Annotated in this window: 54 protein-coding genes (1 of these 54 only partly in view); 20 read left to right on the top strand and 34 right to left on the bottom strand. The window is 66.9% G+C overall.

Translation table 11 applies throughout. From position 1 onward, the window contains the following. Both CJ014_RS22855 and CJ014_RS22850 read right to left on the bottom strand, forming a co-directional pair. A protein-coding gene (locus CJ014_RS22855; protein ID WP_100082817.1) for a type II toxin-antitoxin system VapC family toxin crosses the window boundary here: on the bottom strand, positions 1–267 show its 5' portion. The gene continues 105 nt to the left of window position 1, outside the view; 267 of the gene's 372 nt are visible here — the first part of the coding sequence; it begins with the start codon at positions 265–267; the stop codon falls past the left edge of the window. Beyond that, positions 261–485 carry a ribbon-helix-helix protein, CopG family gene (locus CJ014_RS22850; protein ID WP_245427578.1) on the bottom strand — a complete coding sequence of 75 codons (225 nt, stop codon included), beginning with the start codon at positions 483–485 and terminating at the stop codon, positions 261–263. Before CJ014_RS22850 ends, CJ014_RS22855 begins: the two co-directional genes overlap by 7 nt. 284 nt (positions 486–769) lie before the next feature. Between CJ014_RS22850 and CJ014_RS22845 the strand changes: the two genes are divergently transcribed. Continuing rightward, positions 770–2719 carry an oxidoreductase gene (locus tag CJ014_RS22845; protein WP_100082815.1) on the top strand — a complete coding sequence of 650 codons (1950 nt, stop codon included), beginning with the start codon at positions 770–772 and terminating at the stop codon, positions 2717–2719. Positions 2720–2738: 19 nt separating this feature from the next. Further along, on the top strand, positions 2739–3884 hold the full coding sequence (locus CJ014_RS22840; protein ID WP_100082814.1) for an iron-containing alcohol dehydrogenase: 1146 nt from the start codon (positions 2739–2741) through the stop codon (positions 3882–3884). Between the two features lie 14 nt (positions 3885–3898). On the opposite strand, the gene CJ014_RS28060 is transcribed toward CJ014_RS22840, so the two are convergent. Further along, complete coding sequence (locus CJ014_RS28060; RefSeq protein WP_133121917.1) at positions 3899–5188, bottom strand: methyl-accepting chemotaxis protein; 1290 nt, start codon at positions 5186–5188, stop codon at positions 3899–3901. Positions 5189–5450: 262 nt separating this feature from the next. On the opposite strand from CJ014_RS28060, the gene CJ014_RS27640 reads away from it, so the two are divergent. Further along, on the top strand, positions 5451–6338 hold the full coding sequence (locus CJ014_RS27640) for a LysR family transcriptional regulator (protein ID WP_165790955.1): 888 nt from the start codon (positions 5451–5453) through the stop codon (positions 6336–6338). A 193-nt stretch (positions 6339–6531) separates the two neighbouring features. Here the strand turns inward: CJ014_RS27640 and CJ014_RS22820 are convergent, their stop codons facing one another. The 5 genes from CJ014_RS22820 to CJ014_RS22800 are packed head-to-tail and all read right to left on the bottom strand — an operon-like array spanning position 6532 to position 9230. Beyond that, positions 6532–7128, bottom strand: a complete 597-nt coding sequence (locus tag CJ014_RS22820; RefSeq protein WP_245427575.1) for a Fic/DOC family protein — start codon at positions 7126–7128, stop codon at positions 6532–6534. Further along, complete coding sequence (locus CJ014_RS22815; RefSeq protein WP_100082811.1) at positions 7125–7331, bottom strand: hypothetical protein; 207 nt, start codon at positions 7329–7331, stop codon at positions 7125–7127. The genes CJ014_RS22820 and CJ014_RS22815 overlap by 4 nt, the downstream gene beginning before the upstream one ends. 51 nt (positions 7332–7382) lie before the next feature. Next, positions 7383–8030 carry a glutathione S-transferase family protein gene (locus CJ014_RS22810; protein WP_100082810.1) on the bottom strand — a complete coding sequence of 216 codons (648 nt, stop codon included), beginning with the start codon at positions 8028–8030 and terminating at the stop codon, positions 7383–7385. A 21-nt stretch (positions 8031–8051) separates the two neighbouring features. Next, positions 8052–8537, bottom strand: coding sequence for a VOC family protein (locus tag CJ014_RS22805; RefSeq protein WP_100082809.1), 486 nt, complete (start codon positions 8535–8537; stop codon positions 8052–8054). A gap of 33 nt (positions 8538–8570) precedes the next feature. Next, positions 8571–9230 carry a TetR/AcrR family transcriptional regulator gene (locus CJ014_RS22800; protein WP_100082808.1) on the bottom strand — a complete coding sequence of 220 codons (660 nt, stop codon included), beginning with the start codon at positions 9228–9230 and terminating at the stop codon, positions 8571–8573. Positions 9231–9582: 352 nt separating this feature from the next. Between CJ014_RS22800 and CJ014_RS22795 the strand changes: the two genes are divergently transcribed. Together CJ014_RS22795 and CJ014_RS22790 are read left to right on the top strand one after the other, a co-directional pair. Continuing rightward, a complete protein-coding gene (locus CJ014_RS22795) occupies positions 9583–9828 on the top strand; it encodes a CopG family ribbon-helix-helix protein (RefSeq protein WP_100082807.1) in 246 nt (81 codons plus the stop codon). Beyond that, on the top strand, positions 9825–10115 hold the full coding sequence (locus CJ014_RS22790) for a type II toxin-antitoxin system RelE/ParE family toxin (protein ID WP_100082806.1): 291 nt from the start codon (positions 9825–9827) through the stop codon (positions 10113–10115). The genes CJ014_RS22795 and CJ014_RS22790 overlap by 4 nt, the downstream gene beginning before the upstream one ends. A 52-nt stretch (positions 10116–10167) precedes the next feature. Here the strand turns inward: CJ014_RS22790 and CJ014_RS22785 are convergent, their stop codons facing one another. Next, the gene (locus CJ014_RS22785) at positions 10168–11037 is read right to left on the bottom strand and encodes an alpha/beta fold hydrolase (protein ID WP_100082805.1); all 870 of its coding nucleotides are present in this window, start codon (positions 11035–11037) and stop codon (positions 10168–10170) included. Positions 11038–11563: 526 nt separating this feature from the next. Between CJ014_RS22785 and CJ014_RS22780 the strand changes: the two genes are divergently transcribed. Both CJ014_RS22780 and CJ014_RS22775 read left to right on the top strand, forming a co-directional pair. Then, a complete protein-coding gene (locus tag CJ014_RS22780; RefSeq protein ID WP_118847943.1) occupies positions 11564–12877 on the top strand; it encodes an efflux RND transporter periplasmic adaptor subunit in 1314 nt (437 codons plus the stop codon). Beyond that, a complete protein-coding gene (locus CJ014_RS22775; protein ID WP_100082803.1) occupies positions 12874–15972 on the top strand; it encodes an efflux RND transporter permease subunit in 3099 nt (1032 codons plus the stop codon). The genes CJ014_RS22780 and CJ014_RS22775 overlap by 4 nt, the downstream gene beginning before the upstream one ends. Positions 15973–16197: 225 nt before the next feature. Here CJ014_RS22775 and CJ014_RS22770 read toward each other — a convergent pair whose 3' ends face one another. The 12 genes from CJ014_RS22770 to CJ014_RS22715 form a co-directional block, all read right to left on the bottom strand. Further along, a complete protein-coding gene (locus tag CJ014_RS22770; protein ID WP_100082802.1) occupies positions 16198–16488 on the bottom strand; it encodes a GIY-YIG nuclease family protein in 291 nt (96 codons plus the stop codon). Between the two features lie 263 nt (positions 16489–16751). Continuing rightward, positions 16752–17852: an ABC transporter ATP-binding protein gene (locus CJ014_RS22765; protein ID WP_100082801.1), complete on the bottom strand. Its 1101-nt coding sequence runs from the start codon at positions 17850–17852 to the stop codon at positions 16752–16754. A gap of 78 nt (positions 17853–17930) precedes the next feature. Continuing rightward, complete coding sequence (locus tag CJ014_RS22760) at positions 17931–18650, bottom strand: helix-turn-helix domain-containing protein (RefSeq protein ID WP_100082800.1); 720 nt, start codon at positions 18648–18650, stop codon at positions 17931–17933. A 2-nt stretch (positions 18651–18652) separates the two neighbouring features. Further along, positions 18653–19489, bottom strand: a complete 837-nt coding sequence (locus CJ014_RS22755) for a carbohydrate ABC transporter permease (RefSeq protein ID WP_100082799.1) — start codon at positions 19487–19489, stop codon at positions 18653–18655. A gap of 3 nt (positions 19490–19492) precedes the next feature. Next, positions 19493–20407, bottom strand: coding sequence for a carbohydrate ABC transporter permease (locus tag CJ014_RS22750; RefSeq protein ID WP_165790954.1), 915 nt, complete (start codon positions 20405–20407; stop codon positions 19493–19495). Between the two features lie 162 nt (positions 20408–20569). Next, positions 20570–21850 (bottom strand): ABC transporter substrate-binding protein, encoded by a 1281-nt coding sequence (locus tag CJ014_RS22745; RefSeq protein WP_100082797.1) that lies wholly within the window; start codon positions 21848–21850, stop codon positions 20570–20572. Positions 21851–21875: 25 nt separating this feature from the next. Continuing rightward, positions 21876–24143: an FAD-dependent oxidoreductase gene (locus CJ014_RS22740; protein ID WP_100082796.1), complete on the bottom strand. Its 2268-nt coding sequence runs from the start codon at positions 24141–24143 to the stop codon at positions 21876–21878. Between the two features lie 923 nt (positions 24144–25066). Beyond that, a complete protein-coding gene (locus CJ014_RS22735) occupies positions 25067–25711 on the bottom strand; it encodes a dual specificity protein phosphatase family protein (protein ID WP_245427573.1) in 645 nt (214 codons plus the stop codon). Between the two features lie 6 nt (positions 25712–25717). Continuing rightward, positions 25718–26128, bottom strand: coding sequence for a COG4705 family protein (locus tag CJ014_RS22730; RefSeq protein WP_100082795.1), 411 nt, complete (start codon positions 26126–26128; stop codon positions 25718–25720). A 12-nt stretch (positions 26129–26140) separates the two neighbouring features. Further along, a complete protein-coding gene (locus tag CJ014_RS22725) occupies positions 26141–27475 on the bottom strand; it encodes a sensor histidine kinase (RefSeq protein ID WP_245427571.1) in 1335 nt (444 codons plus the stop codon). Next, a complete protein-coding gene (locus CJ014_RS22720; RefSeq protein ID WP_100082794.1) occupies positions 27472–28131 on the bottom strand; it encodes a response regulator in 660 nt (219 codons plus the stop codon). The genes CJ014_RS22725 and CJ014_RS22720 overlap by 4 nt, the downstream gene beginning before the upstream one ends. A gap of 82 nt (positions 28132–28213) precedes the next feature. Next, positions 28214–28780: a TetR/AcrR family transcriptional regulator gene (locus CJ014_RS22715; protein WP_100082793.1), complete on the bottom strand. Its 567-nt coding sequence runs from the start codon at positions 28778–28780 to the stop codon at positions 28214–28216. A 100-nt stretch (positions 28781–28880) separates the two neighbouring features. On the opposite strand from CJ014_RS22715, the gene CJ014_RS22710 reads away from it, so the two are divergent. Further along, positions 28881–30068 (top strand): MFS transporter, encoded by a 1188-nt coding sequence (locus CJ014_RS22710; protein WP_100082792.1) that lies wholly within the window; start codon positions 28881–28883, stop codon positions 30066–30068. Positions 30069–30140: 72 nt separating this feature from the next. Here the strand turns inward: CJ014_RS22710 and rpoD are convergent, their stop codons facing one another. The 3 genes from rpoD to CJ014_RS22695 all read right to left on the bottom strand — a co-directional run bounded on the left by rpoD (position 30141) and on the right by CJ014_RS22695 (position 35992). Further along, positions 30141–32168, bottom strand: a complete 2028-nt coding sequence (rpoD, locus tag CJ014_RS22705; protein ID WP_100082791.1) for an RNA polymerase sigma factor RpoD — start codon at positions 32166–32168, stop codon at positions 30141–30143. A gap of 551 nt (positions 32169–32719) precedes the next feature. Beyond that, positions 32720–34702 carry a DNA primase gene (gene dnaG / locus CJ014_RS22700; protein WP_100082838.1) on the bottom strand — a complete coding sequence of 661 codons (1983 nt, stop codon included), beginning with the start codon at positions 34700–34702 and terminating at the stop codon, positions 32720–32722. A 486-nt stretch (positions 34703–35188) separates the two neighbouring features. Next, positions 35189–35992: a helix-turn-helix domain-containing protein gene (locus tag CJ014_RS22695; RefSeq protein WP_165790953.1), complete on the bottom strand. Its 804-nt coding sequence runs from the start codon at positions 35990–35992 to the stop codon at positions 35189–35191. Positions 35993–36105: 113 nt separating this feature from the next. Here CJ014_RS22695 and CJ014_RS22690 point away from each other — a divergent pair, with 113 nt between their 5' ends. The 3 genes from CJ014_RS22690 (at position 36106) to CJ014_RS22680 (ending at position 38466) form a co-directional block, all read left to right on the top strand. Then, on the top strand, positions 36106–36486 hold the full coding sequence (locus CJ014_RS22690; protein ID WP_133121915.1) for a hypothetical protein: 381 nt from the start codon (positions 36106–36108) through the stop codon (positions 36484–36486). 15 nt (positions 36487–36501) lie between these two features. Then, on the top strand, positions 36502–37047 hold the full coding sequence (locus CJ014_RS22685) for a glutathione peroxidase (protein ID WP_100082788.1): 546 nt from the start codon (positions 36502–36504) through the stop codon (positions 37045–37047). A 96-nt stretch (positions 37048–37143) separates the two neighbouring features. Continuing rightward, a complete protein-coding gene (locus CJ014_RS22680; RefSeq protein WP_100082787.1) occupies positions 37144–38466 on the top strand; it encodes a PQQ-dependent sugar dehydrogenase in 1323 nt (440 codons plus the stop codon). A gap of 9 nt (positions 38467–38475) precedes the next feature. Here the strand turns inward: CJ014_RS22680 and CJ014_RS22675 are convergent, their stop codons facing one another. Next, positions 38476–39219 (bottom strand): YrbL family protein, encoded by a 744-nt coding sequence (locus CJ014_RS22675; RefSeq protein ID WP_165790952.1) that lies wholly within the window; start codon positions 39217–39219, stop codon positions 38476–38478. 326 nt (positions 39220–39545) lie between these two features. Between CJ014_RS22675 and CJ014_RS22670 the strand changes: the two genes are divergently transcribed. From CJ014_RS22670 to CJ014_RS22650, 5 genes are all read left to right on the top strand, one after another. Then, positions 39546–40307 carry a sulfite exporter TauE/SafE family protein gene (locus tag CJ014_RS22670; RefSeq protein ID WP_100082785.1) on the top strand — a complete coding sequence of 254 codons (762 nt, stop codon included), beginning with the start codon at positions 39546–39548 and terminating at the stop codon, positions 40305–40307. Between the two features lie 55 nt (positions 40308–40362). After that, entirely contained in the window at positions 40363–41352 is a 990-nt protein-coding gene (locus tag CJ014_RS22665) for a glycerophosphodiester phosphodiesterase family protein (RefSeq protein WP_100082784.1), read from the top strand. A gap of 117 nt (positions 41353–41469) precedes the next feature. After that, entirely contained in the window at positions 41470–42669 is a 1200-nt protein-coding gene (gene carA, locus CJ014_RS22660) for a glutamine-hydrolyzing carbamoyl-phosphate synthase small subunit (protein WP_100082783.1), read from the top strand. 206 nt (positions 42670–42875) lie between these two features. After that, the gene (locus CJ014_RS22655; RefSeq protein WP_100082782.1) at positions 42876–43241 is read left to right on the top strand and encodes a type II toxin-antitoxin system RelE/ParE family toxin; all 366 of its coding nucleotides are present in this window, start codon (positions 42876–42878) and stop codon (positions 43239–43241) included. A 61-nt stretch (positions 43242–43302) separates the two neighbouring features. Continuing rightward, positions 43303–43563, top strand: a complete 261-nt coding sequence (locus CJ014_RS22650; RefSeq protein ID WP_245427569.1) for an XRE family transcriptional regulator — start codon at positions 43303–43305, stop codon at positions 43561–43563. Positions 43564–43798: 235 nt separating this feature from the next. Here the strand turns inward: CJ014_RS22650 and ypfJ are convergent, their stop codons facing one another. Beyond that, a complete protein-coding gene (gene ypfJ, locus CJ014_RS22645) occupies positions 43799–44716 on the bottom strand; it encodes a KPN_02809 family neutral zinc metallopeptidase (RefSeq protein ID WP_100082780.1) in 918 nt (305 codons plus the stop codon). A gap of 130 nt (positions 44717–44846) precedes the next feature. On the opposite strand from ypfJ, the gene CJ014_RS22640 reads away from it, so the two are divergent. Then, positions 44847–45653: an inositol monophosphatase family protein gene (locus CJ014_RS22640; protein ID WP_100082779.1), complete on the top strand. Its 807-nt coding sequence runs from the start codon at positions 44847–44849 to the stop codon at positions 45651–45653. Positions 45654–45908: 255 nt separating this feature from the next. Here CJ014_RS22640 and CJ014_RS22635 read toward each other — a convergent pair whose 3' ends face one another. The 6 genes from CJ014_RS22635 to CJ014_RS22610 all read right to left on the bottom strand — a co-directional run bounded on the left by CJ014_RS22635 (position 45909) and on the right by CJ014_RS22610 (position 51464). Continuing rightward, a complete protein-coding gene (locus CJ014_RS22635; protein WP_100082778.1) occupies positions 45909–46778 on the bottom strand; it encodes a glycerophosphodiester phosphodiesterase in 870 nt (289 codons plus the stop codon). Continuing rightward, positions 46771–47844, bottom strand: coding sequence for an ABC transporter ATP-binding protein (locus CJ014_RS22630; RefSeq protein ID WP_100082777.1), 1074 nt, complete (start codon positions 47842–47844; stop codon positions 46771–46773). Before CJ014_RS22630 ends, CJ014_RS22635 begins: the two co-directional genes overlap by 8 nt. A 169-nt stretch (positions 47845–48013) precedes the next feature. Then, positions 48014–48862 carry an ABC transporter permease gene (locus tag CJ014_RS22625; RefSeq protein ID WP_100082776.1) on the bottom strand — a complete coding sequence of 283 codons (849 nt, stop codon included), beginning with the start codon at positions 48860–48862 and terminating at the stop codon, positions 48014–48016. Then, positions 48859–49716 carry an ABC transporter permease gene (locus CJ014_RS22620; RefSeq protein ID WP_100082775.1) on the bottom strand — a complete coding sequence of 286 codons (858 nt, stop codon included), beginning with the start codon at positions 49714–49716 and terminating at the stop codon, positions 48859–48861. The genes CJ014_RS22625 and CJ014_RS22620 overlap by 4 nt, the downstream gene beginning before the upstream one ends. Before the next feature lie 9 nt (positions 49717–49725). Continuing rightward, positions 49726–50865 (bottom strand): extracellular solute-binding protein, encoded by a 1140-nt coding sequence (locus tag CJ014_RS22615; protein ID WP_100082774.1) that lies wholly within the window; start codon positions 50863–50865, stop codon positions 49726–49728. Between the two features lie 143 nt (positions 50866–51008). Beyond that, positions 51009–51464: a DUF5680 domain-containing protein gene (locus tag CJ014_RS22610; protein WP_100082773.1), complete on the bottom strand. Its 456-nt coding sequence runs from the start codon at positions 51462–51464 to the stop codon at positions 51009–51011. A gap of 295 nt (positions 51465–51759) precedes the next feature. On the opposite strand from CJ014_RS22610, the gene CJ014_RS22605 reads away from it, so the two are divergent. Continuing rightward, a complete protein-coding gene (locus CJ014_RS22605; RefSeq protein ID WP_100082772.1) occupies positions 51760–51990 on the top strand; it encodes a helix-turn-helix domain-containing protein in 231 nt (76 codons plus the stop codon). A gap of 324 nt (positions 51991–52314) precedes the next feature. On the opposite strand, the gene CJ014_RS22600 is transcribed toward CJ014_RS22605, so the two are convergent. Then, on the bottom strand, positions 52315–52935 hold the full coding sequence (locus CJ014_RS22600) for a TetR/AcrR family transcriptional regulator (protein WP_100082771.1): 621 nt from the start codon (positions 52933–52935) through the stop codon (positions 52315–52317). Positions 52936–53148: 213 nt separating this feature from the next. On the opposite strand from CJ014_RS22600, the gene CJ014_RS22595 reads away from it, so the two are divergent. Further along, entirely contained in the window at positions 53149–53919 is a 771-nt protein-coding gene (locus tag CJ014_RS22595; protein ID WP_100082770.1) for an SDR family oxidoreductase, read from the top strand. A gap of 40 nt (positions 53920–53959) precedes the next feature. Then, on the top strand, positions 53960–54715 hold the full coding sequence (locus tag CJ014_RS22590) for an SDR family NAD(P)-dependent oxidoreductase (RefSeq protein ID WP_100082769.1): 756 nt from the start codon (positions 53960–53962) through the stop codon (positions 54713–54715). Positions 54716–54990: 275 nt separating this feature from the next. Here CJ014_RS22590 and CJ014_RS22585 read toward each other — a convergent pair whose 3' ends face one another. Beyond that, positions 54991–55494, bottom strand: coding sequence for a GNAT family N-acetyltransferase (locus CJ014_RS22585; RefSeq protein WP_100082768.1), 504 nt, complete (start codon positions 55492–55494; stop codon positions 54991–54993). Between the last annotated feature and the right edge of the window lie 186 nt (positions 55495–55680).

Here is a 55680-nt window from a genome sequence, read left to right as displayed (position 1 = left end):
GATGATCGCGTCGGGCAGGCGGATGCGCGATCCGCGCCGGAGGACCACCGCCCGCTCGGCGATCTCCGCGTCGACGCCGATCGTTTCGAAGGCGGCGAGAAAGGCCCGCGTCGCCGCCTCGACGCTCGCGTCGGCGCCGACCATCACCTCCATCCAGGTGACGATGCTGATGGCGCTGCGGTCATAGCGCCTCAGTTCCTCGCGGGCTTCCGGAACGCCCTGAAGATAGTCGATCAGGATGCAACTGTCGAAGACGGGCTTCACCATTCCGAACGCATCCGCTCCTGGTAGGCGAGGCCGTCCTCGCCGCCGCGCCAGAGGCCGAAGGCCGCGTCGACGTCGCTCGTCTGCGCTTCGTCGACCAGGCGGGACAGCGCCGCCCGGATCAGCGACGCCCTCGAGACGCCCCGCTCGCGCGACAGGGCGTTCAGCTTTTCGACCATGTCGTCGGGAATATCGACCAGCGCCCGCATCTTCATCTCCATCTGATATGCATATCATATATCACTAGTGCCAAACCGTTCAAGCGGCATCCGCCCCAAGTATCCTCACCCAAAAACTCATGTAATATGTATACAAATCCGCGTTGTGGCAGGCACAAAACAATTGTGTTTGCAGTCTATCCGGCATTCGTGCTGTCTGATCACCTATGAATCCGCCTGAAAAGCGTAAGCATAATGACTTATCTTGGCAAATTCAGGCCGCCTCCATGAGTAATTACCCGCCGTCGCGACCGGAATTATCTCAAGGAAACTACAGAGGACGCAGGATGTTCACGCATCTTTTCTCGAAGGGACGCATCGGCACGCTCGAACTCAAGAACCGCGTGGTCATGTCGCCGATGGGCAACTACCTGGCCAATGCCGACGGTTCGGTGTCCGAGGCCGATATCGCCTTCTATACGGCGCGCGCCAAGGGCGGCGTCGGCCTGATCTTCACCGAATGCATGATCGTCGACTACCGGCGCGGCAAGGGCAACACCCACCAGATCGCCGCCGCCGACGACCGCTTCATCGCCGGCCTCGAACGGCTGGCCGACAGCGTCCACGCCCATGATGCCCGGATCATCGGCCAGATCTACCACCCCGGCCGGCAGGGCGTCAGCGCCATCAACGAGAACCTGCCGATGCTGGCGCCGTCGGTCACCGAATGCGGCGTCGTCCACCAGCCGACGGCGGCGATGACCACCGCCGAGGTGGAGGACATGGTCGGCAAGTTCGCCGCCGCGGCGCTCCGCCTGAAAAAGGCCGGGCTCGACGGCGTCGAGGTGCACGGCGCCCACGGCTATCTCGTCAACGAATTCCTCAGCCCCTACACCAACCGGCGCGACGACCGCTACGGCGGCAGTTTCGACAACCGCCTGCGCTTCCTGGCCGAGATCGTCGAGGCCATCCGCCGCGCCTGCGGCCCGGATTTCCCGCTGGTGGTGCGCCTGTCCGTCGACGAGTTCGTCGAAGGCCAGCCGAGCCTGAAGCTCGAGGACGGCGTCCGCATCGCCCAGGAACTGGAGAAGCTCGGCGTCGACGCCATCGACGTCAGCGCCGGCATCTACGAGACCATGAGCGTCGCCTGGGAGCCGACCTCCTACGGAGAGGGCTGGAAGCTCTACCTGTCCGAGGCGGTCAAGAAGGCGGTGAAGGTACCGGTGATCGGCGTCGCCGCCATCCGCGACCCGGCCTTCGCCGACAAGGTGCTCGAGGAAGGCAAGCTCGATTTCGTCGGCTCCGCCCGCCAGCATTTCGCCGATCCCGAATGGGCCAACAAGGCGAAGGAGGGGCGGATCGACGACATCCGCCGCTGCATCTCCTGCCTGTTCTGCATGGAGACGCTGATCTCGGCCGACTTCACCCACCTGCCCTGCCGCTGCGCCATCAACATCGAGGCCGGCCGCGAGATCCGCTACGGCGACATGCCGGAGGACGGCGACGGCCGTGTGGTGGCGGTGATCGGCGGCGGTCCGGCCGGGCTGGAGGCGGCGCGCATCCTCGCCCGGCGCAAGTTCCGGCCGGTGATCTTCGAGAAGCAGGACCGGCTCGGCGGCCAGTTGCTGCTGGCTGAGGTGCCGCCGGGCAAGGAGAAGATCGGCTGGCTGCTCGACTGGCTGGTGCACCAGGTGGAGGCGGCCGGCGTCGAGGTCCGCCTGGGCGAGGAGGCGACCGTCGAGAGCCTCGCCGCCCTGAAGCCCTACGCCGTCCTGGTGGCCGCCGGCTCCGAGCCTTTCCTGCCGCCCAATCTCAAGCGCTCCGACATCACGGTGACGGCGACGGACGTGCTGTCGGGCCAGGCGAAGATCGCCGACAGCAAGGTGGCGGTGATCGGCTCGGGCATGACCGGCATCGAGACGGCGGAGCTGCTGGCCAACGGCGGCAACGAGGTCACCGTCTTCGAGATGGCCGACGCCATTGGGCCGGGGCTCTATTTCCAGAACCTCCTGGACATCATGGCCCACCTCAAGACGCATGACGTCGATTTCTACGCCGGCCACCGCCTCGTCGGCATCGACGGCCGGCAGGCGGTGTTCGAGCAGCGCGACACCGGCGAGACGCGCACCTTCGATTTCGACCGCTACGTGCTGTCGCTCGGCAACCGCCCGACGCCGGTGCCGATGGAGCATCTCACCGGCGCCTTCGACCGGGTGTTCCTGCTCGGCGACGCCGCCAAGCCCGGCCGCATCCGCAACGCGCTCGAGACCGGCTACCAGACCGCCTTCCAGCTCTGACCATTTTCGGGAGAACATCATGCTCGGCAAATATGCCCAAACCTGCCCGGTGCACTTCGGGCGCGGCGCCGTCGCCGCGCTCGGCGGCATCGTCAAGGATCTCGGCGCCACCCGCGTCCTCGTCGTCACCGACCAGGGCGTGGCGGCCACCGAGGGCTACGCCCGCGCCCTCGACAGCCTCAAATCGGCCGACCTCGCCGTGACCGAGTTCACCAAGGTGATCGCCGATCCGCCGGACAGCATCGTCGACGAGGGCGGCGCGCTCGCCCGCGCCGCCGGGATCGACGGCATCGTCGCCATCGGCGGCGGCAGCCCGATGGACGCGGCCAAGGCCATCAACGTGCTCGTCCACAACGATGGACCGGTCAACGCCTATCTCGGCAACCCGTTCTACAAGCCGGGCGTGCCGCTGGTCATGGTGCCGACCACCTCGGGCACCGGCAGCGAGAACACCTCGGTCGGCGTCGTCACCGACACGGCGAAGGGCATCAAGAGCGCGGTGATCGGCAACGCCACCGCCGCCGTCGTCGATCCGGAAATGACGCTGGGGGTGCCGCCGGCGGTCACCGCCAACACCGGCATGGACGTGCTGGCCCAGGCCGCCGAATCGCTGACCAGCAAGGCCCGCAACCCGATGTCGACGGTGCTGGCCGCCGACGCCGTCCGCCGCGTGGTGCGCTGGCTGCCGGTGGCCGTCGAGGACGGCGCCGACTACCGGGCCCGCGAGGAGCTGGCCATCGCCAGCAACTTCACCGGCATCGCCTTCAACGACGCGCTGGTCCATCTCGGCCACGCCATCGCCCATACCCTCGGGGCCAAGTTCCACCTGACCCACGGCACGCTCTGCGCGCTGGCCCTGCCCGAAGTGATGAAATACGCCGCCACCGCCGTTCCCGATCGCGTCCGCCTGGTCGCCGAGGCGGCCGGCGTCGCGCTTGCCGACGGCGACGACGATGCCGCGGCCGGCGAAAAGCTCGCCGCCGCCTTCCGGGCCTTCTCGAGGTCGCTCGGCATTCCCTCGCTGGCCGCCCTCGGCGTCGATCGCCGGGCGCTGCTCGCCCTGGCGCCGGCGGTGACCGAGGATGCCTGCTACGCCTTCGCGCCGCGCGAGATGACGGTGGCGGAGATCGAGGCCGTCCTGGCGGCGATCTACGACAACTACTGAGCCGCCATCGGCCGTCACAGCGCCTGGTAGCTGTTGCCGAGCGCCTCGAGGAAGCCCTGGGCCTGCCTGTTGAGCGTATCCGACTGGGTGGACAGGTCCGCCGATCTCTCGCTGACGGCCGAGGCCGCCAGCTCGGTCTCGTGCGCCGCCGTCTCCAGGTTCTTCAGGGCGCCGCTGATGCTCTCGGCGCCGTCCGACGCCTGGACGACGTTGTCGGCGATCTCCCGCGCGGCGTCGGACTGCTGCTGGACGGCCGCCGCGATCGACGACGAGATCTCGTTGATGCGGCCGATCGTCGCGGCGACGGTGCGGATCGCCGAGACGGTTTCGGTCGTCGCGTCCTGAATGCCCGACACCTGGGTGGAGATGTCCTCGGTGGCGCGCGCCGTCTGGTTGGCCAGGGTCTTCACCTCGGCGGCGACCACGGCGAAGCCCTTGCCGGCCTCGCCGGCCCGCGCCGCCTCGATGGTGGCGTTGAGCGCCAGGAGATTGGTCTGCTCGGCGATTTCCTGGATCAGCCGGATGACGTCGCCGATGCGCGCCGCCGACGCGGCGAGGTTGCCGACGACGGTGGTGGTGGATTCCGCCTGTCCGGACGCCTCCCGGGCGACTTCGGCCGACAGGGCGACCTGGCGGCCGATTTCGCCGATCGACGACGAGAGCTCCTCGGTGGCGGCCGCCACCGAGCGCACGTTGCCGGCCGTCCGGTCGGTGAGCGAGGCCAGCGCCGAGGTCTCGCCGCTGGTGTGCCGGGCCTGGCCGATCAGCTTTTCGGCGGTTTCCCGGAGCGAGGCGGCCGACTCCATCACGGTTTCGGCGACGCCGCCGATGCCGTGCCGGAACGTGCCGGTCAGCTCCTGGAGCTGGCGGTTGCGGGCGAAGTTGGCCTCGCTGTTGGCGATGTCCCGGAAGACGGCGCAGGCGTAGGGAACCCCCTCGACCACCGCCAGGGACACGTCGCCCAGCACGCCGAAGGTGCCGCCCTGGAAGGTCTTGTAGATGGCCGGGCCGGACCACTTGCCGTGCTGCTGGATGGCCGCCTCCACCATCGCGACGAATTCGGGCAGCGGCTGGCCGCCGTACTGGACATCGGCGAACAGCGTGCCGATGGGGCGCCCCCTGAGCGCTTCGAGGGACGGATAGCCGATGCCGTCCAGGAAGCTCCTGTTGGCGTAGACCAGCCCCTCCCGCTCCGGGGCGAGGCAGTTGACGTACATTCCGGACGCCGAAGAATCCATGGCGATGGAGACGATCTCCGCGATGGACGGCTGCAGCTTTTCCCGTTTTCCGCTCAATCCGAACATGGTCTTTCCTTCCCAGTCCAAACGACCAAGGCGAGTGTCTTCCCTTTGATTGCGACCGGGAATAATTGCTAGATCGGCGGACTTAAATTTTCGTTCAGGCAAGCGCCGGCCTGAACGGCCCGGCGCATTTTTCCGGGCGATGCGGGCTCGCATGAGGAAGACGCGCCGGCGATCCACGCCCGACGGACGTTTTGCCGCGGCGCCGATCTCGGCTATGCTCCCTCGGCAGACGCACCGACACCCCGGGGAGCGAGGCGGGTTCTTGGATTTCGATTCGCTCAGATACTTCATGGAGGTCTACCGCGTCGGAACGCTCACCCGCGCCGCCGAGGGCCTTTGCGTGACCCAGCAGGCGGTGAGCCGCAAGATCATCATGCTGGAGGAGGAGCTGGGCGTCCGGCTGTTCCTCCGCACGGCGCGCGGCATGATCCCGACCGAAAGAGGGCTGCGCCTCAGGGAAAAGGCCGAGCTGATCCTCGGCACCGCCGCGGAGATCCGGGACGGCATCGGCGCCAACCCCAAGATGCGCAAGACCCAGTTGAAGATGGGCTTCTCGCCGGGCACGCTGTTCAGCCTCGGCGTCGAGCGCATCATGCGGCTGATCGCCGGCTACGAGGACCTGCACCTCGACATGGCCGAGCATTCCGACAGCGACTGCGAGGCGTCGGTGGTGGACGGCTCGCTCGATTTCGCCATCACCATCAACCCCGGAACCGACAAGGGCCTAGCCTACCTCAGCCTTTATCGCGACGACTATGTCGTGCTGGTCGGCGCCGGCCACCCGCTGGCCGGCAAGGCGGGCCTCCGCCTCGCCGACGTCGCCCGCTATCCGCAGGTGATGCTCGACGACAGCTTCAGGATGCAGGCCCAGCTCATGGCCCGCTTCCGCCGCGACGGCCTGACGCCGACCATCCGGACGCGCATCAGCCACGACCTCAACGTCGCCTACGACCTGGTGGCCGACAACGAGGCGGCGTTCGTTTTCGTCAGGGGCCTGATCCCGGAATCCGCCCTGCGAAAAACCGTCCGCCTGCCCCTCGTCGAGCCGGACCTGTCTTGGGACATCGGCATCATATCCCGCCCCGAAACCCTGGCGCGGCATCCCTCCATCGGCCAACTGGCCGACGACTATCGCGCGGCGGCCGGGTGAAGAGCCGCGTCGCACAATCTGCCGGCTGCCGGCCGAGGGATTCGTTTCCTCGAGAACGCGGCTGCCCCCTCCCCCGCCGGCAGCGCCGGTTCGAGCCGGGCGGGCGGCGGAGGCGGACCACTAAAGCCCATCAGGAAATGCGGCCAGGAGTTACTGCCGGAAACTCACATCGACTTGGCCAACGCTCAAAAGCTCATTTCCTATTCGACCTGACGAGACGGCTTACCGCGCTATTCAGGGCTGCTTCATCGCCCCGGAAGCTCTTCACCATGGCCGCAAGAAAGGCCTCCGGATCGAGCGCGTCGAGATCAAGGGGATGGCCCGCCTGCAACGCCAGGACTGTGAAGAACACGAGCTGCGTTCGTCCGTTACCCTCACGAAAGGCATGAATGGCGTTGAGGTCGGCAAGGAAATGGGCGGCGCGGTCGGCAAATTCCCCAGGCGTCAGGCCGCGAAACAGGTCTTGGTTCTTGAGGTCGAGGAACAGTTTGCGCATTTCCGAAGCGATATGCTCCGGATAGCAGAACATGCTTCCCGCCTTGGAAATTCGAACAGTCCGGAACCGCCCGGCCCATGAATACACATCTTGGAAAAGATGCCTATGAAGGGCCTGATAGTGCCGGACGCTCAGGCGCCCAGCCGGTAAGGGCTCGTCAAACCGCTGGGCCGTCAATTCGTGTTCGAAGGCGTCCAGCGCTGCTTGATCTCTAAGCCCAAGGCGATTCTTGAGGACCGTCGTTCCGGCATAACAGTAGGGATCGGGCACGGCGTCGTAGAACACCTGGATCAAGCCTTCCTGGCATGCCTCTCCAGAAGAGCCCGGCGCCGTTCCTCGGCCGAAAGTCCTTGCCTGTCAAAGTCGGAGAACAGCGTTTCCGATTCCTTCGACAGCTTGATGCCCTCGACGGCGCTGATTTGCCGGAAGGCGGATCGGCCCAGCACGACACCGCTGCTGGCGGAGACCGGCGGAAGCTTGGAGGAGCGCTGTTTCATGGAGATATCCTAGCATAGGACGCTTCTCCCGCCACCACTCTCCAGAACCTGTCACGCCCCCTCCCTGAACACCGCCAGCTGGGCGGCGAAGGCGCGCTGGTAGGCGGGGCGGGCTTCGGCGCGGGCGACGTAGGCGGCGAGATTGGGGAATTCGCCGAGCATGGCGGACGAGTCCGCCAGGCGGAGCAGCACCGACGCCATCATCAGGTCGCCGGCGCTGAACGCGCCGTCCAGCCATTCGGCGTCGCCGAGCCGGGCGGCAAGCTGGGACAGCCGGACGCGGATGCGGTCCTCGGTGAGACGCAGGCGCTCGGCGCCCCAGGATGTCTCGCGTTCGAGCAGCCAGGTGGTCTCGCGATCGAGGATCGGCGGCTCCACCGTGTTGAGCGCCGCGAACATCCAGGTGATCGCCCGCGCCCTCGGCTTCGCCGCCCTCGGCAGCAGGTTCGCATCCTGCTCGGCGATATGCAGAACGATCGATCCCGTCTCGAACAGCACGAGGCCGCCGTCCTCATAGGTGGGAATCTGGCCGAAGGGGTGCAGCGTGAGATGCGCCGCCTCCTTCATCGCCCGGAAGGAAACGAGCCGAACCTCGTAGGGCTGGCCCGCCTCCTCCAGCGCCCAGCGCACGCGCATGTCGCGCGCCAGTCCCTTGCCGCCGTCGGGCGAGCGCTCGAAGGCGGTGATGGTCGGGATCATCGAAGCCTCCCCCGGCTCGCGTCACGGACCGGCGGCCGCCGCCTGTTCCAGCGCCGCGATGTCGATCTTGCGCATGGTCATCATCGCGTCGAAGACGCGCTTCGCCTTGGCGCGGTCGGGACCGGCGGTCAGGTCGAGCAGCAGCTTCGGCGTGATCTGCCAGGAAAAGCCCCAGCGGTCCTTGCACCAGCCGCACTCGCTCTCAGCGCCGCCGTTTCCGACGACCGCGTTCCAGTAGCGGTCCGTTTCCTCCTGGCTGTCGGTCACCACCATGAAGCTGACCGCTTCGTCCGGCGTGAAAAGCGGTCCGCCGTTGAGGCCGACGAACGGTCGCCCCAGCACGGTGAATTCCACGGTCAGCTCGGCGCCTTCCTGGCCGCCGGGAAAATCGTCGGGGGCGGCCATGGCGCGGCCGACGTGGCTGTCGGGAAAGGTCGCGGCATAGAACTCGGCCGCCTTGCGGGCTTCGCCGTGGTCGAACCACAGGCATGTCACGAGATCGGTCATGTCGGTTTCCTCCTCTTGAAACGCGAAGCCGTTTCAGAGCCGTCCGGCGACCGTCCTCGCCGGACCCTCTCGGTCGATGCTTTCCGGCCTCCGGCCGAACAGCAATTCGATGTAGCGCCTGAGGTGGTCGATGCTGTCGGCGGCCACCTCCGCCCCGCCCTTGGCCTTGGCGAGGATGAACGCGCCCTGCAGCACCGCCTGGCTATGCAGGGCGAGCGACTGCGCCGTCCACTCGGGCGTCATGCCCCGCTCGGCCATCGCCGCCTCGATGTCGGCCACGAGCGTCGCCGCATGGCCGCTGATGCTGCGGTCGCAGGCGTCGCGGATGGCCGGCACGCTGTCGTAGGTCTCCTGCACCATGGTGCCGACCAGGCAGGTGAAATCCGGCACGCCGCCCTCGAGCAGCGCTTTGCGGAAATCGACATAGCCGAGGATGCGGTCGAGCGGATCGGCGTGCCGGTGATAGGGCGCGCCGGCGAACAGGGCGCCGGTGGTGTCGGACCAGTGATCGGCCGCGGCGACGCCGAGCTCGTCCTTGCTGCGGAAATGATGGAAGAAGGCGCCCTTGGTCACCCCGGCCGCCGCGCAGAGCTCGTCCACCGTGGTTGCCGAATAGCCCTTGGCGCGGATCACCGCGAGGGCGGCGTCGAGCAGCCTGGAACGGGCATCCGGTCTGGCAGCGGGTCTCGACATCGCGTCCTCCTCGCAATAATACATACCAACTAGTCGGTACTTCATCAAGAGAAATTTCTGGCGGGCGATTGGCTTTTGATGGCAGGGGAGAGCCGGATATATCCCTCGCGCCCTCTCCGGCCCGAGGTCCTCCGCCTTCGCGGAGGATGACAGAATTATATATATGAAACAGCTACATAAGTTTCATGCGATGCGAAAGCGCCGGGCCTTGGGTAGGATTGAACAAACGCCCATTTGCTCTCCTGGCCCTTCGGCGCAGAAGCGGCGGGAGTCGAACCATTCTTGACAAACCAGGTAGATGCACCAACAACCTATGTGAACCAAATTGTGAACCAAAAGGACGCCACACGCCATGACCGCATTCACCGTGCGCCTCGATGACGAGAAAGCCCGCAAACTGGATCGGCTGGCAAGCAAGCTCGACCGGTCGCGTTCCTACCTGGCTGCTCAGGCCATCGACGATTACCTCGCTCGCGAGGAATGGCAGATTGCCGAAATCGAGGCCGGCCTGGCAGAAGCCGACCGAGGCGAGTTCGCAGCAGCCGACGATCTGTCTCGTGTCGTTGCCAAGTATGTCACTTCCCGGCGTAGCGCATGACACGGGAAATCCGCTGGACGAAGCGGGCCGTTCGACGCCTTGATCTTGTCGGGGCACATATCGCGCGGGATGATCCTGAAGCCGCTATGCGTGTGGTGGCGCGGATCATTGCCGGGGTGGACCTTCTGGCGGAACAGCCCGCCATGGGCCGGGTAGGACGTATCAAAGATACACGCGAGCTGGTGTTCGCCGATATACCCTACATCGTTCCTTACAGGGTTCAATCGTCCGCAATTGAAATCCTAACTGTGATGCATACCGCCCGGAAATGGCCGGAGAGCTTGTAGAGATAGGCCGACAGGCTCTCTTCCGATCGCCATCCGCCTCGCCCCCAAACCGTCACCCCACATGCCGCCCGAGGAAGTCCCGCAGGGCGGCGGCGACGGACTCGGGCGCTTCTTCGGCCATGTGGTGGCCGCTGGCGATCGGATAGCGGGCGATCGGGCCGGAGGCCCAGTCCTGCCAGGGCGCGGCGGGATCGCCGTAAAGCTGCGCCATGTCGTCGCGGATCGACCAGATGACCGCCAGCGGCGCGGCAAGGCGCCGGCCCGCCTGGCGGTCGGCCTTGTCGTCGGCATGGTCGAACGCGAGGCCGGCCTTGTAGTCGTCGAGCATGCCCCTGACGACCGTGGGATCGCGCGTCGCGGCGAGGAAATCCGCCGCGTTGTCCCGGCCGAGGCGGGCCTCGTCGAGGGGGTACCAGAGGTCGGGATTGCCGGTGATGGCGGCGAGCGCCTTCTCCGTCTCGGCAAAGAAGAACCAGTGCCACCAGTCGCGCGCGAAGCGCCAGTCGGCGCGCTCCAGCGCCTCGTAGATCGGCACGCCGTCCATCACCGCCAGCGCCGCCACATGCTCCGGAAAGTCCATCGCCAGGCGGAAGGCCCGGTAGGAACCGCGATCGTGGCCGGCCACGGCAAACCGCGGCAAGCCCAGCGCGGTCATGCAGGCCCGCAGCGCCGCCGCCTTGGCGCGGCCGGACGATCCTTCGAGGGTCGGCGGCTGGTAGCTCCTGCCGAAGCCGGGAAGATCGGCGCAGACGACGGTGAAATCGGCGGCCAGCAGGGGCGCCACCTGCCACCACGTCGCATGGGTGCGCGGATGGCCGTGCAGCAGCAACAGCGGAAAGCCGCGCCCGCCGATCCGCAGGCGGAGAACGCCGGACGGCGTTTCCACCTGCCTGAGCTCGAAGCCGGGGAAGAAATCGGCCATGGGAGATCCTCTGCCCGACCAGCGCCTTCCGTGAGAAGATGATCTCAGCCGCCGCCGATAATGCATAACGTTCCCGAATGATCGATGGTTTCCCCCGGACGGACAAGCCCGCCCTATGGTCCCGTCGGCGCCCTCTCCTTCCCGAGGTCCTGCGCCTTCGCGCCGGATGACAATCTATGTATATGTTTCCTATATATAATTCTGTCTTCCCGCGCGAAGGCGCGGGACCTCGGGCAGGAGGAAACGATCGGCCTATATCGGTCTCCAAGGAAAAGAAGCCGGATATTTCCATGCCTTTTCCGCCGCAGCTCCACCATCACGCCGGACAAAAGTGCATCAATCTGTATCAGCGGCGGCGATTTCCATCATTCGCCACAGTTGTTCTGACATTGCCAACGGGAAACCGCTTAGGCTGGCGATGCCTGCCGGCGATGCCGGAGCGGCACATGGAATGCATGGGGTGAACGCTTTCGACCTCCCGGCGAGGGCGCGCACCACCGGACCGACACGAAACGGACCATCGGCGATGAAAAAGACGCTCGGGATCATTCTGGTCGCCGCGGTTGCGGCCGGCCTCTACTGGCGCGACGGCATCGTGACCGTGACCGCGCCTTATGTTTCCGGGGCGCTCGCCGCCGTATCGCCCGCCGCGCCGCCGGAGGCCGGGGCTCCGGCGACCACCGGCGGCCACCGGCAGCGCGCCGGCGGCGAAGGCGCCGCAGGCAGCGGCTCCGGACAGGCGGCCGGCAGCGGCCGGCACGGCGCCGGCGGGCCGACGCGCGTCGCCACCGTATCCGCCGCCGCCGAGGACATGCCCATCGAGCGCCGCACCATCGGCACCATCGCCTCGCCGGCCAACCTGACGGTGACCACCGAGACCTCCGGCCTCGTCACCGAGATCCTGGTCAAGGACGGCGCCGACGTGAAGGCCGGTGACGTGCTGGTCCGCCTCGACAGCCGCATCGCCGAGGCCACCGTCGAAAAGGACAGGGCGGCGCTGGCCCGCGACCAGGCGACCTTCGAGCACGCCAAGGAAACGGCCGCCCGCCAAGAGAGGCTGCTCAGCAACGAGGCGGTGTCGCAGCAGTCGCTGGAGGACGCCAACGCCGCCGTCAAGACGGCCGAGGCCACCGTCGCCGTCGACGAGGCGACGCTGAAGTCCGACCTGGTGACGCTCGACCAGAAGACCATCCGTGCCCCGTTCGACGGCCGCCTCGGCGCCGTCGAAGTGGTGGTCGGCAGCCTGGTGCAGCCCGAAACGGCCATCGTCCGGCTGACCCGCCTCGACCCGCTCTACGCCAGCTTCGCCCTCTCCGAAAGCGACGCCTCGCTGGTGCGGGCGGCCCAGGCGGCCGGCAAGCCGATCGCGGTTTCCGTCACGCCGCTCGGCGCCACCGGCGCCTTCACCGGCAACGTCGATTTCGTCGACGGCGCCGTCGACACCACCTCCGGCACCTTCACGGCGCGGGCGACGCTCCATGGCGTCGCCGACAGACTGGTGCCGGGCCAGTCGATCGCGGTGATGGCCGCCATCGGCTCGACGCCGGTGGTGGCGGTGCCGACCGTCGCCCTGCAGGCGACGCAGCAGGGCAACGTCGTCTACGTCGTCGGCGCCGACAACACGGTGACCGTCCGGCCGGTGACCGTGGCGCTGTCGGCCGGCGACCGCTCCGGCCTCGCCTCCGGTCTTCAGGCCGGCGAGCGGGTGGTGGTCGAGGGACAGGTCCGCCTCGCCGAGGGCATGAAGGTGATCGACGCCTCGGCCGACGCGGCCAATGCCAGGCCCGGCGACGCCAAGCCAGACGCCAAGCCGACCAGCACGGCGGAGGCGCAGCCGTGAACCTTCCCGCCCTGTTCATCCGCCGGCCGGTCGCCGCCATCCTCCTGGCGATCGGCCTGTCGCTCGCCGGCTTCTTCGCCTATCGCCTGCTGCCGGTGGCCGCCCTGCCGCGCGTCGACTTTCCCACCATCACCGTGTCGGCGCAGCTCTCCGGCGCCTCGCCCGAGACCATGGCGACGGCGGTGGCGACGCCGCTGATCAAGCAGTTCCAGACGATCTCCGGCATCGATACCATCTCGGCCCGTTCGTCGCTCGGCTCCACCTCGATCACCCTGCAGTTCGAATTGTCGCGCGACATCGACAGCGCCGCCGCCGACGTGCAGTCGGCCATCGACTCGGCGCGCCGCCGCCTGCCCGACAACATGACCTCCGATCCGAGCTACCGGAAGGTCAACCCGGCCGACATGCCGATCCTGCTGCTCTCCGTCACCTCGCCGACGGTGCCGCTCACCGAGCTCGATTCGCTGGCCCAGAACGTGCTGTCGCCGGCCATCTCCACCATCAGCGGCGTCGCCCAGGCGCAGATCTTCGGCTCGCAGAAATACGCCGTCCGCGTCGAGGCCGACCCCGACCGTCTCGCCGCCCGCGGCATCGGCCTCGACCAACTGGCCACCGCCATCGCCAACGCCAACAACCAGTCGCCGGTCGGCAGCATGGACAACCCGGCCCAGACCATCACGCTCGACGCGCCGACCCAGCTCACCTCGGCCGACGGCTTCCGCACGCTGATCGTCTCGGCCGCCAAGGCCGGCCCGGTGCGGCTCGGCGACGTCGCCGACGTCATCGACAGCGTCGAGAACCGCGACCAGGCGAGCTGGTACGACGGCACGCGCGCCATCACCCTGGCCGTCCAGCGCCAGCCCGACGCCAACACCGTCGAGGTGGTCGACGCCATCAAGGCGGCGCTGCCGGCCATCACCGCCCAGTTGCCGGCCTCGGTCGACGTATCGCTGATGAACGACAACTCGGCGCCGATCCGCGCCGCCGTCGCCGACGTGCAGTTCACGCTGCTCCTGACCATCGGCCTCGTCGTGCTGGTGATCTATCTCTTCCTCGGCAAGCTCTACACCACGGCGATCCCGGCCATCGCCGTGCCCTTGTCCATCCTGATCGCCTTCGGGGCGATGTACGTGCTCGGCTACTCGATCGACAACATGTCTCTCCTCGCCCTGACGCTGTCGGTCGGCCTCGTCGTCGACGACGCCATCGTCATGCTGGAGAACATCGTCCATCACATCGAACAGGGCGAAAAGCCGATGGCCGCCGCCTTCAAGGGCTCGGCCGAGGTCACCTCCACCATCATCTCCATGTCGCTGTCGCTGATCGCCGTCTTCCTGCCCATCCTGCTGATGGGCGGCGTGGTCGGCCGGCTGTTCACCGAATTCGGCATGGTGGTGTCGCTGGCCATCACCGCCTCGGCGCTGGTGTCGCTCACCGTGACGCCGACGCTGGCCGCCCGCCTGCCCGCCGACATCGGCGCGCCGCCCGGCCGCTACAGCCTCGCCGGCCTGTTCGACGCCGGCTTCTCCCGGGTGCTCGCCGGCTATTCGAAGAGCGTCGGCTGGACGCTGCGCCATCCGCTGCCGATGGTGCTGGTGTTCCTCGCCACCTTCGCCGGCTCGGCCTGGCTGTTCGCCTCGCTGCCCAAGAGCTTCCTGCCGCAGGAGGACATCGGCCAGCTCTCGATCTCCACCCAGGCGCGGCAGGATATTTCCTACGACGCCATGGCGATCCTCCAGAAACAGGCCGCCGACGTGGTCGGCCGCGATCCGGCCGTCGCCCACGTCAACGCCCGGGTCGGCGACTCGCAGCTCAATTCCGGCGGCATGAACGTGCAGTTGAAGCCGGCGGCCGAGCGCGACGCCCTCGACGTGGTGGTCGGCCGGCTGCGCCAGTCGCTCGGCCATATCGTTGGCCTCCAGAGCTTCGTCACCCCGTCCCAGAGCCTGCGCCTCGGCGGCCGCTCCAGCCAGAGCCAGTATCAACTGGTGGTGCAGTCGCTCGACGCCGGCCAGCTCGGCGACTGGGCCGAACGCCTGCGCGCCGCCATGGCCCAGGACACCGCCAACTTCACCGACGTCGCCACCGACCTGCAGAACAACGCGCTTCAGGCGCGCATCGTCATCGACCGCGACCGGGCCGAGATCTACGGCATCACCGCCGCCACCTTGCGCAACACGCTGGGCGAGGGCTTCGGCGAGCAGTCGGTCGCCGACATCCAGTCGACCGGCGACAGCTATTCGGTGATCCTCGAATACGCGCCCGGGCTCGCCTGGAACAACGACCGGCTGTCCGAGCTGCGCATCCGCTCCAGCACCACCGGCGCGCTGGTGCCGCTCACCGCCTTCGCCAGCGTCGAGCGGCAGTCCGGCCCGGTCACCCTCAACCAGACGGGCCAGCTCACCTCGATCACCGTCTCCTTCAACCTGCCGCAAGGCGTGTCGCTCGGCGCCGCCACCAGCCGCATCGACGCCATCAAGCAGGAGATCGGCCTGCCGTCCACGGTGTTCACCGCCTTCGCCGGCACGGCGCAGGTGTTCGCCCAGTCGACGGCTAACACGCCGCTTTTGATCCTCGCAGCCATCCTTACCATCTACGTGGTGCTCGGCGTGCTCTACGAGAGCTTCATCCACCCGCTGACCATCCTGTCCGGCCTGCCGTCGGCGGCGCTCGGCGCGCTCTTGGCCCTGAAGCTCACCGGCATGGACCTCTCCATCATCGCGCTGATCGGCATCCTGATGCTGATCGGCATCGTCAAGAAGAACGCCATCATGATGGTCGACGTCGCCTTGCAGATGATGCGCGAGGACGGCGCGGAGGCCCGCGCGGCCATCCACGAGGCGGCGACCCGCCGCTTCCGGCCGATCATGATGACCACCTTCTGCGCCCTGCTCGGCACGCTGCCGATCGCCATCGGCCACGGCGCCAGCGCCGAACTGCGCCAGCCGCTCGGCGTCGCGGTGGTCGGCGGCCTGGTGGTCAGCCAGTTGCTGACGCTCTACATCACCCCGGTGATCTTCGTCGGCTGCGAGAGGCTGAGGGGAATGGTGTCGAGGCGGAGCGAGCCGGCGGTGGCGGAGACGCCGGCGGAATGAGGATTCCCTCACTGCCGGGAGCCCTATATCCGCCGCTCGCCCTTTCCTGCCCGAGGTCCTACGCCTGCGCGTAGGATGACAGATTTATATATAGGAAACAGACGGATAGCGCATCGCCCTCCATCCTGCCTCCCCCTTCCATAAGGTGTCATCCTACGCGAAGGCGTAGGACCTCGGGCAGAAAAGAACGGGCGGCGAATATAGGTCCCCGAAGGCAACTTGCCTTCACGACATGATCGTCTCGAAAAGATCGTTCCACCCGGGATTCATTTCCTCGATGAGACCGATCTTCCAGGCGCGTTTCCAGGTTTTCAGGCGTTTTTCGCGATAGATGGCGTCGGTGATGTCGCCGTAGTCCTCGTACCAAACAAGCCGCGTGCAGTTGTAGCTGTGGGTGAAGCCGCGATGGACAGCGTTGCGATGCTCCCAGATGCGGCCTTCCAGATCGGATGTGACGCCGATGTAGAGCACGCCTTGCGGCTTGTTGGTGACGATATAGACCCATCCCGGATTCATGGGCTCATTCATCGCGAAGCGACGAGAGATATGCAATCCCTGCGTTCGGAGTGCCCGATATTCGCGTTGCGTTTCATTCTGCCCGAGGTCCTACGCCTTCGCGTAGGATGACAGTTTTATATATAGGAAACAGATGGATAGCGCATCGCCCTCCATCCTCCCTCCCCCTTCCATAGGGTGTCATCCTACGCGAAGGCGTAGGACCTCGGGCAGGAAGGGGCGCGAGGCGTATATAGGTCTCCGACACAGGCCGGCGGCGTCCCTCAGGCGGCGACCCGCCGTTCCACCGCGATCGCCTGCTCATTCTCGTCGAACAGGTGCACACGCTCCTTCTTGAAGCTGAACAGGCTCGCCTTGCCCTTTTCGATCGTCGTCTCGCCGTCGCTCTCGACGATCACCTGATGGCCGCTGAGGTCGCCGTAGACGTAGGTGGTGCCGCCGAGTTCCTCGACCACGTCGCAATGAAGGGAAATCTCGACGTCGCCGCCCTTGCCGACGATCAGGTGCTCGGGGCGGATGCCGAGTTCCAGCTTCTGGCCGGGCCTCAAGGCCGCGCCGTCGGCGGCGAGCGCGATCTCCTGCCCGTCGATCAGCGCCAGCGTCACCGAGCCGGCCGACGCCGCCTTCACCGTCACCGGCAGGAAGTTCATCTTCGGCGAGCCGATGAAGCCGGCGACGAAGCGGTTCTGCGGCGCGTGGTAGAGCGAAAGCGGCGTGCCGACCTGCTCCACCCTGCCCTCGCGCAGCACGACGATCTTGTCGGCCATGGTCATCGCCTCGACCTGGTCGTGCGTCACGTAGATCATGGTGTTGCCGAGCCGCTCGTGCAGGCGGGTGATCTCGATGCGCATCTGCACGCGCAATTCGGCGTCGAGGTTGGAAAGCGGCTCGTCGAACAGGAACACCTTGGGCTGGCGGACGATGGTGCGGCCGATGGCGACGCGCTGGCGCTGGCCGCCGGAAAGCTGGCGCGGCTTGCGGTCGAGGAGGTCGCCGAGCTTCAGGATCTCCGCCGCCTCGGCGACGCGCTTCTCGATCACCTCCTTCGGCTCGCCGGCCACCTCCAGGCCGAAGCTCATGTTCTCGCGCACGCTCATGTGCGGGTAGAGCGCGTAGGACTGGAACACCATGCCGATGCCGCGGGCGCTGGCCTTGGCCTCGGTGACGCAGGCGCCGTCGATGTAGACGTCGCCCTCGGTCACCTCCTCGAGGCCGGCGATCATCCGGAGCAGCGTCGACTTGCCGCAGCCGGACGGGCCGACGAACACCACGAAGGAGCCGCTTTCGATGTCGAGGTCGACGCCGTGGATGGTTTCCATCTGCCCGAAGCGCTTCACCACGTGGTCCAGCTTCACATCGGCCATTGTTCTGTCTCCGCTTCTTTTCTCGAGCAGCCGCTTATCGATCGGGTTTGGACGACCCGATCGGCGGGTGCCGCCGCTTCAGGCGTAGCTTTCGATCTCGCCGATCAGGGTCCGGAGCTCGGCGACGCGGCGCTCGACCTCCCCCTCGCCGATCACCATGTCGGTGAAGGCGATGCCGGCCTTGGCGCCGCCGACCGAGAAGGTGGCGGCGATGTTGTTGACCCGGCCCGTGGCGTCGCGCTGGCTGGCGTAGCCCTGCCGGCGGATTTCGGCGATCGTCCCGGACAGTCCCGCCCTGACCTCCGGCAACCAGCCGGCGACGCATTGCTCCAGTTCGTCGTCGTCCATCTCGGCCAGCAGCGCCGTGCCGATCGACGATTGCGAGGCGTGGTAGAGGTGATAGCCGCCGAGCCCCTCGGCCGGGTTCTGGCCGGCCAGCGCGTGGTACATGTAGACCACCGCGTCCTTCCAGAGGATGCCGATCGCCAAGGTACGGTCGCCGTAGGGGTGGCGGATCGCCACGTGGGTGGCCGCCCGGAACAGCGCCGACGAGTGGAAGCTCTGCGCCGCCAGGACGTGCACCACCGGCCCCGGCCGGTATTTCTTCTGCGGGTTCTGCTCGGCCATGCCGATCGCCTTCAGCGTCCGGAGCAGCCGGTTGACCTTGATCATGTTGAGGCCGAGCCGTTCCGACAGCTCCTTGGTGCCGAGCGGCCGGTCGCTGGTCGTCAGCTCCTGGAAACAGCGGATGCCGTCGATCAGGCTCTGGTTCTGTTGGGATGTTGTCGTGGCTTTCAAGATTACTTCACCGCCCCCGAGGTGACGCCGCCGATGAACTGCTTCTGCAGCACGGCGAAGATCAGGATAATAGGCGCCGCGACGATAAAGGAAGCGGCCATCGCCCCGCCCCAATCGGCATTGTTTTCATTGATGTAGCGGAGCAAGAGGCCGGGGCCGACAGTGCGCTTGTCGTCGGAGGTGATCAGCGTCATCGAATAAAGGAGGTCGTTCCACGACCACATGAAGGCATAGAGCGCCACGGTGATGAAGGCCGGCAGCGAGATCGGCATGACGATGCGCCGGAAAATCTTGAAATTGCTGGCGCCGTCGACGCGCGCCGCCTCGATCAACTCGTTCGGCACCTGCTTGAAGTAGCTGTACATCATGTAGGTGCTGACCGGCAGCGCGAAGACGATGTAGGAGATGGTCAGCCCGACCCGCGTGTCGAGCAGCCCCACCGATTGCAGCATCGGGTAGATGGAGATCAGCAGCACGCCGAACGGGAACATCTGCGCCGACAGGATCAGCAGCATCAGCGGCTTCTTCACCGGATAGTCGAACTTGGCGAAGCTGTAGCCGGCGAAGGCGGCGAGCACCGCGTTAAGGAGAGCCGAGGCGGTGGAGGTGACGAGGCTGTTGCCGAGTTGCAGCATCAGCGGCCCTTCGGTCAGCGCCGAGACGAAATGCCCGAGATAGGGCTGGTGCGGCACGAAGGTCGGGTCCATCCGGTAGAGCTCGCCGTTGGCCTTGAAGGCGCTCGACAGGGCCCAGTAGACGGGGAAGAACAGGAAGAAGGCGATCACCGCCAGCAAGGCGAAGAAGCCGAGCTTTTCCTTCCATGTGCGCAGTTCGAACATGGCTCAATCCTCCCGGAACAGGCTGCGGAGGTAGAAGATGACGATCGGCATCAGCGTGAACACCCAGAGCACGCCGATCGCCGAGGCCATGCCGAGGCTCCAGTTCTGGAACGCCTGCTTGTAGACCTCGATCGACAGCACCGACGTCGCCCGCACCGGCCCGCCGCCGGTCAGCGCGAAGATGATGTCGAACTGCTGCAAATTGCCGATCATGCCGAGCGCGCCGGTCACCAGGAACACCGGCTTCAGGTGCGGCAGGATCAGCCGCTTGACGATCCGGAGGTTGCCGGCGCCGTCGATGCGCGCCGCCTCGATCTGCTGGAAGTCCATGCCCTGGAGGCCGGCGAGGAAGAACGACATGAACAGCGGGATGGAGATCCAGGTGCGCGTCAGGATGATGGCGACCATGGCGCCGACGTCGTTGGAGAGGAACTGCACCGGCGAATCGATGGCGCCGACGTTCATCATCAACACGTTGACGATGCCGTAGCGGCCGTTGAGCATCCATGCCCAGATGAAGGCGCTGACCGTGCTCGGCAGGATCCACGGCAGCAGCGTCATGGTGCGGAACACGCCGCGGCCGGCGAAGTCCTGGTACATCAGGAGCGCCCAGGAAAGGCCGAGGAACATGGTGAGCAGCGTGGTGCCGGCGACGAAGATCGCCGTCGTCACCCAGGAGCCGAGCACGTAGGGATCGGTGAGGATGGTCCGGAAATTGTCGAGGCCGATGAACACCGGCTCCGGGTCGTAGACGGTGTAGCTGTAGAAGGACATCGACATGGCGTCGATGAACGGCCAGGCCACCATGACGAGAAACGCCGCCATGGCCGGCGCCAGGATGACATAGGCGAACAGCCTGTCTCCGCGCTTCAGGTAGCCGGGCTTGCGGTGGGTCCGCCCCGGAAGTGGGGTCGCCATGTCCATGTCAGTGCCTCTTGCGGGTCTCTTGCAGGCGAGCGCCGGGGCTCGCCACTTTTCAATGACGGTCAGTGTGCCAGCGGCACGCGGCATCGGCGAGAGGGGTGGCGAGTCCTTGAGGGAGGGAATTCAAGGGCTCGCCGTGTCAGGCCTTGCGGGCCTTCAGTTCAAAAGCTTCTCGATGCGAGACTGCATGTCCTCGGCCGCCTGCTTGGCGTCCTTCTTGCCGAGCAGGGCCGACTGCACTTCCTCGCTGACCACGCCGACGTAGCTGGCGCTGTCCTTCAGCGCCGCCAGCTCGTTGAGCTTGGGCATGCCGAGCGAGGCGTTCCAGTCGACGGTGTACTTGTCGGAGGTGACGATGTCGCTTGCCCGCGCCGACTTGGTCACCGGGATGGCGCCGAGCTTCTGGAAGTATTCGAGCTGGACGGTGTCGTTCATGGCAAGGCCGGTGAGGAAGCGGGCCGACAGGCTGTCGGGCGACGGCTTGCCGTCGACCTGCCCGGCCTCGGTGTTCAGCATGACCAGCAGGTGGCCCCACTCCATGGAGCGCGACTGCATGCCCTCCTTCTCGACCGGCGTCAGGATCGGGTGGATATACTGGACGAAGGCCTCGCCCTGGCCGCTGAAGTCCTCGGCGAAGCCCTTGGCCACCGGCGCGTCGAAGTAGAAGGCGCTCTCGCCCTGGCCGAACATCCGCCGGGCGGCGCCGCGATCGACGTCGAGCGAGGCAAGGCCGCGATCGACCAGATCCTTCATGAACTCAAGCGTCTTCACCGTCGCCTCGGAATTGGCCACCGGCTTGTCGTCGTCGTCGAACAGGCTGCCGCCGAACGCCCACAGCCAGAGCTGGAAGTCGCTGGAGATCAGGTCGTCGCCCTTGGTCATCATGGCATAGGGCGTGCTCTGCGGCGCCGCCGCCTTGACCTTCTCGAGGTCGGCGACGAAGTCGGCGATGGTCTTCGGCGCGTCGGTTACGCCGGCCTTTTCCAAGACCTGCGTGTTGGAGATCAGGCTGATCGAGCCGACGTTCCACGGCAGGCCGACCTGCCGGCCCTTGACCTGGCCGGTGACCAGCACCTCCGGCGGGAAGGTCTTTTCCAGGAATTCCTTGCCGTAGACGTCGTTGAAGTCGACCACGTTGGGCATCTGGGCGAAGGTCGGCAGCCAGCGCTCCTGCGCCTGGAACACGTCGAGCGGCTGCTTGGTCCTGAGGCGCAGGAACACCGCCTTCTGCATGTCGCCCCAGGCGCTCGACAGCACCTCGGCGGGCACGCCAGTGTCGCCGATCAGCTTCTGCATGACCGGCGCGTTGCTCGGCTCGGCGGTAATCCAGTTGAGGAAGGTCACCTTGTCGGCGGCCAGGGCACAGGTGGCGCTGCCGGCGAGGGCCAGCAGGGCGATGCCGGTTTTGATCAGGTTCCCAATTTTTCTCGGGTTCATTGCTCTCTCCTCCTTCGTTATGACTTTACGCGATACGCAGGCCGAGCAGGGACACGGCGTGGCCCTGCGCGTTGCTGAGCCCGAGGCTCAGGCTGGAAATCTCCTCGTCCTCCGGGAGATCGACGGTGATGACGGGACTGCGATTGTCGGTGATCGCGGCGACGAGCCGGCCGTTGACGCGCACCTCGGCGGCATGGACGAGCAGCGGCATCACCCGGTCATGGTGGCGGTACTGGACGCTCTCCAAGGGATGGTCGTAGTCGCAGTCGAGATAGAGGCTGAGCCTTGCCGCCTTGATCGGCCTCGCAAAGCCGAGCTCGACGGTCGGCGCGGGATCGTGGCGATCGGCCATCCAGGCATTCGGCCCGGAGATCGGCCGGAGCGGGCCGCTGACAAGGTTGTCCTCCGCGAACACGTGGACGGGCGTCTCGGCGGTGAAGGCGATGTTGCGTCCGTCGGGCCGGCGCTCCGGCACCCAGAAATCGAAGGAATGGACGCCGAGGCCGTCGGGCGCCTCCTGCCGCGCCGTGGTCGACACCTTGTCGAGCCCGCCCTTCTTCACCGCCACCAGCCCGGTCACAAGTTCGCTCGAAAGCCCGACCGCGACGGCCGGATTTTCCGTGAAGCAGACGAAGAGATACTGCTCGCGGTCGAGCCTCGGCAGCGGCACCGCCACCGTCTGCTCGCCGGGCCGAAGCGGCAGCTCGACGGTCTTCAGCAGCAGCTCCGGCGTATGGTTCTCCGGCCGTTCGGAGATGCGGAGCTCGACGGAGAGCGTCGTCGCCGCCTCGGCCCGCACCGGCACGTGGATGACGTTGTCGGCATCGATCCGGCCGGGCAAAAGCTGGGCATAGCCGACGGTGAGCCGCTTCCAGCCGCCATCGTGGCGAAGGCCGCCGAGCGCCAGCGTGCTCGAAACGGCGATCTTCGCCTGCCGCGCCAGATTGCCGTCGCCGAGCGCGTCGTAGTGCGGCACGTAGTGGCTGGCCGCCGACAGCATCTTCTTCAGCTCGGCCATCAACTGGGGTTTGGTGATGTCGCGCGGCCGGCAGCGGTGCCTGACGCACAGCGCGGCGGCGGTGCCGATCGCCTGCCCGACGGTCGAGGAGGTCGCCATCACCCGCGTCGAGCCGAAAGCGACGTGCGAGGCCGACAGCAGCCGGCCGTTGGTGAACAGGTTGTCGATGTTGCGGCTGTACATCGAGCGGTAGGGAATGCCGTAGACGCCCTTGGCGTGATACTGGTTGCAGCCCTCCTCGTCGCCGTAGACGCCGTCGGCCGGATGCAGGTCGATCGACCAGCCGCCGTGGCAGACGTCGTCGTCGTGCGCGACCTGCTCGATGATGTCCTTCTGGCGCAGGATGTAGTCGCCCTCGGCGCGCCGGCTCTCCCGCTTGCCGGGGATGGTGCCGACCCATTCGAGCGTGAGGTTGGCCGCCTCGGGAAATTGCCCGGAATTCTTGATGTAGTTCCAGACGCCGTAGACGATCCTCTGCAGCTCGCCCTTGATCTCCTCGGACTGGTGGATGGTGTCGAGCCGGCCGCCCCACTCGATCCACCAGAGCGAGCAGCCCTGCTCGGTGGTCCGGAAGCGGCGGTAGCGCGGGATCAGCGCCGGCACGTCCTTCAACGCGAAGTCGGGCGCCACATAATCCACCGGGTGGCCGACGTCCTTGGTGTAGAAATACATCGAGTGGCCGAGCAGCTCGCCGTAATTGTTGCCCGGCGCCATCGGCTCGTCGAACTCCTCGGCCTGCTCGGCGCCCATGCGGTAGGCGGCGCCGGACATGTGCACCAGGATGCCGTCGCCCGAGGAATCGGCGAAGAAGTCGCCCGTCAGCCGGTACATGGTGCTGTTCTGCGAGTTGAAGGCGTGGATCTCGCGCACCCGGTTGGCCTCGGTCAGCGCGTGGAACACCTGCGTGTTGACGAGCACCGTGAGGTTCGGCTCGCGGCCCACCCAGTCCTGCACCAGGCTGTCGAACACCACCGGATTGCCGCCGGGATTGCGGAACTGGTTCTCCAGCAAGAGCTCGTTGATGATGCCGCCCTCGCGGGCCCAGCGGTTGTTGTTGCCGCCATGCGAGGTGGCGCCGAGGATCCACAGGCGCACCTCGCTCGACGCGTTGCCGCCGAGCACCGGCCGGTCCTGCACGAGAGCCACCTTGAGCCCGGCCCGCGCCGCGGCGATCGCCGCGCAGGTGCCCGACAGCCCACCGCCGACCACCACGAAATCAGCCGCCACATGCACCGTCTTCAATTCGCGTGGCGCGCTGGCTTCGGCAACGATCATGATCCCCTCCGATTTCAATAATAGAAATATCTATAATAGAAATCTGAGTGTCAATGCGCACTTTGCCTATGCCGAAAAATAAGGAGGCGTTGGAGGTGGGGCGACGTTTGCAGCGGCGCCATCCGCCGAATTCGGCCAGCGTGCTGCTCGTAGCGACCGGAGCGCGATATATGCCGCTCGCCCCTTTCGGCCCGAGGTCCTCGCCTTCGCGAGGATGACAGCTTGATGGAAAGGAAACGATCGGGTAGCCGCGCAGGCTTCCCCATAGGGTGCCATCTCCTGCGCGGGGGTGACAGCGGGATACGGAGGGGACCTCACCTATCCGTTTGTTCCCTTTATATAAATTTGTCATCCCCGCGCAGGCGGGGACCTCGGGCAGGACGGAGCGATCGGCCGATATAGCGCTCCAGCGAACGAGGGCAGCCGATATTTCCCCCTCGCCCCTTTCGGCCCGAGGTCCTCGCCTTCGCGAGGATGACAGCTTGATGGAAAGGGTCGCCAACCTATCCGCTTGTTCCCTTTATATAAATTTGTCATCCCCGCGAAGGCGGGGACCTCGGGCAGGACGGAGCGATCGGCCGATATAGCGCTCCAGCAAACGAGGGCAGCCGATATTTCCCCCTCGCCCTCTCCGGCCCGAGGTCCTCGCCTGCGCGAGGATGACAGCTTGATGGAAAGGGTCGCCAACCTATCCGCTTGTTCCTTTTATATAAATTTGTCATCCCCGCGAAGGCGGGGACCTCGGGCAGGACGGAGCGATCGGCCGATATAGCGCTCCAGCGAACGAGGACAGCCGATATTTCCCCCTCGCCCTCTCCGGCCCGAGGTCCTCGCCTGCGCGAGGATGACAGCTTGATGGAAAGGGTCGCCAACCTATCACCGAGCTTGCCCGACGTCCGGCGTGGCCGGAGGAGTGCCCTTCGTCACGGGTTGGCGACATCCGGTGTCGGGCCGTCCGGATATTCCGCAGCCGCGAGCGAGCGGTCCATGGCTCCGGTGCCGCTTCCGAGCCAGGGGAAATGCCCATACCAGATGGACAGTTGTTTCCCCGCCTCTTTGAGGGACCTTTGCTTGCCGTGCCGCAGGTAAAGGGCGGCGGCCAGTCCGGTACGATCGGCTCCCTGCTTGCAATGGATCAGGAGCGGCCTCGGCGCTTCGGACATGATCCGCAACAATTCGTCGCGCTGGGATGGCTTGAGGTCGAGGTCCGCTGAGAGGGCCAGGTCATAGTGGCGGACGCCAAGCGCCTGCGACACGCCGACCTCGGAAACGTACCAGCTCTGTTTCGGCTGAGCGCCTCGCAGGTTGAGCACCGATCGGATGCCGTGCGTCCGGATATGGATCGCAAGATCCTTGTCCGACATTTGTCCGGAACGATAAAGCTCCCCGGCAAGGACCCGATGGAAATTGCGGTCATGGTAGACGTAGACCGCGAAGCCGCCGATCGGCAGGCCGATCAGCAGGAGTGCCATACCGGCGATCAGCAATCCCATACCGGTCCAGCGACCCAGTTTTCTGAATGAAAGGCGGGAGATGCCTCCCGCTCCCTTGTGGAGTTGCCGCTTCATGCCTGCTCAATCCAATCCGAGCGTCTGCGTCTGCCGGGCGATGGCGTGGACGACCGTGGCGATGATCGCGACCGGGAAGCCGAGGCTGGTGGCCACGGTGCCGAAGCCAAGGCCGCCATGCTCCAACGGCTGGGACAGCAGGTCGCCGGACGACGCGCCGAGCGGCCGCGTCAAGATGCACGCGAGCCAAAAAGCCGTGACGGCATCGAGCATGGACTTGCAATAGGCCAACGCAATAACCGCGACGATGCCCAGGAACAGCGGCCCCGTGTTCGGGTAGCCCAGCTCGAAGCGTTCGCCGGCCCGACCAACGCCGCCGAGCCGAGCACGAGGACGGCAAGGATGATGCTGGCGGAACGGCTCATGATGTCTGTCTCCATTGGCTTGGCGTAGGCCCGTCGGGATACGCTCGAGCATGGGGCAGCAGACTTAGGAGAAACTTAGAACCGTCCCGTCGGCCAACGGCCACTCGACCACCACCCGCAGCCCCGATCCGGCCGGGTTGTCCTCAAGCCGGATGGCGCCGCCGTAATGGCCGACCAGATTGCGGGCAATGGCAAGGCCGATGCCGCTGCCCTCCGTTCCGGAGGGATCCAGCCTGAAAAACCGGTCGAACACACGGTCCCGCAGCTCGGCCGGAACCCCGGGGCCGTCGTCGGTGACGCGGAGAACCGCCCGGGAGCCTTCTCCGGAGACGGCAAGATCGACCCGGCCATGCTCCGGCGTATAACGAAGCGCATTGTCGACCAGCACATCGAGGATGGCGGCCAGCTCCACCGCATCGATCTTCACCGGACAAAGCGCCGCCTGCTCCATGCCCAGGTCGATTCCCTTGGCATCGGCCATCGCCACGAACCGCCCCAGGCAGTCCCTCGCCGCTTCGGCAAGATCGATGGCCTCGGCCTGCACCTCGGGTCTTTCGGCGCTTTCGCTGCGAACCAGCCTGAGCATCTGGGTGGCGACCTGAACCGCCCTGCGTATGCCCGTTTCCAGATCGGCGATCGCCGCTTCGCGCTCCTCGGGCCGTCGCGCCTGCTTGAGGTTGTCGATCTGGAGAGCGAGCGCCGTCACCGGCGTGCGCAGTTCGTGAGCGGCGTCCGCCAGGAAGATGCGCTGGCCTTCGAGCGTCCTGCGGACGCGCTCGAAGGCATTGTTGATCGCCAGAACGAGACCGCGGATTTCCACGGGCGCGTCTTCCACGGCAAGCGGATCGGCGTCATCCAGGCTCCGCCTCTCCACGCTGGCCGCCAGGATCTCCAGGCGTTGCATGATCAGGCCGACCAGCCAGTAGGTCACCAGCCACGACAGCGGAATGGCCAGCAGAAAAGGCCAGGCGCTGTTCCACGCCGCGTCCGCCGCCAGTTCGTCGCGCTCGGCCATCCGCTGCGCGGCCATCACCGTGCGGACCGGATTGCTGGTGTCGGCAAAAAGCCGCCATTCCTCGCCGCCGTCGCGGAAGGTCGAGAACCCGGACGAACCGGCCGCCGGGAAACGAACGCCCGGCTCGTTCATCCTGGCCGGGCGGCCATCGGCGAAGACGACCCGGATTGCAATCAGCTCGTCATCGGAAGCCTCGGCCCGCGACAAAGGCGCGAGCCCGTCGCCGTCGCCGACGACGCGGGCGATCTGCTGAAGCTGGAAATCCAGAATGTCCCAGGCTTCATGCCGCGCGCCGTAATAGGAAAAGACGGCGGCAAATGCCGCGAGAACAGTCATCAGCGCCGAAAAGACGAGAATGAACGAACGGCGGAGCGACATCTTCATGCCCTGGGAATCATCCAGCCGGCGCCTCGCACATTGCGGATGATATCCTTATGGAAGCGCTTGCGGATATAATGGATCAGCACCTCGACCGCATTGCTTTCGGTTTCCTCTCCCCAGCCGTAGATCCTTTCCTCGAGCTGGCTGCGCGACAGGATGAGCCCCGGCCGCTCCGCGAGCACCCGCAGCAGCGCAAATTCCCGCGCCGACAGAACGTCCGATGCTTCCCGAAACGTGACGGTGTGGGTCGCAAGGTCGAGCATGACCTCTCCCGCCTGAATACGGGACTGGCTGTGCCCGGCCTTGCGGCGCACGACGGCCCGGATTCTCGCCAGCAGTTCCTCGAGCTCGAAAGGCTTCAGCACATAATCGTCGGCGCCGAGGTCGAGGCCCGTCACGCGGCTTTTCAGGTCATCGCGGGCGGTCAGGATCAGGATCGGAACTTCCTTTCCCGCGTTGCGGATCCGCTCCAGCACCTCGATGCCGTCGAGCTGCGGCAGCCCCAGATCCAGCAGGACCACGCCATATTCCGCGAGGCCGACCGCTTCCACGGCCGCCTTGCCGTCCGTCACCCAGTCGACGGACAGAGCGTGGCGATCCATCCCTTTCATCAGGGCCCTGGCAATCATCCGGTCGTCTTCGACAAGCAGCACTCTCATGCCCCAAGCCTAAGCGGTCCGCCGGAATTTGTCTTCCGCCGACTTCGGCGAAGGCTACCTGGAAAGAAGCGACGTTCCCCATTCAGCCGATATCGTACTCTTCCCGCGTCAGGCTCAGCACCATCCAGCGAACCACCTCCCGCGTCACGGTATCGGGCTGGGCGGTGTTGTGGATGGTCGCCCCTTCGATGATGGTGTCGAGCGCGTCGGCGGTGCGGCTGCTGAAATGCCGTTCGAGCGCCCGCCGGCTGCGCGCCATCCAGTCGACGAACACCGCCCGTATGGCCTCGTTGCGCATCGAATAGGCGTAGAGCTCGTAGCTCAGCCGCATGTTCCGCTCCGTGGCCCAGACGTTGCCGCAGATCAGCTCGACCACCGCCTCCCTCGCCTCGTCCTTCGTCTTGGCGGCGTCCAGCAATTCCACGAACTTGGCCGAAACGGTCTCGGCAAGCAGGCTGAAGGCGGCGACGAACACCTCCTCCAAACCATTGAAATGATACGACATCGAGCCGAGCGGCACGTCGGCCGCGTCGGCGATCCGGCGATGGGTGGCGCCGGCGATGCCGTGGATTTCGATCACGTCGAGCGCGGCCTCGATGATCCGGTTCCGGCGGTCCGGGTCGTATCTCCGCCTTGACGGTTGCTTCATGCGCCGTTCCCAGCCCGATGTTTACAGTCCCGGAGACGATATGTAAGGATGTACACATCGTCTCCCCCCGATGGGGGTCCTCGCGTCCCAGGACACTAAGATGGCTTCCCGGGTTGGGCAACGCCGCCTCGCTCTCTACGTCTTTTTCTTTCTGACCGGCCTGGCGATGGCTTCGTGGGTGACCCGCACCCCGGCCATCCGCGACGGCCTCGGCGCATCGATCGCCGAGATGGGCATGATCATCTTCGGCCTGTCGCTCGGCTCGATGGTCGGCATTCTGCTGGCCGGCGGCGCCGTCAGCCGCTTCGGCACCAGGACCATGGCCCTGGTCGGCATGCTGCTTATCTCCTCGGCGCTGCTGTTCGTCTCCATCGGTTTCGTGGTGTCGGTGGCGGTCGTCGTGTCCTTCGGCCTGTTCCTGTTCGGCGTCGGCGCCGGCCTGTCGGAAATCGCCATCAATATCGAGGGAGCCGACGTCGAGGCCGTCATCAGGCAACCGGTTCTCCACGCCCTGCACGGCTGCTTCAGCCTCGGCACCGTCGTCGGCGCCTCCATCGGCATCGGCCTGACGGCGATCGAATTCCCCGTCGCCTGGCACATGGCGCTGGTGTCGGTGATCTGCTTTCCGCTGGTGTTCTTCTTCATCGCCAGGCTGTCGCCCGACCTCGGCCGCCACGCGCCCGCCGGAGCCGAGGGCCCGAAGGGGACGACCGGCCTCTATCGCGACAGGACGGTGCTGTTCATCGGCCTGATCGTGCTCGGCATGGCCTTCGCCGAAGGCGCCGCCAACGACTGGCTGCCTCTCCTGATGGTCGACGAGCATGGCCTCGACCCGACGCAGGGCACGCTGGTCTATCTCGGCTTCGCGCTGGCGATGACCGTCGGCCGGTTCGGCGGTGGCATCCCCTTGCGCAAGTGGGGCCGCAAGGCGGTGATGCGCGGCAGCGCCATCGCCGGCGCCATCGGCCTCGGGCTGGTGATCTTCGTCGACAACTCGTGGGTTGCCGGCCTTGCCGTGGTGCTCTGGGGCATCGGCGCCTCGCTCGGCTTCCCCGTCGCCCTGTCGGCGGCCGGCGATTCCGGCGAGAATTCCGACGCCCGCGTCAAGATCGTCGCAATCGTCGGCTACGTGGCCTTCCTGGTGGGGCCGCCGATGCTGGGCTTCCTCGGCGATACCCTCGGCCTTCGCAGCGCCATGCTGGTGGTGCTCGGCTTCGTCCTGCTCGCCGCCGTGCTGTCGTCGGCGCTGGACGGACAGAAGCGACCGGCCGTCGCCGCGACCCCATAGGGCGTTACGCGCGACAAACGAAAACGGCGGGCCTTGCGGACCCGCCGTCTTTTGTTCTGCCTGCCCGCTTCCTCAGTTGTCGAGGAAGCTGCGGAGCTTGCGGCTGCGGCTCGGGTGCTTGAGCTTCCTCAGCGCCTTGGCCTCGATCTGGCGGATGCGCTCGCGCGTCACCGAGAACTGCTGGCCGACCTCCTCAAGCGTGTGGTCGGTGTTCATGCCGATGCCGAAGCGCATGCGCAGCACGCGCTCCTCGCGCGGCGTCAGCGAGGCGAGCACCCGCGTCGTCGTCTCCCTGAGGTTCGACTGGATGGCCGCGTCGATCGGCAGGATGGCGTTCTTGTCCTCGATGAAGTCGCCGAGATGGCTGTCCTCCTCGTCGCCGATCGGCGTTTCGAGGGAGATCGGCTCCTTGGCGATCTTCAGCACCTTACGCACCTTTTCGAGCGGCATCGCCAGCTTCTCGGCCAGCTCCTCCGGCGTCGGCTCGCGGCCGATCTCGTGCAGCATCTGGCGCGACGTGCGGACGATCTTGTTGATCGTCTCGATCATGTGCACCGGGATGCGGATGGTGCGCGCCTGGTCGGCGATCGAACGGGTGATCGCCTGCCGGATCCACCAGGTGGCGTAGGTCGAGAACTTGTAGCCGCGCCGGTACTCGAACTTGTCGACCGCCTTCATCAGGCCGATGTTGCCTTCCTGGATCAGGTCGAGGAACTGCAGGCCGCGGTTGGTGTATTTCTTGGCGATGGAGATGACGAGGCGCAGGTTGGCCTCCACCATCTCCTTCTTGGCGATGCGCGCTTCCTTCTCGCCCTTCTGGACCAGATGGACGATGCGGCGGAACTCGCCGGGCTCGAGGCCGGTTTCCGACGACAGGTTCTGGATGGTCTGCCTGAGCTCGCGGATGTCTTCCTTTTCCCTGGCGACGAATTCCTTCCAGCCCTTGGAGGCCAGCGAGGCGACGCGGCGGATCCAGTTGGGATCGAGCTCGGAGCTCTGGTACTGGCGCAGGAAGTCCTCGCGGCCGACGCCGTAGCTCTCGGCGAGGCGCAGCAGCTTGCCCTCGTGGCCCATCAGCTTCTTGTTGATGTCGTAGAGCTGCTCGACCAGCGCCTCGATGCGCGCCGCGTTGAGGGAGAGCGATTTCACGTCCTCCTGGATCTCTTCCTCGAGCTTCTTGTAGCGGCGCTCCTGCGACGGGCTGAGCGTGGTGTTCTTGAGGCGGTTCTCGACGTGCTGCTCCTGCAGGCGCCTGAGCTTCTTGAAGTTCTCGGCGATGCGGTCGAAGGTTTCGAGAACCTTCGGCTTCAGTTCGGCTTCCATGGCCGACAGCGACACGTTGTTCTCCATGTCGTCTTCGTCGGCCATCTCGCCTTCCGGCAGCTCGCCCTCGGGCCGCTCCTCGCCGTCCTCGCCGCGCGGGCCGGCCGGCTTGTCGGAGGGTTCGGCGCCCTCTTCCGCGCCCTCTTCGCCGGCTTCGAACGGCAGCGCGCCGCCCTTGCCGTCCGGGCCGGCATAGGTCGCCTCGAGGTCGATGATGTCGCGCAGGAGGATCTTGCCCTCGTTGAGCTCGTCGCGCCAGAAGATGATGGCCTGGAAGGTCAGGGGGCTCTCGCAGAGGCCGGCGATCATCGCCTCGCGGCCGGCCTCGATGCGCTTGGCGATGGCGATCTCGCCCTCGCGGGAGAGCAGTTCCACCGAGCCCATCTCGCGCAGGTACATGCGCACCGGGTCGTCGGTGCGGTCGGTCGGCTCGCGGGTCGTCGAGGTCTTGGCGACGGCGGTGCCAGTGGCCTCGCCCACCTCGCCCTCCTCCTCGGAGGCGGTATCGTCGACGGCCGGGGCCTCCTCGGCCTCCTCGGAATCGACGACGTTGATGCCCATGTCCGAGAGCATCGCGTAGATGTCCTCGATCTGGTCGGACGAGTTCTGGTCCGACGGCAGCACTTCGTTCAGTTCGTCGTAGGTGACGTAGCCGCGCTTCTTGGCGAGCTTGATCATCCGCTTGACGGCGGCATCGCTGAGGTCGAGCAGCGGACCGTCCGGCCCTTCGCCAGCGGTATCCTGGACTTCGTCGTTTTCGGTGGCCTTGGTTGCCATAGTCATCTCCGCCGTCCGCCGGGCGCCGTCACGCCGCGCGTCTCTCATCGCTCAACTCGCCACGAGACGAAAAGGTCCCGACAGCGGCTCGCGCTACCAATACGGGCGAGGCCTTAAGCCCAACTTAACCCTGACGTTGCTGAAAACGTCCGGCACCGCTGAGACCATAGCCAAACAGGCGGGCCGCTGCCGACCCGCCGAAAATCCCCGGAAAGGTGTATTTAGCGGCGCAAACGGATTCCGCAAGGGTGATTCGGCAGAGAATCTCGTGAATCGGAACGATTCGGACGCGCCGCATCGATAAATCGCCTAAGAACCTCGCCCGGCTGGATCATGGGCAGCGCCCCGCTGTTCTTTCGGAGCCCAATAGCCGCCCCGTGCCCCCTTTCGGCCCGAGGTCCTGCGCCTTCGCGCAGGATGACATCCGATGGATAGGCTATCTATATGTTTCGATTATATAAATCTGTCATCCTGCGCGCAGGCGCAGGACCTCGGGGAGAATAAGGCGCAACGCCGATATAGGGCTCCCGAGGCGGTGACACCTCAGCGTCTCACTTCCACAGCGCCGGCTGCGACGACGCCCCGCCCGTGGTCGCGTCGCGGATGGCCTTCGCTTCCTCGGCGAGTTCCTGCTCGCGGCGGATCAGCTCCTCGCGGCGGCGGTTGAGGTCGCGCGTCAGCTCGTAGATGTAGGCGGTGAAGCTCTCGTCGGTCTCGGCCGTCACCGTCTTCATGTCGCGCTCGATGTCGGCGGCGAGCGCCCGGAGGCACAGCCGCTCGATGAGCAGGTCGAGGCAGGTCTCGACGAAGCTCTCCGGCGGATGGAAGCGCAGGATCGGCAGCCGCTCCCTCAGCTTGTGGCCGCGGCCGATGCTGACGCCGTCCTCGCGCTTCATCTCGTCGCCGTGCACCTCGTTGAGCACGAAGTAGAAGCGGGCGTCGAGCCCCTCGTAGAAGTCGGTGACCGAATCCGCGTCGAAGTCGACGGCGATGCGGTAGAGCGCCTGCTTGAAATCCTCCAGCGCCGCCACGTGGAAATCCAGCCGGGCGAGGCGCTCCATGTTGGCTTCGTAGAGATCGGGATATTCGACGGCGAGGCCGAGCAGCACCCGCTCGATGCTGGCGAGATCCGGCTCGCTGGGCGGCCGCATCTCGGCGGCGACGGCTAGGCCCTGCCCCTCGCGCCGCTCGCCGCCGCGAAACTCGCCTCTCCCCTCTCCCCGACCTTCGCCCCGGCCGCGCCGGTCATGCGTCCAGAACAGCTCGGACATGTTGACGCGCAGCGCAAGGCGATAGCGCCGCGCCACCCGCTCGTCCTTGATCTGGCGGACCAGTTCGTCGATGCGCGCTTCCAGCGCCGCCTTGCGCTCGGGCGTGTCGACGCGGGCGTCGGCCGCCTCGCGGTCCCACAGCACTTCCGACAAGGGCCGGGCCTTCGCCACCTCGGCGAGGAAGGCGTCGGCGCCGCCCGAGCGCACGATATCGTCGGGGTCCTGGCCGCCCGGCAGGAAGCAGAAGTTGAAGGAGTAGCCGCTCCTCAGCGCCGGCAGGATGCGGTCGATCGCCCGGTGGGCGGCCGACACGCCGGCCTTGTCGCCGTCGAAGCAGATCACCGGCTCGGCGGCGAAGCGCCACAGGCGGGCGATATGGTCCTCGGTGAAGGCGGTGCCGAGGGCGGCGGTGACGTTGCGGATGCCGGCCTGATAGACCGAGATGGCATCCATATAGCCCTCGGTGACGATGATCGTCCCCGACTTGTGCGCCGCCTCGCGCGCCCGGTGGACGTTGAACAGCATCGTCCCCTTGTGGAACAGCGGCGTCTCCGGCGAATTGAGGTATTTCGGCTGTCCCTCGGGATCGAGCGTCCGGCCGCCGAAGGCGACGACGCGGCCGCGCTCGTCGTGGATGGGGATCATCAGCCGGCCGCGGAAGCGGTCGTAGGAGGATCGGCCGTCCTCCGGCTTGATCAAGAGGCCGGCGGCGACGCCCGTCTCCTCCTTGACGCCGTTCTGGATCAGATGGCGCTTCAGGGCGTCGCGCTCGTCAGGCGCATAGCCGAAGCGGAATTCGATGGAGGTCTTTTCCAGGATGCCGCGCTTCAGCATGTAGTCGCGGGCCGGCTTGCCCTCGGGCGATCTGAGCTTCTGCTCGAAGAACTTGGCCGCCAGCTCGCAGGCGCCGGCCAGATCGACGCGCACCGCCTCGCGCTCGCGGTCGCGCGGATCGGCCTTCGGCAGCGGCACGCCGGCCTCCTCGGCCAGCCGCTCGACGGCCTCCGGGAAGGTCAGCCCCTCGGTCTCGGTCAGGAACTTGAAATGATCGCCTGTCGCCCCGCAACCGAAGCAATGGTAGATGCCGCGCCGGTCGTCGCAGTGGAAGGACGACGTCTTCTCCTTATGAAACGGGCAGCAGGCCCAGAAATCACCGCGCGCCGGCTGGCTCTTGCGCTTGTCGAAGGTGACGCGCCGCCCCACCACCTGGCTGATCGGCAGCCGGGCCCGGATCTGGTCGAGAAGGGACGGTTCGAAACGCATGCCCGACATATACTCATTGCCGGGGCCGCATTGCAAAGCTCAGCGAAAGCCGACGCGCCTATCCGGACGCGGGAGACCTATATCGCCCCCTCGCCTCATCCGGCCCGAGGTCCTGCGCCTGCGCGCAGGATGACAGATTTATATATGGGAAACATATATATAGATCGTCATCCGTGCAGGCGCAGGACCTTAGGCAGAACGGAGCGAGCGGTGGATATATAATATTGTCATCCTGCGCGAAGGCGCAGGATCTCGGGCAGGATGGGGCAAGCGGTGGATATCAGGCGCCCATTTCGGCCCAAGATGGACCCGCTTCGCGCGTTACGGCGAAATTATACAAGTAAATCAATGTTATAATACTGTCATCCTGCGCGAAGGCGCAGGACCTCGGGCAGGACCGAGCGCAACGCCGATATAGGGCTCCCCCAGGAACAAGGGCACCCGATTTACCACCCTCATCGCCCCGCCGGCGCAGGCGCCATATCGTCAAGCGATCTCCTCCACCGCCCCGCCCAGCCCGCCGTCGTCGCGGATCTTGCGGCGGAAGGCGGCCGGCGTCATGCCGTAGACCGATTTGAACTGCCGGTGGAAATGGCTGAGGTTGGCGAAGCCGGCGGCGAACGCCGCCTCGGCCACCGAGCCGCCGCCCGCCACCATCAGCTCGGCCGCCCGTTCGAGCCGCCGCCGGCTGCAGTGGCCGACGAAGCTGAGGCCGGTATGGCGGCGGAATTCCCGCGACAGCAGGCTGCGCGACATGCCGAACCGGCTTGCCGCCGCCTCCAGCGTCACCGCCTCGTCGAGATGCGCGTCGAGCCAGGCGATCAGCGCCGTCAGCCGCGCGCCATAGGCGCCGGCCGGCGTCGGCGCCGACCGCTCGACGTGGCGGGACAGCATCAACCCGAGCGTCGCCCAGTCGCTGAGGGCGGCGACCTCATTCAGCCCCTCGCGCATGGTGGCCGCCAGCCCGAGCAGCGCCGCGGGGTGGTCGTGGCCGGCCCGCGTCGGGCGGCTGCCGGGCGGCGACAACCGGCCGGTGAGCTGCGGCGACAGGTAGGCCTTGGCATCCGGCAGCGTGAAGCAGACGAGGCGGACACGGATTGACTCGCCGGCCTCCACGAAGAAACGATGCTCCCGGCCAGGCGGCACCAGCAGCGTGTCGCCGGTGCGAAGCGGCCAGTCGCCGTCCCGCGCCGACAGCATGCCGCCCGGCGCCAGCACGACGACGAACTCGTAGACGTCATGGCCGTGCCAGGGCGAAGGTTCGAAAAGCTGCGCGTCGAGACACCACATTCTTGGCCGATCGTACATGTTTGCGCGGCGTTTTGCGAAGACGCCAGCATCGTGAATAGGATACCATCTTTCTTCACGCGCAGCGAATCCACATATCAGCCCAGGGAGCCTTGATGTACACCGCATTTTCCGAAGCCCATCGTGGCCTCGCCATGCTGGCCTGCCTCACCACCGTGCTCTGGGCGGCCCTCGCCCTGCTGCCGACCTTGCGGCACCGGCCGGCGCCCCGCCTGTGGCGGCCGTTCTATATCGCCGCCATGGCCACCACCGGCCTTTCCGGCATCACCGGCCTCGTCATCGTCTGGATGGGCGGCTGGCTGCCCTTCGTCTTTCCCTGGCTCGGCCTTATCGCCATCGCCCTGCACGGCGTCGCCGGCGTGCGCGGCCGCAAGGCGCTGGCCATCGGCGCCGGCGGCCCGCTCGCCACCGCCGTCACCATCCAGATCGTCACGCTGATCGTCATCTACGGCCTGATGACCGTCAAACCCTTCTGAACCGGAGAAACGCCAATGACCGCCGCCCTGTTCGATCTGCCGGTCGCCACGCTCGACGGCCTGCCCACCACGCTGAAGCCCTGGCTCGGCAAGGTGCTGCTCGTCGTCAACACCGCCTCCAAGTGCGGCCTGACGCCGCAATACGAGGTGCTCGTCAAGCTCTACGACCGCTTCAAGGATCGCGGCTTTGAAGTGCTCGGCTTCCCGGCCAACGATTTCGCCGGTCAGGAGCCGGGCACCAACGAGGAGATCGCCACCTTCTGCTCGGCCACCTTCGGCGTCGACTTCCCGATGTTCGCCAAGATCGCCGTCACCGGTCCGGACAAGCACCCGCTCTACAAGGCGCTGACGGCGGAAAAGCCCGAGGCCCGGACGCTCCCCGGCAGCGACTTCCGCGCCGCCCTCACCGGCCACGGCATCACGCCGACCGAGCCGCCGGAGGTGCTGTGGAACTTCGAGAAGTTCCTGATCGGCCGCGACGGCACCGTCCTCGACCGCTTCTCGCCCGACACCGCGCCCGACGCCGACATCATCGTCCAGGCGATCGAAAAGGCGCTTTGAGGCGGTCGAGAGACCGGCCGGCGCTGTTGCAGTCGGCTTGACACTACAGGCCAACGCGCCCAGCGTGATTTCCCGTATAAAAATGGGAGCCTGGGCATGCGTGGTTTCGGTCCAGAGCGCGTCACCGCGCCGGCGCTATGTCTCCTTGTGGCGCTTGGGCTCGCCGGCTGCGGCGACCAGTCTCTCCTGCCGCCCGGCGCCGATGTCGGGCCGGCACCGCGGATCGTCGCCCCGGTCACCGGCGTCATTCCCACCCTTAACATCGCGCCGGCGGTCGGCTGGCCGGCCGGGGAGACGCCGACGGCGGCGCCGGGCCTGAAAGTCACCGCCTTCGCCGCCGGGCTCGATCATCCGCGAAACATCCATGTGCTGCCCAACGGCGACGTGCTGGTGGCCGAGAGCGCCGCGCCGCCCAAGCCCGACGACAGCCCCGGCCTCGTCGGCTTCGTCATGCGCCGCGTCATGGCCCGCGCCGGCGCCGGCGGGCCGAGCGCCAACCGCATCACCCTGCTGCGCGACACCGACGGCGACGGCGTCGCCGATCTCAGGAGCGTCTTCCTGACGGGACTGAACTCGCCCTACGGCATGGCGCTGATCGGCGACCGGCTCTATGTCGCCAACACCGACGCCATCATGCGCTACCCCTACAGGCGGGGAGAGACCGCTATCACCGATCCGGGCAGCCGGCTGACCGATCTGCCCGGCGGCCCCCTCAATCATCACTGGACCAAGAACCTCGTCGCCAGTCCGGATGGCCGCTTCCTCTACGTCGGCATCGGCTCCAACAGCAACGTCGGCGAAAACGGCATGGCCGCCGAGGACGGCCGGGCGCAGATCTGGCAGGTGGATGCCCGGACCGGCGCCCATCGCCCCTACGCCACCGGCCTCAGAAACCCCAACGGCCTCGCCTTTTCCGGCCCTACGCTGTGGACGGCGGTCAACGAACGCGACGAGCTCGGCAGCGACCTGGTGCCCGACTACATGACCTCGGTGCGGGACGGCGGCTTCTACGGCTGGCCCTACAGCTATTTCGGCCAGCACGTCGACGGCCGCGTCACGCCGCCGCGGCCCGATCTCGTCGCCAAAGCCATCGTCCCCGATTACGCCCTCGGCGCGCACACCGCCTCGCTGGGCCTGGCGATCGCCACCGACAGCGGCCTGCCCCGGCCCTACCGGACCGGCGCCTTCGTCGGCCAGCACGGCTCGTGGAACCGCAAGCCGCTCAGCGGCTACAAGGTGATCTTCGTGCCTTTTGCCGGCGGCAAGCCGGCCGGCGCGCCGCGCGACGTGCTCACCGGCTTCGTCAACGCCGAGGGTGAGGCGAAAGGGCGGCCGGTCGGCGTTGCGCCGGACGGGCGCGGCGGCCTGCTGGTCGCCGACGACGCCGGCAACACGATCTGGCGCGTCACCGGCAGATAAGCGTTTTCCTTAGAGCGCTGTTCGAGCGAGCCGCTGCTCCAGGCCGCGCAGGCGCTCCAGCCCCGGCCGCCATTCGAGGCCGAGCTTGCCGGCGACATGCCGCAGGGTCGCCGCGAAGCGCCGGGCCACCTTGCGCCGCCGCACCGCCGGCAGCAGCGTCGAAATGGGAATGAATTCCTTGTTGCGGCGCAGCTTGAGGTCATAGGAGACGAACCGGTAGCCGTCGCCGTCGCGCAGCAGGCCGACGTTGCCGGGCTCGTCGCAGGACGCAAAGATGCCGTAGTTGATGCAGAACGCCGCGAACAGGGAAAACTCGGTCAGCACCGCCTCGGGATCGAGCCCTTCCGGCCGGTTGCCGTTCATGTACTCCAGTACCGACACCGGCGGGCTGCCATCCGAGCCGCGCAGCAGGTCGACCACCAGGCCGGGGCCGCGATCGGTGTCGACGATGCCGTGGATCACCGGGAAATAGCGATCGAGCGGAACGCCGCGGGCACGCAGGCGCCGGTATTCGTCCCACTCGCGCAGGTTCGGGTGCCGGTCCCGCATCCCCAGCAGGCGATCGACGATGCCGCGGCGGTGCCGCTCGCCGCCGTCGAGCATCACCTTGATGCAACGCCCGGCATCGCGCGGATCGACATGGCAGGCCCGGAAGGTGCCGCGCGACATGGGGATCAGTCCGGCGAGACGAACCGGACCGTCTGCCGGCGCCCGGCGCTCGACGCGGCGCGTCAGGTTGGCAATGCTCGACACCTCTATATCCCTGTCGATGTGAATCCTCTTCGAAGGGCCGCGGGACCCTTGAATCCGGGCCGGATTATGACAAACGCCGTCACAATCGACAAGCGCCGCCTGTTCCCGAAGTCGTGAAAGCCACCATGGGTTGCATGAGCGCTCTGGATTCGGACATCGATGCTCCCGCCAGCGCCGCCGCGCGAAGAAAAGTTCCGCCATCGCCCAATAGGCGCAACATTTTGCCCGCCCGGCCGGCGCCAGCCGTTTACGCCCCGCCGCTCCGCTTGCTAGGAGAGACGGGCGCCGGCCCGGCGCCGCCCTGTCAGTCCGAGTCGTCGCCGTCCATGCCGCCGCTTCCCGCCGATCTCACGCCCGCCACCCTGACGCTGCTCGTCGTCACCACCTTCGTCGCCGGCCTGGCGCGCGGCTTCTCCGGCTTCGGCGCGGCGCTGATCTTCATGCCGGTGGCGAGCGCGCTGATCGGTCCGCGCCTCGCCGCGCCGGTCATCCTGATCATCGACGCCGTCACCACCATCGGCCTGGTGCCCGGCGCCTTCCGCCGCGCCGACCGGCGCGAGGTGGCGGTGATGTCGCTCGGCGCCCTCGTCGGCGTGCCCAGCGGCGTCTACCTCCTCACCCACCTCGATCCCCTGACCATCCGCTGGGCGATCATCGCCATCTGCGCCGCGCTCTTCGTGCTGCTCGTCAGCGGCTGGCGCTATCACGGCCGGCCCAGGGCGCCGCTCACCGTCGGCGTCGGCGCGCTGTCCGGCCTGTTCTCCGGCGCCAGCCAGGTGGGCGGGCCGCCGGTGATCGCCTACTGGCTAGGCGGCGCCATCCCGGCCAATATCGTGCGCGCCAACATCGTGCTCTATTTCGAGGTGTCGACGGCGCTGACGCTGCTCAACTTCCTGGTCGGCGGCCTATTCGTCCCGGCGCTGGCGCCGCTGTCGCTGACGACGGCGCCGGCCTACGCCCTCGGCCTGTGGGCCGGCACGCGCCTGTTCGGCGTCGCCTCCGAGACGACCTTCCGCCGCATCTGCCTCGCCCTGATCGCCCTCGCCGTGGTCATCGGCCTGCCGCCGCTCGACGACATCCTGCGCTGACTGGAAGACGCCGCATTTGGCAACTACCCCTTCCGCTTATTGCGGAGGGATCAGCATGCGCGGCAGGAAAATTCTCGGTGGCGTCGTCGTCATCGCCGGCGCCGTCTACCTTCTCAACGCCTCATGGCTTGCCGCGCCCGCCGGCAACGACTCACCCCGTATCATCGCCCATCGCGGCGTCCACCAGACCTTCTCGCACGCCGGCGTCGATGCCGAGACCTGCACGGCCAGCCGCATCGATCCACTCACCCATGACTTCATGGAGAATACCATCACGTCGATGCGCGCCGCCTTCGCCGCTGGCGCCGACGTGGTGGAGCTCGACGTCCACCTGACGCCGGACAAGGTGTTCGCCGTGCTGCACGACTGGACGCTCGACTGCCGTACCGACGGCCACGGCGTCACCGAGCAAACGCCCTGGCCGACCCTGAAGACGCTGGATGTCGGCTATGGCTATACCGCCGACGGCGGCAAAACCTTTCCCTTGCGCGGCAAGGGCGTCGGCCTGATGCCCCGCCTCGACGAGGTCTACGCCGCTTTTCCCGATCGCTCCTTCCTGGTGAACTTCAAGAGCCGCCGTACCGAGGAAGGCGAGGCGCTGGCCGCTCTCATCAATATCGATCCCAAGGTCCGCGCTGCCACCTTCGGCGTCTACGGCGGCGAGGAACCGACGCGGGCGGCCGAAGCGGCGGTGACCGGCCTCAAGGGCTTCGATAAATCCTCCCTCAAGGCCTGCCTCGTCGCTTACGAAGCCTATGGCTGGACCGGGTTCCTGCCGGGCGCCTGCCGCAACACGCTGGTCGCCCTGCCGATCGATATTGCGCCTTACGTCTGGGGCTGGCCCAACCGCTTCATGAAGCGCATGCGCGACGCCGGCAGCGACGTGATCCTGGTCGGCCCCTACGGCGGCGACTTCACGACGGGCATCGACACGCCGGAACTCGCCGCCAAGATCCCGCCCGGCTTCGACGGCTATGTCTGGACCAACAGGATCGAGACCATGGGACCGCTGCTGAAAGTCACCGATCCAGTCCACCGTCATTGACGCCGCCGGCCGCCTCGCCTATGTAGCCTCAGATCTGCCGGGCGGCCCGCCGCGCCGGCCTTTCTGTGCGCCGCCGCGCCGTCCGTGATGCCTTTTCAGCCCAAAGGAGCGTCCGCCATGATCACCGCCGCCTGGCAGGAACCCGTGCCCACCGCCGTCCTGGTGCTCGCCGACGGCACCGTCATCGAGGGCTTCGGCATCGGGGCGCGCGGCGAGGCGGTGGCCGAGGTCTGCTTCAACACGGCGATGACCGGCTACGAGGAGATCCTCACCGACCCCTCCTACGCCGGCCAGATCGTCACCTTCACCTTCCCGCATATCGGCAATGTCGGCGTCAACGACGAGGACATCGAGACCGTCAACATGGCGGCCGAAAGCGGCGTGCGCGGCGTGGTGCTGCGGGACGAGGTGACCGACCCCTCCAACTACCGGTCGCTGAAGGGCTTCGACGCCTGGCTGACGGCACGCGGCATCGTCGGCATCACCGGCGTCGACACCCGGGCGCTGACCGCGCTGATCCGCGACAAGGGCATGCCCAACGCCGTCATCGCCCACGCGGCCGACGGCAAGTTCGACCTCGAGGCGCTGAAGGCCAGGGCGGCGGCCTGGACGGGCCTCGAGGGCCTCGACCTCGCCATCGAGGTCACCAACCCGCAGAGCTACGACTGGACCGAGGCGAGCTGGGCCTGGAACAAGGGCTACGGCCACCAGATCGACAAGAAGTACAAGGTCGTCGCCCTCGACTTCGGCATCAAGCGCAACATCCTGCGCCTGCTGGTCGACGAGGGCTGCGAGGTGGTGGTGCTGCCGGCCACCGCCACGGCGGAGGAGGTGTTCGCCCACCGGCCGGACGGCGTGTTCCTCAGTAACGGCCCCGGCGACCCGGCCGCCACCGGCGACTACGCCGTGCCGACCATCAAGGCGGTGATCGATGCCGGCGTGCCGACCTTCGGCATCTGCCTCGGCCACCAGATGATGGGCCTCGCCCTCGGCGGCAAGACGAAGAAGATGCACCAGGGCCACCACGGCGCCAATCATCCGGTCAAGGACTACACCACCGGCAAGGTGGAAATCACCTCGATGAACCACGGCTTCGCCGTCGACCCCGACAGCCTGCCCGACAGCGTCGAGCAGACCCACGTGTCGCTGTTCGACGGCTCCAACTGCGGCCTCAGGGTGAAGGACAAGCCGGCCTTCTCGGTGCAGTACCACCCGGAGGCGTCGCCCGGCCCGCAGGACAGCCACTATCTCTTCAAGCGCTTCGTCAACCTGATCCGCGAAACCAAGGGCGAGCCGACGGTGCCCGAGCGGGCGTGAACGGCTTCACGAACCGACGACGAGCCGGCCCGAAGGGGCCGGTTTTCATTTGCGGGGGAACCGATTGGCGAAGGGTGACGGATAGATTCCCCTCGCCCTTTCGACCTGCCGACGAGGCCGCCCAGCGCCGGCCACACGTCAACAGGGGCCGCGCAATTCTCACGGACGCGCTTGAAAATAGTCCTTTTACGGAATAGTATTCCTCCATGCAGTGGCCGGTGGAATATACCGACGAGTTCGGCGCTTGGTGGGACGACCTCACCCTATCGGAGCAAGTCAGCATCGACGCCCATGTCCGCAAGTTGGAGCAGCGCGGCCCCAACCTGCCGTTCCCTTTTTCGAGCGGCATCAGCGGTTCGCGCCACGCCCATATGCGAGAGCTGCGCGTGCAAAGCGGAGGCAAGCCCTTGCGGGTGTTCTACGCCTTCGATCCGCGCCGGTCGGCGATCCTGCTGATCGGAGGCGACAAGACGGGCGACAAACGTTTCTACGAGCGGATGATCCCGGTGGCCGACGATCTCTATGACGAGCATCTGGCCGAACTGGAAAAGGAGAAAGCCGATGGCCGGTAGGCATTCTTTCGCGGAGCTTCGCGCCCGCATGTCCCCGGAGGCTCGCGCGGAAGCGGAAGCCATGGCCGGACAGCTCGATGCGGAGATGAACCTCGCCGAGGTGCGGCGGGCGCTGAAACTGTCCCAGGAGGAAATCGGCCAGACACTCCAGATCAACCAAGGCTCGGTCGCCAAGATCGAGAAGCGCGCCGACATGTACGTCAGCACGCTGCGCCGCTTCATCGAGGCGATGGGCGGCGAACTGGAGATCGTCGCGCATTTCCCCGATCACTCGGTCAAGATCAGGAACTTTTCCGAATTGTCGGAGAAGACGCGCAGCTAAAATCCCGCCGACTGGCGGATCGCATGCGGCATCTGAAAATAGTTATGTATCTGTTTCATATATATAATCCTGTCATCCTGCGCGAAGGCGCAGGACCTCGGGCAGGATGGAACGAGCGGCAGATATAGCTCTCCCACCGAAGGGCGCCGGATAGATTCCCCTCGCCCTTTCCGGCCCGAGGTCCTGCGCCTGCGCGCAGGATGACAGACTCATGCCTTTGTTTTTATTGGTTAATCTACAACTTCGCCGATGAGAAGGTGTCGCACGATCCGGCGTCTCCAGTGTCGAAGCCGATCTTGAACCAGCGCTTGCGCTCGGCCGACGAGCCGTGGTTGAAGCTTTCCGGCACCACGTAGCCCTGCGTCCGCTTCTGGATGGCGTCGTCGCCGATCTGGGTGGCGGCGTTGAGCGCCTCCTCGAGGTCGCCGCGCTCCAAGAGCCCCTTCTTCTCGGCGTAATGGCCCCAGACGCCGGCGTAGCAGTCGGCCTGCAGCTCCACCCGCACCGACAGCGCGTTGGCCTGGGCCTGGCCGAGGCTCTGGCGCCGCTCGTTGAAGGCCGGCAGCACGCCGAGGAGGTCCTGCACGTGGTGGCCGACCTCGTGGGCGATCACATAGGCCTGGGCGAAGTCGCCGGGCGCGTCGAAGGTCTGCTGCAGTTCGTCGTAGAAGGCGAGGTCGATGTAGACCTTGCCATCGTTGGGGCAATAGAACGGCCCGCTCGCCGCGCTGGCGAAGCCGCAGGCCGAGCGGATCTGGCCGGAGAACAGCACCAGCGGCGGCGCCGTGTAGCGCTTGCCCTCCGCCTTGAAGATCTCCGTCCAGGTGTCCTCGGTGTCGCCGAGCACGGTGGCGACGAAATCGCGCATCTCGTCGCGGTCGCCGGCCCGCGGCCGCTCGATGGCCGCCGAGCCGCCGCCGAGCGACGAGCCGCCGCCCATGCTGCCGTCGAGCAGCACCAGCGGGTTGATGCCGAGGAACCACAGCGCCAGGCCGACGACGATCAGCCCGCCGATGGAAAGGCCGCCGCCGCGCCGGCCGCCGCCGCCGGGAAAACCGCCGCCCGGAAAGCGCAGGCCGCCGCCGGAAAATCCGCCGCCGCTGCCCCGCATGTCCTCGATGTTGTCGCTCTGGCGACGGCCTTTCCACTGCATGCCCGGCCCTCCGTGTTTGTCCGGAGTATAACAGCATATGGCGCGGTGAGTTCCAGTGCCTGAAGGGCGACACGGCACTGTCGTGTTGTCGGTGCATGTAGGGATGTCGTTTCCCATCCGAGTCCGCGCCATGCCCGAGATCGAAGCCCCATCGCCGCTGCTTGCCGCCATGATCGCCGCCGCCCGCCTCGGTGGCGATATCGCCCGCCGGCATTTCGCCGCCTGCGGCCAGGCGAAGATCGACGAGAAGGCGGCGCGCGACTACGTGACGGCGGCCGACGTGGCGGTGGAGACGGCGATCGCCGCCGCGCTCGCCGAAGCCTTCCCCGGCTGGTCGATCGACGGCGAGGAGAAGGCCGGCAACCGCGACCTTGGCCCCGAGGCGCCGCGCCTGTTGATCGACCCGATCGACGGCACCACCAATTTTGCCTGGGGCATTCCCTTCTTCGGCGTGGTCATCTCCCTGCTGCGCGGCAGCCGCATCGACGCCGGCGTGGTCTACGACCCGATGCGCGACGAACTGTTCTGCGCCGAACGCGGCCACGGCGCCTTCCTCGACGGCGTCCGGCTCGCCGTCCACGGCGATCGCGACATCGACCACGCGGTGATCGGCGCCAGCCTGCCGATCCCCGGCCAGGTGCGGTCGGTGCCGGTGGCGCGCTACCGCGAGGTGCTGATGGAGGTGATGGACCACGCCGCCGCCATGCGGCGGATGGGCTCGGCGGCGCTGTCGATCGCCTATGTGGCGGCCAACAGGCACGACGCCTTCTTCGAGGACGGCCTGTCGCCGCACGACTACGCGGCATCGGCGCTGATCGTCGAGGAGGCCGGCGGGGTGGTCGGCGGCTTCGATGGCGGCGCCGTTCCCGAGACCGGCGCCGTGCTCGCGGCGACGCCGGCCGTTCATCCGTGGTTGGTGGAACGCTTCACGAGGTGAGGAACGTCCAGAGGGGAGCGCCATATCGGCCGATCGCCCCATCCTGCCTGAGGTCCTCGCCTGCGCGAGGATGACAGTTTTATATTTATGGAACAAACATCTGATCGAGACCCCTGGCAGCAATGCTCGCGAGACGCTATAAATTTGTTTTCTATATATAATTCTGTCATCCTCGCGCAGGCGAGGACCTCGGGCAGGATGGAACGAGACGCCGATATAGGTGGTCGCTGAAGCCGGAGCGCTCCATCTCCCGCGTCAGTTTCGCTCCGCCAATCCCAGCTCCACCGCCCGCCGCGCCACGGCGTCGGGCTCATTGGTGGTGATCTGGTCGGCCTCGAGCTCGATCAGCCGCTTGAGGCTGGCGTCGGCGTCCCGATGATCGAGGTCGAGCGTGTAGGCGTCGATGCGCCTGCCCGCCGCGTGGAAGGCGGCGATCAGGTCGACGCCGCGCCGGTCGGCGGCCAGCACCGCGCGATAGTCGAGGTAGACGAGGCTCGCTTCCGGCAGGGCGGCCAGCGCATCGGCGACGAAGGCGTCGAGATCGGCGCCGGCTTCGATCGCCGCCACCGTTCCGTCGTTGCAGGGGTCGAAGCCGAGATGGAGGCCGGCCGTCGCCCGGCCGAGCCGCGCCACCGCCGCGCGGTCGCCGCCCGACAGGATGAAGTGCGGCGCGACGCCCGCCAGCACGTTCGCGAACGCCTCGACGGTGGCCGCGTCGATCGCCTCGGCGCCGACCTTGAGGTCGAGCTGGATCAGCGTCTCCGGATGCACCGGACCGGCCCGCACCAGGGCGGCGAGATCGTCGAGCAGCAGCACCTTCTCGCCGGTGATCTCGCCGGAGGGCCGGCGCAGCTTCAGCCGCCGGAGAGCGTCCGGCCCGGCTGCGATCACCGGCCCGTGGCCGTCGGTCTCGCGGTCGAGCGTCGCGTCGTGCAGCACCGCGAAGCCGGCGCCGGCATGCCGGTTGAGGTCGACCTCGAAGCTGGCGCCGAACGCCATCGCCTCGGCCGTCCGGCTCGGCGTGAACGGCACGTCGGCGCGGACGCGCCGCCCCATGTGCCACTTGAGGCGGGTGCGGTGGCCGGCGCGGTAGAGGTCGAGGCCGGCCTCGTCGAGATCAAGCATAGCGGACGTCCCGAAAGGAACGCAGCGTGTCGGACCGGTAACGGCGCGGCTCGCCGTCCTCGGTGAACACCGTCCAGCGATCGACGCGGATGCCGATCCGCTCGCCCGGCGCGACGCGGATCGCCTTGTCGGTCTGGATGCGCAGGTGGGTGCCGTCGGCGAGCGCGCTGTCGATCACCACATGCGCGCCGAAATCGATCATCCGCCGCACCGTCGCCGCGCGGCCGTCCGCCGGCTCCGACAGCGCGATGTCCTCGGGACGGATGGCGAGGCGGGCCGGGCCGCTGCCCTCGGCGGCGAGCCTCAAGCCGCTGGCGGCGATTTCGCCATCGGCCAACAGGCCGTCCAGCATGTTCATGGCGCCGATGAAGCCGGCGACGAAGGCGGTCTTCGGCTCGGCGTAGATTTCGCCCGGCCGGCCGACCTGCTGCATGCGGCCGTCGGCCAGCACCACGATGCGGTCGGAGATGGCCAGCGCCTCGTCCTGGCCGTGGGTGACGAACACCGCGGTGATGCCGAGGCGCTGCTGGATGTCGCGCACCTCGTCGCGCAGGCGTTCGCGGAGGTGCTGGTCGAGGCTGGCGAACGGCTCGTCGAGCAGCAGGATCTTCGGCTCGATCACCAGCGAGCGGGCCAGCGCCACCCGCTGCTGCTGGCCGCCGGACAGCTGGCTCGGCAGGCGGCCGCCGTAGCCCGCAAGTCCCACGAGGTCGAGCACCCGCTCGACACGGTCGCGGATCTCGGATTTCGGCAGGCGGCGCAGCTTCAGCCCGAAGGCGATGTTGCCGTGGACGGTCATGTGGCTCCACAGAGCATGGCTCTGGAACACCATGGCGGTCGGCCGCCGCTCCGGCGGCAGGCCGGTGACGTCGACGCCGTCGATGGCGATCGCGCCGGCGCTCGGCGTCTCGAAGCCGCCGATGATGCGCAACAGCGTCGACTTGCCGGAGCCCGACGGCCCCAGCAGACAGACGAGCTCGCCGTCGTCGATGACGAGGTCCATGGCGTCGAGCGCCGTAACCTTGCCGAACGTCTTGGCGATGCCGCTCAATCGAACCTGGGCCATGGGAAGCGTCCTGAATGGGAGCCTGATCCGAAACTCGCTGGGGCGAGGCAGATGGCGATGGTTTCGAGAACCGGAGCGGAGCGAACATGAGGTTCGTGAGCACCGGAAGCGCAGAAATCGAAGCTAGATGCCCGCCCCAGTAGAGTTTTGGGTCAGGCTCCGAGGGAGATCAGCCGCCGAGTCCCCGGGCGAAGGCGTCGGCGCCCATCACCCGACGGGCCGCCAGCATCAACAGGAAGGACGGCACCCACAGGAAGACGAACAGCACCGCGCCGTATTGCACTTCGAGGGCGTTGTTGATGAAGGAGATCATCACCATCGGCATGGTGCGCACGTTGGGCAGGCCGATCAGCCAGGCGGCGTCGGTCTCGTAGAAGGTGCTGACGAAGGTGATCAGGATGGCGGCGAACAGCGTCGGCAGCGCCTGCGGCAGGGTGATCGACCAGAACACCCGCATCGGCGTGGCGCCGACGTCGCGCGCCGCCTCCTCCAGCCGCCGGTCGACGCCCTGGAAGGCGGAGACCGGGATCCAGATCATGTAGAGCAGCGTGCCCACGAGCTGGATCAGCACCACGCCCCAGAAAGTGCCGACCAGGTGCAGCGTCAGGAAGATGGTGGCGGTGGCGACGATCAGGCCGAATTTCGGGAAGGCCTGCACGGAGAGGAAGGCGAGGAACAGCAGGTTGCGGCCGGGGAAGTCCAGCCGGGCGAAGGCATAGGCGGCCGGAAAGCAGATGGCCGCCGAAATCGCCGTCACCGTGGTGGTGATGCCGAGCGACAGCCACAGCGCCGTCCAGACGTCGTTGCGCGACAGGGTGTCCTGCCAGTAGCCGAGGCCCATGCGCTGCGGCACGATGGCCGGAAAGCGCCAGACTTCGGCGAAGGCCCAGACGGCGGTGACGATCAGCGGCAGCAGGATCACCACCGCGAGGCCGGCGAGGAAGGCGATGCCGGTCCAGTCGACCGCCGCCCGGCGCACCCGCTTGCCCGCACCCGAGAGGACCGCGAGATCGGTCATGCCGGCCCCCTTCTGCCGCGGGCGATGGCGCGCACGTAGACGAGGCCGAAGGCGGCGCAGAAGGCGAAGGTGATCACCGCCTGCGTGGTGGCGTTGAGCGGATCGGCGTTGTCGGAGAAGGTGCGCTGCATGTACGGCCCCATCATCTCCGGCGAGGCGGGACCCAGCAGGTAGGGCAGCGTGAAGGCCGAGAACAGGCCGAGCACGTTGAAGGCCAGCGCCACGATGATCGAGCTCTGGATGCGCGGCAGGATGATGCGGCTGAAGATGGTGAGGCCCCCGGCGCCGAGGTCGCGGGCGGCGTCCACCGAGGCGATGGAGACGCGGCCGAGCCCGGACAGCAGCAGCAGCAACGTCAGCGGCAGCCTCTCCCAGACGAGGCCGATGATCGGGCCGGCCGGCGTCAGATAGGGCGTCGGCAGCTTCGGCAGGCCGAGGGCGACCAGCACGGTGTCGACGATGCCGTTGGGGCCGAGCACGCGGATGAAGGCATAGGCCACCAGCACCGACGGCACGAACAGCGGGAACAGGGCGAGGCTCTGCACCAGCGCGGCGATCGAGCCGGAGCGGAAGCGCAGATAGAGGGCGATCGGCATGGCGACGGCGACGCGCAGCGCCGAGGTCAGCGCGGTCACCCAGAGGGTCAGCCAGAGATTGCGGAGGCTGTAGGCGTCGGTGAAGAAGAAGGCGTAGGAGGAAAGGCTGAAGCCCTTGCCCGGAAAATACACGGTGCCGACGACGGCCTGCAGCACCGGCCACAGCACCAGCCAGATCAACAGGGCGACCGGCAGGGCGACGAGAAGGAGGCCCGAAAGCCCCCCTCCCTCTGCCCTGGGGTGGGACGCGGTGATCATCGCGACCGGTCAGGTGCGCGAGATATTCGGGGCGACGTTGCGGTACCAGCCATCCTGCACCGCCTTGGTCCAGTCGCCGGCCGGGAAGGTGGGGATGGAGGACGGGATGACGTCGGCATATTTGTCGTGCAGCGCCTGCGGCAGGTTCGACCAGTCGACGCCGGGGAAGCCGCCGAGCTTCTCGATGATGGCCGTCTGCATCTCCTGCGACAGCAGGAAGTCGGCGAGCTTCAGCGATCCCTCGAAATGGGCCGAATTGGTCGGGATCACCGCCTGGGAGAAGCCGCCGCACAGCGCGAGGTCGGTGAGCTGCACCAGGCCGGTGGTCTCCGGCAGCACGCCCTTGGCGATCGCCTGCAGCGTCTGGTCGGACCAGGCCGGGATCATGGTCACCGCGCCCTGGGCGAGCAGTTGCAGCGAGGCGGTGTTGCCGGCGGTGTAGGCGCCGCCCTGGTAGAGCGACGGCGCGAGGTCGCCGAGCAGCGCCCAGGTCTTGCCGAGCACCTCGTCGGCGGTGGCCTGGGAATAGTTGTCGACCGTGAACTTCAGGGGATCGCGGCCCGACACCTCGTGCACCGCGCGGTTGACGAAGTTGTTGCCCGAGCCGCCCTTGTCGGGACGGTTGTAGATGAACTCGCCGGGGTTGGCCTTGATCCAGGCGACGAGGTCCGGGAAGGTCTTCGGCACCTTGTCCTTGGAGAGCTTGGTGGTGTCGTAGGCGATGAGCACCTGCGAGCCGCGGTAGGGCAGGCCATAGGGGGTCTGGATCGCCAGCTTGTTGACTGCGGCGTAGCTCTTGAGGCCGGCCTTGCCGAAGTCGGTCCACAGGCCCGCCTCGATGCCGCCGGCCGGCAGCGTCGGCTCGTACTGCTCGATGAAGTCGAGCTGCGGATCGGACTTGGTGGAGAGCGCGGCGAGCGCCCGCTGCACCACCGCGTCGAGCGCCGCCTGCGGCCGGGCGATCACCACGTTGAGTTCCAGGCCCGGATTGGCCGCCTCGAAGGCCGGCTTGACGACGTTGCCGTAGAAGTCCGAGACATTGGCGTCGGACGACGTGTACATGTCGATGCGGGTCGCGGCGGCGGCGAAGCGGGTCGACGCGGCGAGGCCGGCGACCGTACTGGCCATCAGGAATTCACGGCGGTTCATGGCGCACTCCCGAAAACGGCCCCTTCATGCGCGGGGCGGGCGGTTCGGCACGAACGCTAGGCAGGCGGGTTTACGTTTCGATGACGGTTGGACGGCAGTTCCGTGAAGTCGGAAAGCCATCCGGAGACCAGGCGAAACCGGCGTCAATCGCGGATGAATCCGCCGAAATAGCGCAACCCGTAGGCGCGGATGTCGCGCACCCGGATCTCCTCGAAGCCGAAGAAGGCGCGGTAGTCGCCATCGGCGATGTCGATATAGTCGTGGCCGCCGTGGCGGAAGCGGAAGCCGCCGAGGAAGCGGCGCTCGCCGTAGAGAGCGGAAAGCGCCGCCTTGATGGTGGCGCCGGCCTCCGCGCCGCTGATCAGGTCGTCGCGCAGCACCCGGCCATGGTAGCCCATCGCCCACACCGGGCGGTCGTCCAGCCAGACCACTTCCTGGCCGGAAAAGTCGGCGCCGCCGAAATAGCTGTCGAGATAGCGGAAGGGGCCGTCGGCAAAACGGAGGTCATGCGAGCCCGGCCGGCAGCTCACCGCCGCCGCGCCATCGCCGGCATAGGTGGCCGCCTTGGCGCGGATGATGAAGTCTTCCAGGGCATCCATATGCGGCCTCCGGTGTCGAGTGGAGCGAACTTGCATCCCGGCAGACATCCGGCTCCAGCGGAAACAACGACTTGCAGGTGGTTTTCACGACTTCGACATTGGCGCCGGGCATGCTATCGGGCGGAGGCGAATGTCGGAGGCGAACCACTCGTGATGGAACCTAATGCCGGCCACTGCCGTTTCATGACAGCAGGAATGGTGTCCCATTTCCTCGCCGTCCCGGCGTTCGGCGCGGTGGACAAATCGTCCGGCTTGAGGCACTTTCTCCTTCGGGTTGTAGGGATGTGAAAGCGGCATGGACGCAGAGACGTTTCGCGCTTGGCGACAGCGCCAGGGCCTGACGCAGGACGAGGCGGCGCACCACCTCGGCCTCAAGCGGCGAATGATCCAGTATTACGAGCGGGGCGAACGCAGCGGACGGCAGGTGCCGATCCCCAAGCACGTCCGCCTCGCCTGCTGGGCGATCAGCCAGGGCATCCGCGATTTCGACGGCCGAGAGGCGGGCGAGCCCAAGGCCGCCGGATAGGCTATAAGCGACGATATCGACCGATCGCTCCATCCTGCCTGAGGTCCTCGCCTTCGCGGGGATGACGGCTTGATAGAGCCTGCACGCTGGCCCGACATGGATCCGTACGCGGCTAGGTATTTGTTTCATAAATATAATTAACCTGTCATCCTCGCGAAGGCGAGGACCTCAGGACGAGAAGGCGGGAGGGATGTATCAGGCTCTCCCGCGTGTATGAGTGCGATATCAGCCGAGAGGTTTATTCTGCCCGAGGTCCTCGCCTTCGCGAGGATGACAGCCTTATATTTCCCATCCGGCGTTCAGCCAATACGCCGCCGCACCCCGTCACCTCGTCCCGGCCCGCTCCGAGGAAGCCGCCGGCAGTCCGGTCGGCCACGTCGCAAGCACGTGCGCGGCGATGGCGTCGAGCTTTTGCCTCGGCGCGCCGGCCTTGGCCTGCACGGCCATGCCCTGGCCGATCGTCATTACATAGGCGGCGAGGACGGTGCTGTCGGCATCCGCCGGCAGGTCGCCCTCCCGTCGCGCCCGCTCCAGCCGATCGCGGAGGGCGGCCTCGCTGGCGGCGCGGCGGCGGACCAGCTCCTGCCGGACAGGCTCGCCTTCGTCCGAGCAGGCCATGGCCCCGTTGATGCCGAGGCAGCCGCGGCTTTCGCCATCGAGCGTGTGGACGATGGCGTTGCCCTCCAGGATACGCCGGACGACGTCGCGCGCATGCGGCTCGCCGAGGGCTTCGCGCATGAAGGCCACGTAGGTCGCTTCGTAGCGGTCGAGCACCTTGAGAAACAGCGCCTCCTTGTTGCCGAAGGCGGCGTAAAGGCCGGGGCGCGCCACACCGGTCGCCTGGGTCAGATCCTCGAAGGAAGTGCCTTCGTAGCCCTTGCGCCAGAAGACGACAAGCGCCGCTTCCAGAGCACGCTCCGGATCGAATTCCCTGTGACGTCCCATCTCGGCCTCGTTTTGGTACCGATCATTATAAAACGCTTGACGCCTGAAGTCCACATAAGATACCGATCGTTACCGTAACGAACGGTATCTTATGGGAGGCGGCGTGCGCGACAGGGCCGAGCCAGACGATCGAACCGGCGGATCCATGCGCATGGCGCCGCTCGGCATGCTTGCCGGCCACTATCCCGCATGCCCCCGAAAGGAAAGCTTTCCATGACATCGGATGCAACGGCCTCCCCCGCCGGCAAGATCGCTCTCGTCACCGGTGCGGCGCGCGGACTCGGCGTCGAGATATCCCGCCAACTGGCTGCGCTGGGCGCGCATGTGATCGTCGCGGCCCGCGACCGGCGGCAGGCGGAGGGCACCGCCGCCGCATTGCGGGCCGAAGGCGGCAGCGCATCGGCGATGAAACTCGACGTCACCAGCGAAGCCGATCGCCTGGCGGCGCGAGAAGCGATCGAAGCGGCGCATCGCCGGCTCGACATCCTGATCAACAACGCCGGCATCCTCATCGACAGCCCGGACGGCGGCACGCCGGCCGAGCGCCAACCGAGCGAAGCCCGCGAGAGCGACCTGCGCCGGACCTTCGAGGTGAATTTCTTCGCACCGCTGCGGCTCACCCAGACCTTGCTGCCGCTGCTCCGGCGCTCCGAGGCGCCACGCATCGTCAACGTATCGAGCATTCGGGGATCACTCACCCACCTTTCCGATCCGACGTCGCCCGTCTACCCGATCCGCGCCCTCGGCTACGACACCTCCAAGGCGGCGCTCAACGCCTTCACCATCCTGATCGCCGAGGAACTGCGCGGCACGCCGTTCAAGATCAATGCCGTCCATCCGGGCTGGCTCAGGACGGGCATGGGCGGCGACAGGGCGGACATGAGCGTGGAGGACGGCGCCCATACGGCCGTTCGATACGCGACGCTCGGCGACGACGGCCCGACCGGCGGCTTCTTCTTCCTCGACGAGCGGCTGCCCTGGTAGCGGCGCCGGACTTTTCAACCGATCAATCAAGGAAAACAGCATGACCGGAGTCCTTTCGAACAAGATCGCCCTCGTCACCGGCGGCTCGCGCGGCCTCGGCGCCGCGACGGCCGAAGCGCTCGCCGACGCCGGCGCCGACGTAGCCATCAGCTATGTCGCGTCGGCCGACAAGGCCGCCGCCGTCGTCGAACGCCTGAAGGCCAAGGGCGTGCGGGCGGTGGCGATCAAGGCCGATCAGGGTGACCCGGCCGCCGCCGGACCGCTGGTCGCCGAGGTGGTCGAGACACTCGGCGGCCTCGACATCCTCGTCAACAACGCCGCCGTCGCCTGGCAGGGCCAGACGCTCGACGATCCCGAGATCGACAACGCGGCGATGGACCGGCAGTGGATGATCAACACCATGGGCGTGATCGCCAACATCCGTGCCGCTTCCCGCGTGCTGCCGGACGGTGGCCGGATCATTTCGGTCGGCTCGGGTCTCGGCGCGCGCATTGCCTTCGCCGGTACGACGGACTACGCGGCCAGCAAGGCGGCGGTGGTCGGCTACAGCAAGGGCGCGGCGCGCGATCTCGGCCGGCGCAACATCACGGTGAATGTCGTGCAGGCCGGCGTGATGGACACCGACATGGCCGCCGCCTCGAAGGACAACCTGCCGCCGATCGTCATGGACTCCCACGCCATCCCGCGCTTTGCCGAACTGAACGAAGTGGCGGCCGCCATCGTCTTTCTCGCCGGCCCCGACGCCGGCTTCATCACCGGCTCGGTCATCGACGTCAGCGGCGGCTTCACCGCCTGACCGCGACAGTTTGAACGGGCGCAAGGCCGCCGGCCGGGCGCGGCGCGCGGTCGGCCCCTATATGTGCCGCCCGCCTCATCCTGTCCTCGGTCCCTTTTCCCACGCGGAGATAACAGGTAAATTATACAAACGAAACAATCGGCTAGCAGCTCGCCCGCCTCCATCGATCCGTCATCCTCGCGCAGGCGAGGACCTCAGGTCGGAAGAGGCGCCGCGCTGATATCGGGCGCCCCTGCCTCTCCGGACGGTGTTCCTAAAACCTCCCCAACCGACGATCAGCCGATGCGCCGCACCATCATGACGTCGTCGATCTCCCTGCCATCGTGGAGAAAGCCACCGGGAATCCGGCCGACCTCGATGAAGCCCTCCCGCTCGTAAAAGCGGATCGCGGCCGGGTTCTCGGCGCTGACCGCCAGTTCCAGCAATCGAATCCCGCTGTCGCGCGCCTGGCCGGCCGCCATGTTCAGGAGGTCCCGAGCAAGCCCCGTTCCGCGCAGGCTCCGGCGCACGTAGACCATGACGATGGTGGCGCGGTGAGCCATCTTGGTCGACCGCTGCCGAAGCAGCCCGGTTATCCCCACGGGCTCGCCATGCTGAAACGCGACGAAAACGGGGGTTTCCAGGCGCTTCCGCCATTCTTCGTCGGGTAAGGCCGCCCAATCCTCATAGCTGCTGGCATAGGCGGCCGGCTCCATCTGGAGCGCCTCCAGGCGGATGCGACGGAACGCATCCACCTCGGCGGCTTCGATGCGCCTGATGGTCATGTCGTTTTCGTCCATCCGCATCTCCCGGTCGGCGATCGATAGCGGCCGCTCGCTCCATCCTGCCCGAGGTCCTGCCTAGACTCACGTGTGAAGTGCAACACCTGCTAAGGTGTTGCTGCGATGGGACAACATTACTCTCAGCTCTCGTTGCGAGAGCGGATGACGGTCGACCTTCTCCACCGGGAAGGGCTATCGGTGCGA

The organism is Pleomorphomonas carboxyditropha, assembly GCF_002770725.1.
GTDB lineage: Bacteria > Pseudomonadota > Alphaproteobacteria > Rhizobiales > Pleomorphomonadaceae > Pleomorphomonas > Pleomorphomonas carboxyditropha.
This window is presented reverse-complemented; position numbering and strand designations above follow the sequence as displayed.

Bases quoted from the DNA above. Each gene is read 5' to 3' on its own strand.
- CJ014_RS22850 (WP_245427578.1), bottom strand. From the start codon at position 485: ATGGAGATGAAGATGCGGGCGCTGGTCGATATTCCCGACGACATGGTC.
- CJ014_RS22845 (WP_100082815.1), top strand. From the start codon at position 770: ATGTTCACGCATCTTTTCTCGAAGGGACGCATCGGCACGCTCGAACTC.
- CJ014_RS22840 (WP_100082814.1), top strand. From the start codon at position 2,739: ATGCTCGGCAAATATGCCCAAACCTGCCCGGTGCACTTCGGGCGCGGC.
- CJ014_RS28060 (WP_133121917.1), bottom strand. From the start codon at position 5,188: ATGTTCGGATTGAGCGGAAAACGGGAAAAGCTGCAGCCGTCCATCGCG.
- CJ014_RS22815 (WP_100082811.1), bottom strand. From the start codon at position 7,331: ATGAAACAGCGCTCCTCCAAGCTTCCGCCGGTCTCCGCCAGCAGCGGT.
- CJ014_RS22810 (WP_100082810.1), bottom strand. From the start codon at position 8,030: ATGATCCCGACCATCACCGCCTTCGAGCGCTCGCCCGACGGCGGCAAG.
- CJ014_RS22805 (WP_100082809.1), bottom strand. From the start codon at position 8,537: ATGACCGATCTCGTGACATGCCTGTGGTTCGACCACGGCGAAGCCCGC.
- CJ014_RS22800 (WP_100082808.1), bottom strand. From the start codon at position 9,230: ATGTCGAGACCCGCTGCCAGACCGGATGCCCGTTCCAGGCTGCTCGAC.
- CJ014_RS22795 (WP_100082807.1), top strand. From the start codon at position 9,583: ATGACCGCATTCACCGTGCGCCTCGATGACGAGAAAGCCCGCAAACTG.
- CJ014_RS22790 (WP_100082806.1), top strand. From the start codon at position 9,825: ATGACACGGGAAATCCGCTGGACGAAGCGGGCCGTTCGACGCCTTGAT.
- CJ014_RS22785 (WP_100082805.1), bottom strand. From the start codon at position 11,037: ATGGCCGATTTCTTCCCCGGCTTCGAGCTCAGGCAGGTGGAAACGCCG.
- CJ014_RS22780 (WP_118847943.1), top strand. From the start codon at position 11,564: ATGAAAAAGACGCTCGGGATCATTCTGGTCGCCGCGGTTGCGGCCGGC.
- CJ014_RS22770 (WP_100082802.1), bottom strand. From the start codon at position 16,488: ATGAATCCGGGATGGGTCTATATCGTCACCAACAAGCCGCAAGGCGTG.
- CJ014_RS22765 (WP_100082801.1), bottom strand. From the start codon at position 17,852: ATGGCCGATGTGAAGCTGGACCACGTGGTGAAGCGCTTCGGGCAGATG.
- CJ014_RS22755 (WP_100082799.1), bottom strand. From the start codon at position 19,489: ATGTTCGAACTGCGCACATGGAAGGAAAAGCTCGGCTTCTTCGCCTTG.
- CJ014_RS22750 (WP_165790954.1), bottom strand. From the start codon at position 20,407: ATGGCGACCCCACTTCCGGGGCGGACCCACCGCAAGCCCGGCTACCTG.
- CJ014_RS22745 (WP_100082797.1), bottom strand. From the start codon at position 21,850: ATGAACCCGAGAAAAATTGGGAACCTGATCAAAACCGGCATCGCCCTG.
- CJ014_RS22740 (WP_100082796.1), bottom strand. From the start codon at position 24,143: ATGATCGTTGCCGAAGCCAGCGCGCCACGCGAATTGAAGACGGTGCAT.
- CJ014_RS22735 (WP_245427573.1), bottom strand. From the start codon at position 25,711: ATGAAGCGGCAACTCCACAAGGGAGCGGGAGGCATCTCCCGCCTTTCA.
- CJ014_RS22730 (WP_100082795.1), bottom strand. From the start codon at position 26,128: ATGCTCGAGCGTATCCCGACGGGCCTACGCCAAGCCAATGGAGACAGA.
- CJ014_RS22725 (WP_245427571.1), bottom strand. From the start codon at position 27,475: ATGAAGATGTCGCTCCGCCGTTCGTTCATTCTCGTCTTTTCGGCGCTG.
- CJ014_RS22720 (WP_100082794.1), bottom strand. From the start codon at position 28,131: ATGAGAGTGCTGCTTGTCGAAGACGACCGGATGATTGCCAGGGCCCTG.
- CJ014_RS22715 (WP_100082793.1), bottom strand. From the start codon at position 28,780: ATGAAGCAACCGTCAAGGCGGAGATACGACCCGGACCGCCGGAACCGG.
- CJ014_RS22710 (WP_100082792.1), top strand. From the start codon at position 28,881: ATGGCTTCCCGGGTTGGGCAACGCCGCCTCGCTCTCTACGTCTTTTTC.
- rpoD (WP_100082791.1), bottom strand. From the start codon at position 32,168: ATGGCAACCAAGGCCACCGAAAACGACGAAGTCCAGGATACCGCTGGC.
- dnaG (WP_100082838.1), bottom strand. From the start codon at position 34,702: ATGCGTTTCGAACCGTCCCTTCTCGACCAGATCCGGGCCCGGCTGCCG.
- CJ014_RS22695 (WP_165790953.1), bottom strand. From the start codon at position 35,992: ATGTGGTGTCTCGACGCGCAGCTTTTCGAACCTTCGCCCTGGCACGGC.
- CJ014_RS22690 (WP_133121915.1), top strand. From the start codon at position 36,106: ATGTACACCGCATTTTCCGAAGCCCATCGTGGCCTCGCCATGCTGGCC.
- CJ014_RS22685 (WP_100082788.1), top strand. From the start codon at position 36,502: ATGACCGCCGCCCTGTTCGATCTGCCGGTCGCCACGCTCGACGGCCTG.
- CJ014_RS22680 (WP_100082787.1), top strand. From the start codon at position 37,144: ATGCGTGGTTTCGGTCCAGAGCGCGTCACCGCGCCGGCGCTATGTCTC.
- CJ014_RS22670 (WP_100082785.1), top strand. From the start codon at position 39,546: ATGCCGCCGCTTCCCGCCGATCTCACGCCCGCCACCCTGACGCTGCTC.
- CJ014_RS22665 (WP_100082784.1), top strand. From the start codon at position 40,363: ATGCGCGGCAGGAAAATTCTCGGTGGCGTCGTCGTCATCGCCGGCGCC.
- carA (WP_100082783.1), top strand. From the start codon at position 41,470: ATGATCACCGCCGCCTGGCAGGAACCCGTGCCCACCGCCGTCCTGGTG.
- CJ014_RS22655 (WP_100082782.1), top strand. From the start codon at position 42,876: ATGCAGTGGCCGGTGGAATATACCGACGAGTTCGGCGCTTGGTGGGAC.
- CJ014_RS22650 (WP_245427569.1), top strand. From the start codon at position 43,303: ATGGCCGGACAGCTCGATGCGGAGATGAACCTCGCCGAGGTGCGGCGG.
- ypfJ (WP_100082780.1), bottom strand. From the start codon at position 44,716: ATGCAGTGGAAAGGCCGTCGCCAGAGCGACAACATCGAGGACATGCGG.
- CJ014_RS22640 (WP_100082779.1), top strand. From the start codon at position 44,847: ATGCCCGAGATCGAAGCCCCATCGCCGCTGCTTGCCGCCATGATCGCC.
- CJ014_RS22635 (WP_100082778.1), bottom strand. From the start codon at position 46,778: ATGCTTGATCTCGACGAGGCCGGCCTCGACCTCTACCGCGCCGGCCAC.
- CJ014_RS22630 (WP_100082777.1), bottom strand. From the start codon at position 47,844: ATGGCCCAGGTTCGATTGAGCGGCATCGCCAAGACGTTCGGCAAGGTT.
- CJ014_RS22625 (WP_100082776.1), bottom strand. From the start codon at position 48,862: ATGACCGATCTCGCGGTCCTCTCGGGTGCGGGCAAGCGGGTGCGCCGG.
- CJ014_RS22620 (WP_100082775.1), bottom strand. From the start codon at position 49,716: ATGATCACCGCGTCCCACCCCAGGGCAGAGGGAGGGGGGCTTTCGGGC.
- CJ014_RS22615 (WP_100082774.1), bottom strand. From the start codon at position 50,865: ATGAACCGCCGTGAATTCCTGATGGCCAGTACGGTCGCCGGCCTCGCC.
- CJ014_RS22610 (WP_100082773.1), bottom strand. From the start codon at position 51,464: ATGGATGCCCTGGAAGACTTCATCATCCGCGCCAAGGCGGCCACCTAT.
- CJ014_RS22605 (WP_100082772.1), top strand. From the start codon at position 51,760: ATGGACGCAGAGACGTTTCGCGCTTGGCGACAGCGCCAGGGCCTGACG.
- CJ014_RS22600 (WP_100082771.1), bottom strand. From the start codon at position 52,935: ATGGGACGTCACAGGGAATTCGATCCGGAGCGTGCTCTGGAAGCGGCG.
- CJ014_RS22595 (WP_100082770.1), top strand. From the start codon at position 53,149: ATGACATCGGATGCAACGGCCTCCCCCGCCGGCAAGATCGCTCTCGTC.
- CJ014_RS22590 (WP_100082769.1), top strand. From the start codon at position 53,960: ATGACCGGAGTCCTTTCGAACAAGATCGCCCTCGTCACCGGCGGCTCG.
- CJ014_RS22585 (WP_100082768.1), bottom strand. From the start codon at position 55,494: ATGGACGAAAACGACATGACCATCAGGCGCATCGAAGCCGCCGAGGTG.